The following is a 57,671-nucleotide window of genomic DNA, read 5'->3' as shown; positions in this document are numbered from 1 at the left end:
GCCTCGCCGGGGATGGGGAGAAGGCAGATAACACAGTCCATTTGCGCATCGCGTCGCCACAATCCGATATCCGTGCGCAGGCGCGGGATGCGTTTGTGGGAGCGGCGTAAGCCGCGAAGCCAGTACATCATCAGATGGCAGAGGTGCCAAGGGCTTTGGCAGGGTCAGCTTCGCGGCTGACGCCGCTCCCACAAAAAAACAAGCGGGCTCAGCCTGCCGGCGTCAGCTGCCGCAGTTCCTTGCGTGCGGCATCGATCCACGCGCGCTGCGCCTGCTGGTAATAGCGCGGTGAGGTTTCGGCGCGGTCGAGGATGTTCTGCAGTTGCCTGGCCGCCTCGTCGTCGCGTCCGGCGCGCTTGAGCAGCAGCGCATAGCGCAGCCGCGCTTCCTCGCCCGGGTAGCCGCCGATCATCGCCTCGTACTCGTGCAGGGCGGCAGGGATGTCCGCGCTGTCTTCCACCGTGCGGGCATACAGCAGGTGGCCGTCATGCGATCGGAAACCGGGGTTGGCAGCGATCAGTGCTTCCAGCGTCTTGCGCGCCTGTGCCGGCTGCTGCAGGCCGTACTGCGCCTTGGCCAGGCCGAGCATGAGATCGGGATCCTCGCGGTGAATTCCGCGCAGCGCACCTTCATACAACGCCGCTGCCTCGGCGTACTCGCCGCGTTCCAAGTGCTCCTCGGCCAGGCGTCGGCGGTTGTCGGCGGTGTCCGATACCCGCAGGCGTTGGTCTGCCTGGCGCTTGCCACGCTGCGGGTCGATCTGGTCGCGCACCTGGCGCAGGCCGCGTCGCGCCGTCGGGTTGTTGCGCAGGTCCGGCAGCACTTCGGCGATGACGTAGATCAGCACTGCCAGGTAGGAGAACACCAGCAGGATGAAGATCCAATACAGCGGCCGCCCGGTGCGCACGACGTGTACGCAGCAGGCGATCTGCAGCAGCAGCGAAAGCAGAATGATCGGACTCATCCCTGTGTCCTCGGTCTGGAAGCGGCTCAGGCCGCTTCGTAGGCACCATAGCTGCGCAGGCGCTTGTAGCGCTGCTCCAGCAGTTCTTCCACGCCCAGCTTGTCCAGCTTGTCCAGCTCGTTGAGCAGCACGGCCTTCAGGCGCTTGCCCATCTGGGTCGGGTTGCGGTGTGCGCCGCCGATCGGCTCGCGGATCACCTTGTCGATCAGGCCCAGGCTCTTCAGTCGCGGCGCGGTCATGCCCAGCTGCTCGGCGGCGTCCTTGGCCTTGCCGGCGTCCTTCCACAGGATGGAGGCGCAGCCTTCCGGGCTGATCGTCGAGTAGACGCTGTATTCCAGCATCAGGGTGCGGTCGCCCACGCCCAGCGCCAGGGCACCGCCGGAGCCGCCTTCACCGATCACCGTGCAGATCACCGGCACCTTCAGCTCGGCCATTTCCATCAGGTTGCGGGCGATGGCCTCGGACTGGCCACGTTCTTCGGCGTCGATGCCCGGCCAGGCACCGGCGGTGTCGATCAGGGTCAGCACCGGCAAGCCGAAGCGCTCGGCCATCTTCATCAGGCGCAGTGCCTTGCGGTAGCCCTCGGGCTTGGGCATGCCGAAGTTGCGCTTGACCTTTTCCTTGGTATCGCGGCCCTTCTGGTGGCCGATCAGCATCACCGGACGGCCGCCGATGCGGGCCAGGCCGCCAACAATGGCCTTGTCATCGGCAAAGGCGCGGTCGCCGGCCAGTTCCTGGAACTCGTCGCAGAAGATGCGGATGTAGTCCAAGGGGTAGGGGCGCGACGGGTGGCGGGCCACCTGCAGCACCTGCCAGGAGGACAGGTTGCGGAAGATCTGGGCAGTACGCAGGCGCAGCTTGTCTTCCAGCGCCTTGACCTCAGCATCGACATTGACCGCCGGCCCGGCGCTGGCACTGCGCAGGTCCTTGATCTTGGATTCCAGATCGGCGATGGGTTGCTCGAAATCGAGGTAGTTCGGATTCATCGGAAACCGTCAGCAATGAAAGGGGGGAAGTGTAGCCGAACGCGCCGTATCAACCCGTACGCGTCCGTCCGGACAATCAATTGGCCCAGGGCGGGCTGTACTTGACCTTGACCCGGCGCACGGCCGGGTCCTCGCGCAGGGCATCGAGCAGCTTGGGCGTGACCCGCACCGCGCCGCTGCTGCCGAGGTCGAGCATGCCGGCAATGCTGCCGCTGGGCTTGCCGTTGAGCAGCAGGTCCAGCCGCAGCGGGGTACGGCCCGGGCGGTGCGCGGCCAGCAGGGCATCGATGCGCTGCCAGATCGGGCCGCCGCGGCCGTCCACCCGCATCGACACGCGCAGGGCGTGGTCGGCGCACAGTTGCTCGTAGTCCCAGCATTGGCGGATGCGCAGGGCGTAGCCGCCGTTGAATTCGTCCTCGCGCAGGCCGCCCTTCACGACCAGGATGCGGTCCTTGGTCATCAGGTGGCCGAATTCGGCCAGGCCGTCGGAGAAGGCGCTGCATTCGACGCGGCCTTTGCCGTCTTCCAGGGTCACGAAGACCTGGCTGTCACCCTTGCGGCGTACGCCAATGACCATGCCGGCCAGGATCACCGGGGATTCCTGGCGCCAGGCGCGCTTTTCGCCATCCTTGGAGGGGAAGGCCGGTGCGATCAGTTTGTCCAGGCCGCCCAGGTCGGTGCCGACCAGTTCCTTGACGTCGTCGGCATAGGGATCGAACGGGTGGCCGCTGAGGAAGAAGCCCAGCGTTTCGCGCTCGCCGTTGAGCAGCTGCGCCAGCGGCCATTCCTTGCTCTCGGGCAGATCCAGCTGGCTGGCCGTGCTGACCGGGTCGGGGGCACCGAACAGCGAGTTCTGCCCGGAGGCCTTCTCGCGCGCCATCTGTTCGGTGGCCTTGATCACTTCCGGCAGCTGCAGCGCCAGCGTTGCGCGATTCTTGCCGATGCCGTCGAAGGCGCCGCAGTTGATCATCGCTTCCAGCGTGCGGCGGTTGAGCTTGCCCGATTCCACGCGGACGCAGAAGTCCAGCAGCGAGGCGTATTCGCCGCCGCGTTCGCGCTGTTCCACCACCGCTTCACAGGCGCCCTGGCCGACGCCCTTGATCGCCCCCAGGCCGTAACGGATGGTGTCGGCGTTGGCGGCCTCGAACATGTAAGCCGAATCGTTGACACGCGGTGGCAGCACTTTGAGGTTGAGGTTCTTCACCTCGGCCAGGAAGCCCACCACCTTGTCGGTGTTGTCCATGTCCGAAGACAGCGTCGCGGCCATGAACTCGGCCGGGTAATGGCGCTTGAGCCAGGCGGTCTGGTAGCTGACCAAGGCGTAGGCGGCGGCGTGCGACTTGTTGAAGCCGTAGCCCGCGAACTTCTCCATCAGGTCGAAGATCTCGTCGGCCTTGGGGCCATCGACGCCGCCCTTGGCCGCACCTTCGCGGAAGATCTCGCGGTGCTTGGCCATTTCCGCCGGCACCTTCTTGCCCATCGCACGACGCAGCAGGTCGGCGCCGCCCAGCGAGTAGCCGCCGACGATCTGCGCCATCTGCATCACCTGCTCCTGGTACACCATGATGCCGTAGGTGTCCTTCAGGATGGCCTCGGTGCGCGGATCGGGATAGATGATTTCTTCCTGGCCGTGCTTACGCGCGTTGAAGGAAGGAATCAGGTCCATCGGGCCGGGGCGGTACAGCGACACCAGCGCGATCAGGTCTTCGAAGCGGTCGGGCCGCGCGTCCTTCAGCAGGCGGCGCATGCCCGAGGATTCGAACTGGAACACCGCGCCGGTATTGCCGTTGGCGAAGATGTCCTTGTAGGTGGGGGCGTCGTCCAGCGGGATATGGGCGATGTCGATCGGCGGGATGCCGGCGCGCTCATGGCGCTTGTTGATCGCCTTCACCGCCCAGTCGATGATGGTCAGCGTGCGCAGGCCGAGGAAGTCGAACTTCACCAGGCCCACTTCTTCCACGTCGTTCTTGTCGAACTGGGTGACCGGGTTCTTGCCGATACCGCCTTCGTCATGTTCGGCGTACAGCGGGCAGAACTCGCTCAGCGGCTCGGGCCCGATCACCACGCCGCCGGCGTGCTTGCCGGCGTTGCGGGTGAGGTCTTCCAGCTGCAGCGCCAGGTCGATCAGGTCGCGGACGTCGTCCTCGGTTTCATAGCGCTGGATCAGCTCGGCCGAGGCCATTTCCGAGTCCACGCCTTCCTTGCCCTTGCCCAGTGCATCCTTCAGGTGGATGCCGAGGATGTTGGGGATCAGCTTGGAAACGCCGTCGACCAGGCCATAGGGGAAGCCCAGCACGCGGCCGGTATCGCGCACCACCGCCTTGGCCGCCATGGTGCCGTAGGTGATGATCTGGCTGACGCGCTCGCGGCCATACTTGCGCGCGACGTAGTCGATCACCTCATCGCGGCGGTCCATGCAGAAGTCGATGTCGAAGTCGGGCATCGACACGCGTTCGGGGTTGAGGAAGCGCTCGAACAGCAGGTTGTAGGGCAGCGGATCCAGATCGGTGATCTTCAGCGCCCAGGCCACCAGCGAGCCGGCACCGGAACCACGGCCGGGCCCGATCGGGATGCCCTGGTTCTTGCCCCACTGGATGAAGTCGGCCACGATCAGGAAGTAGCCGGGGAAGCCCATCTTGATGATGGTGTTGAGCTCGAACTCCAGCCGCGCGTCGTAGTCCTCGCGGCTCATGCCGGCGGCCAGCGGATGCACCTGCAGGCGTTCTTCCAGGCCTTCGCGCGACTGCTTCTGGATCCAGGTGTCCAGCGTCTCGTCGTCCGGCACCGGGTAGTTGGGCAGGAAGTAAGTGCCCAGCCGCATCTCGACGTTGCAGCGCTCGGCCAGCGCCAAGGTGTTGTCGATGGCATCGGGGATGTCGGCGAACAGCTCCGCCATCTGCTCCGGTGTCTTCAGGTACTGCTCGCGGCTGTACTCGCGCGGGCGCTTGGGGTCGTCCAGCACGCGGCCGGTGGAAATGCACACGCGCGCCTCGTGCGCGTCGAAGTCATCCGGCGACAGGAAGCGCACATCGTTGGTCGCCACCACCGGCAGGCCGCGCTGGCCGGCGGCCATCAGCGCGAACTGGTTGAAGCTTTCCTCGCCGTCGCGGCCGGTGCGGGTCAGTTCCAGGTGCAGGCCGTCGCCGAACACGCGCTGCCAGTCGGCGAGCTGCTGCTCGGCCAGGTCGTGGCGGCCTTCGCTGGCCAGGCGGCCGGCCAGGCTGTGGCGGCCGGCCAGCGCGAACAGGTTCTGGCAGCCGTCCTTGAGCCACTGCGGGTGCACGGCCACGCCGCCTTCATTGCGGTGGCCTTCCATCCATGCCCGCGTCAGCAGCCGCGACAGGCTCAGGTAGCCCTCGCGATCGCGGCACAGCAGGGTCATGCGCCAGGGGTCCTGGCCGTCCTCGGTGATCAGCAGGTCGGCACCGGCGATTGGCTTGATGCCCACGCCTTCGGCGGCCTTGTAGAACTTCACCAGCGCGAACATGTTGTTCAGGTCGGTGACTGCCAAGGCCGGTGCTTTCATTTCGACCGAACGACTCAGCAGGTTGGGCTGCTTGGCCTTCTTGGGATCGGCCTGGTCGGGCTTGGCGGGGACGCGGATGGTGGAGTCCACCATCGAGAATTCGGTGTGGACGTGCAGATGGACGAAGCGGGAAGAAGTAGACATGCGGGGCCAGAAGTATGCCGGTGCAGGGTAGCGACGGGGGCGGGGTGGGGCAAGGCTTGACATGCCCGGCACGCCCGCCGGCCCGGGCCGGAGGCCCGCATGTGCACACTATCAGGGCAGGCGTCGGCCTGACGGCAATGGGGTGGTCCCGGCCTTCTGTGCAGGGGCCCCAGCCCGACCTGGGCGGTGCTGGCTGGGGCCCTGCCGTTGTCGCAGTCAGTGGACGCGGAAGTAACTGAGCGGTTCCGGCGCATAGCTGCCTTCACGCACCCGTCGCTGGTGCTCATGCAGGCGGGCTTCGATCTCACGCAGTTCCAGCCAACTGCGGCGGTTGAAGGCGATGTCATGGTAGCCACGGCCCTGACGTTCGGCCTCCTGCTGCCGCAGGCGCTGGTAGTCGAGGAAGTTGGTGACTTCGCCGGCAAGTTTCGGCCAGACGGTGTCGATGACGATGGCCTGATCCAGCTGGCCGACGCCGGGAACCGTGTCGGGGATCAACTGGTGGCTGGCGTGCAGGTAGGCAATGACCATATGCAGCTCGCAGCTCACCTCGGCGGCGGGCTCCCAGTCGGTCTCCTGCAGCAGCTGTTCCAGCAGATGGGCGTGGCGCATCCGCTGCGCGATGCAGGGCGAGGCGCTTTCGTCCCCGGCTGTGTTGTTCAGGTTGCGGGCAGCGGTGGCCAACTGGTCGGTCTGCAGTGGCGGTTGGGTGCGGCCAAGGCGGGCCAGCAGGCTGTTGAAATGCTCCATTTCACGCGGGACCAACAGATAGTCGTTCACATGACTGCGGCGTTGCGGGGCACCGCTCGGGTACTGGTCCAGAACCTGCGGCAGCGGAAGGCGGGGGTCGATGGTGTACATGGTGTTGCTCCTGCGGGTGGGGGGCGTCCGGGGGGAGAACGCAGCGCCAGCATCCGCTTGGGCGTAGCATTGGTCATGATGGCAGGCGGAGCCTTCAGACAGTCATTGCGCTGGTTTCTGAGGAATTCATGAGGGCTTGCCGATGGGTGCGGTCGAAGACCCGGGTGACACAGGTCAAGCGGTCGAACGCTACCGTTTCGACGGCATCGTGGTGGATGCGCTGGCGCATACACTCAGCCGTGACGGCCAGTATCAATCGCTGGAGCCAAAAGCCTTCGCCGTGCTGTTGCTGCTGCTGCGGCACGCCGACGAACTGTTGGTGCGCGACCAGCTGCTGGATGCTGTCTGGGGCCATCGCCATGTGACACCAGGTGTACTGACCCGTGCCATCGCCCAGTTACGTTCCGCGCTGGACGACCATTCGCATGAGCCGCGCTACATACAGACCCAGCATGGTTTGGGCTACCGCTTCATCGGCAGGTTGTTGCCGCCGGAGGCCACGGCTTCCTCCGCTTCGGTTGTTGAACCGATCTCCACTTCTACGACGGTCGAGCTGCCTGATGCAGTTGCTGAACGCGCTGAACACGTGGTTGCGGATAGTGACCTGCATGCCGAGCCGGCATCACCGCCAGCACGCCGATTGTCGCGCTGGTGGCGGGAGGCGCCGAAGTTGCCACTACCGGCGTGGATGCGTTCACGCGCGTTCCTGGTCGGCTGCGCGTTGTTGCTGCTGCTGTTGGGGGCGGGCTACTGGTGGTGGGGTCGCACGCCGGTTGTGGCCGGCGCTTCGATTGCGGTGATGCCATTCAGCAGCCTCAGCGACGACGCCGCCGACCGCTATTTTGCCGATGGTCTGGCGGTGGAGATGCATGATGCCCTTACCAATGTGCCGGGCCTGAAGGTGGCCGCACGACAACTCGCAGCGCCTGCCGAAGGCGATACCGATGATGACGATGTGCGTCGGATCGGACGCCGTCTGGGCGTGGCCACACTGCTCGATGCCAGCGTGCGTCGCGAGGGTGGGCGGGTACGCATCAGTGCGCGGCTGTCAGATACCAATACAGGCTTCACCTTGTGGGCGGAAACCTATGACCGGGAGATCAACGACGTGTTCGCGCTGCAGGGCGAGATAGCGAACAAGGTCGTGCACGCCCTGCTCGGCCATCTGCCCGGAAAGACTGCCGGAATTGCGCAGCGCTTGAATCCCACCAATGACGTCAACGCCTATGACGCCTATCTGCGTGGTCTGGCGCTGCTGCAAAGACCCGTCGGCGAGGCGGGCAACGAGCGGGCGATGGCGGCGTTCGCACAGGCGCTGGCGCTGGACCCGCATTTCGCCCGGGCCCAGGCGGGCCTTTGCCGTGCACAGATTGCGCGGTTGGAAGGGGTCAGTGACGCAGGTGCGTTCGAGCGCGCGCGGCAGGCCTGTGCGCGCGCGCAGGCGATGGATCCGGGATTGCGCGAGGTGAGTCTGGCGATGGCGGAAATCGCCCGTGTCAGCGGCCAGAACGAACAGGCGCTGAAGCTTTACCAGCAGGTCATCGATGACCCTGCACTGCGTGCCGACGGTCTGGTCGGGCAGGCACGCACTTACGCCGCGCTTGGCAAGGAAGAGCAGGCGCTGCAGTCGTTCCAGCAGGCCATCGCGGCGCGGCCCAGCGATGCGCAGATCTATCGCCTGCTGGGCTACCACCATTGGTTGCGCGGCGACGTTCCCAAGGCCATCGATGCGTTTGTCACTGCCACCGTGCTGCAGCCGGAAGACAGTCGCTTGTGGGGCAGCCTGGGCGGTTTGTATCTTGCGCAGGGCGATACCGTGCAGGCCGGGCATGCATTCAACATGTCCTTGTCGATCGAGCCCAATGCCGGTGCCTTGACCAACCTGGGCACGATGAAATTCGATCGCGGCGAATACGCGCTCGCTGCGGAGTTGTTCCAGCAGGCGACGGTGCTGGAGCCGGAGGACTATCTGCACTGGGGCAATCTTGCCGATGCGCTGGCCGCTGCCCCCGCAACCGCAGCGCAGGCACAGGCGCCGTATCTGCGTGCGGCGCATCTGGCACAGCAATATGTCGACGTGCGCCGCGATGATGCTTATGCCTTGGCCTTGCTGTCCTGGTATCGCGCCAACCTGGGCGAGCGAGCTCGCGCGCTGCAGGATCTGCAGGCGGCGCGTGCGCTGGGTACGCAGGCGGCCGAAGTCGCGTTGTGGTGTGCGCAGACCTTGACCCTGCTCGGCGACAAGACGGGCGCACACAGCTGCGTAGAAAGCGCGTTGAAGCAGGGCATTCCGCAACAGCGCATCGACGCCTTGCTGTCGCTGCAGCGTTACGCGCTGGTCGGCAGTGGCGTGCGGAAGGAATAGAAACGGTTTTTCCTGTCCGGGGCGGCGGACCTCATCGAGGAGTGGTCGTCATGAACTACAACATGTGGGTTTATCTTGCTGTCTCAGCGGGAATCATTGTCGGTGCAGTGGCCTGCGCCACGGTTCCGCCAGCGCCGGGCGAAGCGGTGCAATGCACGGAGAATCTGCCGGCCCGGATCGTCAAGCTGGTCTACGTCGACGTGGCCGCAGGGCCGAGCGGCCCCGTCATCACGCCGGAGGTGTGTGCGGTGCGCAGTGGCACGCAGGTGTTGTGGCGCACGGCGGAAGATGTGCTGGATCCTTTCGCGCTGGCGTTCGCCGAGTCGCCGGGGGCCGCCGCGTCATACCGCAGCGCTGCGAATACAGGACAGAAGGACTTCGATTCCCAACGCATGGGTCGACGTCAGGAGGTGTTGATCGTCGCCAAGGCAGTAGTCAGCGAGAACAACATCAACTATGACGTACGCATCGGCTCAAGCCATCTTGATCCCGGAATAAAGATCATGCCGCGTTGATGGGGCCGCGTGTGGCTCAGGGCGCTTGCAGGCAGGCTCGGACCGGGGCGAAGCTGCGCCGGTGCTGCGGGCAGGGACCATGTGCGCGCAGCGCAGCCATATGGAAGGGTGTGCCATAGCCCTTGTGCTGGTCGAAGCCGTATTCGGGATGCTGCTGGTGCAGCTCCAGCATGAAGCGGTCGCGGCTGACCTTGGCCAGGATCGAGGCAGCCATGATGCTGCGGTCGATGGCGTCGCCACCTACCAGCGCTTCGGCCGGGCAGGGTAGGCCCTTGGGAATCTTGTTGCCATCGATGCGGGCGAACTGGGCCACATGCCCCACGCCTTCTACCGCCAGGCGCATGCCCTGCATGGTGGCCTGGAAGATGTTGAGGCTGTCGATCTCGGCCACGTTGACCATCACGATCTTGTAGGCCAGGGCGCGCTCGATGATGCGGTCGTAAAGCTGATCGCGGCGTAGTGCGGTCAATGCCTTGGAGTCATCCAGGCCGTTGATGCGCGGGCGTTCGGGATCGAAGACAACGGCCGCTACCGCGACCGGGCCGGCCAGTGGGCCGCGTCCGGCCTCGTCGACGCCGGCGACCAGGCGCGGGGCCTGCCGTGCAAGCAAGGCGGCATCGTCAAACAAGGACAGCGAGACATCCGCTGCCTTGGGAGTTCGCTTTGTGGTCACGGCTGGCCTTGCTTGCGTGGCGCCTGCAGCAGCCCGGCGACAGCGTCGGCGGCGCGTGCCGAGGCATCCTGGCGCAGTTGCTGGTGCAGCTGCTGGTAGTCGTCCTGCAGGCCGCTGACGCAGTCGGGATGTTCAAACCAGTTGCGTACTGCGGCGGCCAGATTATCGGGCGTGCATTCGTGCTGGATCAGCTCCGGCGCCAGGTCCTTGCCGGCCAGTACATTGGGCAGGGCAAAACGATTGACCTTGATCAGGCCCAGCGCCTTGACGATGCGATAGGTGAGTTCGGCCACGCGGTAGCCAACCACCATCGGGCGTTTGACCAGCATGGTTTCCAGCGTGGCGGTGCCGGAGGCCAACATCACCACGTCGGCGGCGACCATTGCCTGGCGTGCCTTGCCATCGAGCAGGTGCAGGCGCGCGCTGGGTAGCGCTGCGCTGCGGATCTGCTCGGTGATCATCGCCTTGCACTTGGCATTGGCCGCGGGCACGACGATATGCAAGCCTCGGTCTTGCTCGCACAGTTGCCAGGTGGCGGCGAAGAACGGCGGGCCGAGCCGGCTCACTTCGCCCAGGCGGCTGCCAGGCAGTACTGCGAGCAACTTTGCCTGCTCTGGAATGCCCAGCGCTTGCCGTGCGGCAGCGCGGTCAGTGTGTAGCGGGATTTCATCAGCCATCGGATGGCCGACAAAGCGCGCGTCAATGCCGTGGCGGGCGTAGATCGGCGGTTCCATCGGGAACAGGCACAGCACCAGGTCGGCGCTGGCACCGATTTTCTCGGCACGCTTTTCGCGCCAGGCCCAGACCGAGGGGCTGACGTAATGCACGGTACGCAGGCCGCGCTGCTTGAGCCATTTTTCAACGCCCAGATTGAAATCAGGTGCGTCGATGCCGATGAATACATCCGGTTGCCAGTCGAGCACGCGCTGGCGGAATTCCTTGCGCAGCTTCAGCAGGCGCGGCAGATGGCGCAGGATTTCAGCCAGCCCCATCAGTGCCAGCTCGCTGGCATCAAACCAGGTTTCGCAGCCGGCGTTGCGCATCGCATCGCCACCGATGCCGGCAAATTCGGCATCGGGGTAATGCGCGCGCAGGGCATTGATCAGGCCGGCGCCGAGCAGATCGCCCGACGCCTCGCCGGCAACCAGCGCGATGCGCGGCTTGCGGCCTAGCGCCAATCCGGAATCCTGGGTTACAGCGCTCATCGCTGCAGCGGACGCTCGCCGTGCTCGATGAAGTCCAGCATCTGCTTGACGTCATCGCTGCTCTGCGCTTGCTCGGCCAGCGCCAGCTTGGCTTCGGCCAACGGCACACCGGCCACGTAGATGGTGCGGTAGGCACGCTTGATCGCACTGATGCGCTCGGCGTCGAAGCCGCGACGCTTCAGGCCTTCGCTGTTGATGCCGCGCGGGCGGCCGTGGCCATCGATGCCGACCATGGTGAACGGCGGGATGTCGCCGGTGACCAGTGCGCCCATGCCAAGGAAGGCATGGTCACCGATGCGGCAGAACTGGTGCGCCCCCGCGAAGCCGCTGATGATCACCCAGTTGCCGACCGAGACATGCCCGGCCAGCGTGGTGTTGTTGGAGAACACGCAATGGTCGGCCACGTGGCAGTCGTGGGCGACATGTACATAGGCCAGCATCCAGTTGTCGTTGCCGATGGTGGTCACGCCGCCGCCGCCGGCGGTGCCGCGGCTGAGGGTGACGAACTCACGGAAGACATTGCGGTCGCCGATCACCAGTTCGGTGCGTTCACCGCCGAACTTCTTGTCCTGCGGTTCGCCACCGACCGCGACGTGGCCGATGAAGCGATTGTCGCGGCCGATCCGGGTCGGCCCATGGATGCTGCAATGCGGACCCACCTCGGTACCGTCACCGATCTCGACGTCGGCACCGATCAGGGTGAACGCACCCACGCGTACGCCCTGGCCCAGCTTTGCCGAAGGATCAATGACCGCGGTCGGGTGAATCAGAGGGGCGCTATCGCTCATCGGCTTGCTCCAGGCAGGTTATTCGCGGGTGCCGGCGCACAGCACTTCGGCGTGTGCGACCACTTCACCATCCACCTTGGCTTCGCCGTAGTAGACCGCCATGTTGCGGATCATGCGCTTGACCTGCACATGCAGTTCCAGCACGTCACCGGGCACCACCTGCTTCATGAAACGCACGTTGTCGACCTTGACCAGATAGAACAGCTTGGACTGCGCGTCGCGGCCAAGGCTGAGCTGGGTCAGCACGCCACCGGCCTGGGCCAGCGCCTCGATGATCAGCACACCCGGCATGATCGGCTGGCCCGGGAAGTGCCCCTGGAAATAGGGCTCGTTGATGGTGACGTTCTTGTGCGCAATGATGCGCTTGGCGTCCACATCCAGATCGACAACCTTGTCGACCAGCAGGAACGGGTAGCGGTGCGGAATCAACGTCTGGATGGTGGTGACGTCGATGGGCATCTGCAGTGGTGCGTTCATTCCTTCTCCTTGCTCACAGCCAGGATGCGACGTGCCAGCGCATCGAGCTGCTTGAAGCGCGCGGCGTTTTTGCGCCACGTGCGGTTATCGGTCAATGGGGTACCCGACGAGTATTCGCCCGGTTCGGTAATCGAGTTGCGCACCACCGAGCGGCCGGTGATGACGACGTGGTCGCAGATCTCCAGGTGGCCAACCACGCCGACCGAGCCGCCGAGCAGGCAATAGCGGCCGATCTTGGCGCTGCCGGCGATGCCGGTGGAGCCGGCGATGGCGCTGTGCGCACCGATCTGTACGTTGTGGGCGATCTGCACCAGGTTGTCCACGCGCACGTCTTCGTCCAGCGTGGTGTCTTCCAGCGCGCCGCGATCAATGCAGGTGTTGGCGCCGATTTCGCAATCGTCTCCGATGCGCACGCCGCCCAGCTGCGGCACCTTGATCCAGTGGCCGTTGTCCATGGCCAGGCCGAAGCCTTCGGCACCGAGCACGGCGCCCGGATGGATGCGCACGCGCTTGCCCAGCTTGACCCGGGCGACCAGGGTGACGCGGGCCAGCAGTTCGCTGCCGGCTTCGACCACGCAGTCGTCACCAACGATGCTGCCAGCGCCGATGATGCAGCTCTCGCCAATCACGCTGCGTGCGCCGATGCAGACGTGCGGGCCGACATGGGCGCTGGCGGCCACCGTCGCGCTGGGGTCGATGACCGCGCTGGGGTGGATGCCGGGGGCGCGCACAGGAACGGTCTCGAACAACGCGCCGATCTTGGCGAAGCTGGTGTACGGGTCCTTGGCGACCAGGGCGGTGCCTGGCGCGGCCTCGGCGTCGTCGGCGCGCAGCAGCACGATCGACGCCTTGCTGTCGGCCAGCTGTGCCCGGTAACGCGGATTGGCCAGGAAGGTCAGCTGCCCGGGGCCGGCATGGGCCAGCGTGGCAACGCCATGGATGGCGACCGACGGGTCACCGTGTACCTGCAGGCCGAAACGGTCGGCAAGTTCCTGAGCGGTATAGGTAGGAGTATTCACGCAGCAAGTTTACCGTGTGCGCCGATGGCGGTCATGCGAACGGACGTTATCACCCTTGCAGGGCAAGGGCAGCGGGGTGGGCGGGTTGGCCGGAAGTGGGGGCCAATGGGGCAGTATGGCTTTGATGGAATGTCCCGCTGCGCCGAGCGCAGCCACATGTCCCATAAAAGCAAACCCCGGGGCGGTGTTGCTTCCCGGGGCAGATTGAGGCGGTAGTTCTGGTGGAAAGCCCCCTTTGGTAAAGGGGGCGCGCCGACAGGCGCGGGGAATCGGTAGACCGAAGCGCGCCCGAAGGTTATGCCTGCGGCATAACCTTCGGTCCCCGGGGCTTCACCCCGGGGCAGCGGGTCAGTTCGTCAGAACTGACCACCAAAGGTGAACTGCAGACGCTCGATCTCGTCACCATCTTCCTTCTTCAACGGGAAGGCATAGCTGATCGAGATCGGGCCGACCGGGGCGCGCCACAACAGGGCCACGCCAGCCGAAGCGCGCAGCTCGTTGGCCTTGAAGTTGCTGGTGCCGTTGTAGACGTTGCCGAAGTCGAAGAACGCCGAGACGCGCGCCGACGGGCTGTCGAACAGCTTCGGGAAGTAGGCTTCGATGGAGCCAACCGTCTTCACCGAACCACCCAGCGGCTGGCCGTTGTAATAGCCACCGATGATTTCCGAACGCGGACCCAGGGTGTTGTCCTCGAAGCCACGTACCGAGTTGGTGCCGCCGGCGTAGAAGTTCTCGAAGAACGGCAGGCCGCTCGCCTTGACCTGACGGTGGTTGGCGGTCGGGTTGCTGCCGCAGTCCACCACCTGGGTGGTAGCGGGGGTGCCGGGGGTGCCGGGTACTGCAGGCGTGGTGCCGGTTGCCGGCGTGCCGGGGGTGCCCGGAGTGCCGGGGATATCGTTCCAGCAGATATCGCGGACCTTGTCCTTGCCGTAGGAGTCGCCGTAGCCCAGTTCCAGGCGGGTATTGATAACCAGTGACGGAATGATCGGCCAGTACTTGGAGAACTGGTAGCTGAGCTTGTAATACTCGACCGTTGAACCCGGCAACGTGGTCTCCAGGCCCAGGCGCTGGTAGGTACCGCGGGTCGGCATGAAGTAGTCGTTGCGGGTGTCGCGGGCCCAGCCCAGCTCCGAGCGCCAGGAATGGAAGGTGCGCGTGCCGACCGCATCGATGTAATCGATGATCGCCTTCGGGGTGTAACCCTGATAGGTGGTGATCTGGTTGCTGTCGATGCCGAACATCAGCGAGAACGCATCGTTCTCGGTGATCGGAATGCCGAACACCACCTGCGCCGAGCCGTTGGTGCTGTTGTACTGGGCGGTGTTGAAGTCGGAGTAATCGAGCTCGCGCCAGGACAGGTTGTAGCCCAGCGAGACGCCGTCATCGGTGAAGTAGGGGTTGGTGTAGCTGAAGCCATAGCGCTGCAGGTAGCTGCTGCGCGAGGCTTCCACCGACACGCGGTTACCGCCGCCGAGGAAGTTGTTCTGCGACAGCTGGACCGAGGTGGTCATGCCGTAGGACTGCGAATAGCCCAGGCCGAACACGAAGCTGCCCGAAGTGGTTTCCTTGACGTTGTAGACCACGTCGACCTGGTCGTTGCTGCCGGTGACCGGCTGGGTCTCGACGTCGACCGACTCGAAATAGCCCAGGCGCTGCAGGCGGATCTTGGAACGGTCGATCGCAGCCTGCGAATACCAGCTGTTCTCGAACTGGCGCATTTCACGGCGCAAGACCTCGTCGCTGGTACGCGAGTTGCCCTTGAAGACGATGCGGCGCACGGCCACGCGCGGGCCCGGCACGACCTGCATGTTCACCGCCACGGTACGGTCGGCGCGGTTGCTGGTCGGGATCGGGTTGACCTTGGCGAAGGCATAGCCAACGTTGGACAGGCTGTTGGTGATGCCGTCGGCACTGAACTCCAGCAGGGCGCGCGAGAACGTATCGCCCGACTTCTGGATGACCATCTTCTCCACGTCTTCCTGCGGCAGGATGGTGTCGCCGGTGACCTTGATCTCGGAAATCTTGTACTGCTCACCCTCGGTCACGCCGGCGGTGATGAACATGTCACGCTTGTCCGGGCTGATCGAGACCTGGGTCGAGTCGATGCTGAAATCGACGTAGCCACGGTCCAGGTACCAGGAGTTGAGCTTTTCCAGGTCGCCGGACAGCTTTTCCTTGGAGTACTGGTCATCGCGGCGGTACCAGGAAGCCCAGTTGTGCTCCTTGGACTCCCAGATATCCAGGATGTCTTCGGCCGGGAACTTCTCGGTGCCGATCAGGTTGACGTGGCGGATCTTGGCCGCCTTGCCTTCCTTGACGGCGATGGCAACGTCGACGCGGTTGCGGTCCAGCGGGCTCACCGTCGGGGTGATTTCCACGTTGTACTTGCCGCGGTCGTTGTACTGGCGGCGTAGCTCCTGGGTCACGCGGTCCAGGCTCAGGCGGTCAAAGGTGCCGCCTTCGCTCAGGCCGATGTCGCTCAGGCCCTTGAGCAGCTGCTCGCTCTTGATGTCCTTGTTGCCGGTGACGGTCAACTTGTTGATCGCCGGGCGCTCCTTGACGGTGACGACCAGGATGTCGCCCTGGCGGTCCAGCTGCACGTCTTCGAAGAAGCCGGTCTTGTACAGGGCGCGGATGGTGTCGCCGACCTTGGCGTCGTCGACCGTGTCGCCGCGTTCCACCGGCAGGTAGGTGAACACGGTGCCGGAGGAAATGCGCTGCAGGCCGTCCACGCGGATATCGCTGGCGGTAAAGGGCTCGGCTGCCTGTGCAAGCGCAGGCAGGGCCAGACCGGCAGCAAGTGCGAGGGCCAGCAGGCGGCGATTGGGAAGTCGCGTCATATCACGTCCGGTTGGAGTCGATTTCGATAATGCGTGGGTGCCGGCGTAAGACGACGACAACGGGAAAAAGTTCATCGCGGAACCAGGCTCAGGATGTCGTTGTAGAACGCCAGTCCCATCAGCCCGGCCAACAGCGCCAGACCGATGTATTGGCCGGCAGCCATGGCACGCTCGCTAAGCGGGCTGCCCTTGACCAACTCGATAAGGTAATACAGCAGGTGCCCGCCGTCCAAGACGGGGATGGGCAGCAGGTTGATGATGCACAGGCTCAGGGACAGCAGGGCCAGGAAATACAGGAACCAATCCACCCCGCGTTCAGCCGAGGCATTGGCCACGCGGGCGATGGTGATCGGGCCGGAAACGTTCTTGAGCGAGGCGGTGCCGGTGAGCATGCGGCGCATCATGCCCAGCGAATCCGCCGCCAATTTGCCGGTTTCGCGCACGGCAGCGGGGAGGGCCGCCAACACGCCATACTGCTGGCGGGCGTCGTATGCAGGCGTCTGGTTGGTGGCGAAGCCCACGCCTATCATCCAGCGAGGCTTGCCATCTGGGCCTTGTCCGGCCTGCGGGGTGAGCTCCAACGCCAGGCGCTCGCCATTGCGCTCTACCTCGACCATGCCGGGGCCGCCACGCTGGCCAAGCTGTTGGATCAGCGGTGTGACCTGGTCGGCGCTGTCCACGCGCTGGCCGTCAACGGCCAGGATCAGGTCGCCTGGCTGCAGCAGGTCGGCGGCCGCCGAATCGGCCGAAACCGTGTCAACCCGCGCCGGTTGCAGCCAGAACTGCCAGATGAAACCGGCCTGCATCGGGACCTGGCGTTCGTCAAAACCGGCCGGCAGCTGCGACAGCGGCAGCACCCGTGTGCGCTCGTTTTCGAGGTTGTCGCGGACGCGGACATGCGCATCCTGGCGATCCATGGCGGCGGTGGTGATGGCCATGCTGGCCTCGGCCCAGGTGGCGACGCTGCGGTCTTCCACGGCCAGGATGCGGTCGCCGGCGACAAAGCCGGCCTGTGCGGCCATGCCGGTGGTGCGGCCGATGGTGGCCGAGTAATCCTGGCGGCCGATCACGAACATCGCCCATAGCAGGGCGATGCACAGGATCAGGTTGGCCGCCGGGCCGGCGGCGACAATGGCGATGCGCTGCCAGACGCTCTTGTTGTTGAAGGCGACGGCGCGTTCACCGGCCGGGACCTCGACCTCGCGCTCGTCGAGCATCTTGACGTAGCCACCCAACGGGATGGCAGCGATGGCGAACTCGGTACCGTTGCGGTTGCGGCGGCTCCACAGTGGCTTGCCGAAGCCCACCGAAAAGCGCAGCACCTTTACCCCGCAACGGCGGGCGACCCAGTAGTGGCCGAATTCATGGAACGTCACCAGCACACCGAGGCTGACGATCATCCACCATACGGACCCCAGGAAGTCAGCCATGGGTGCAGCTCGGTTGTAAGGTGGGATCAGACATTCGGCAGGCGGGCGATGGCGGTTTCGGTGATGTGACGGGCTTGGGCATCAGCCGCCAACAGGGCGTCCAGTGTATCGGCCGCCACGTAGGGCAGGGTAGACAGGGTGTGCTCCACCAGTACCGGGATCGACAGGAAGCCTATGCGCCCCTGAAGAAACGCTGAAACCGCCACTTCGTTGGCGGCGTTCAGGATCGCTGGGGCGCTGCCGCCGGCCTCCATCGCCTGCCAGGCCAGGCGCAGGCAGGGGAAGGCGTCGGTGTCCGGTGCCTCGAAATCCAACCGGCCCTGGGTCAGCAGGTCCAGTCCAGCAACACCGGACTCGATCCGCTGCGGCCAGCCGAGGCCGACCGCCAGGGTGGTGCGCATGTCGGGCAGACCAAGCTGGGCCAGGGTCGAGCCGTCGATGAACTCGACCAGCGAGTGCACCAGGCTCTGCGGATGGACCAGCACGTCGATACGCGAGCCCGGCACGTTGAACAGGTGGTGGGCCTCGATGACTTCCAGGCCTTTGTTCATCAACGTCGCCGAATCGACCGAGATCTTCGGGCCCATCGACCACTTCGGGTGTGCCACCGCCTGCGCCACCGTCACTGCTTCCAGTTCGGCGCGGCTGCGGCCACGGAACGGGCCGCCGGAAGCGGTCAGGATGATACGGCGTACCCCGGCCTCCAGCCGCGCATCACGTGAGCGCAGGCACTGGAAGATGGCGTTGTGTTCGCTGTCGATCGGAATGATCTCGGCGCCGGCGTTGGCCGCCTCGCGGGTCAGCAGCTCGCCGGCCAGGACCAGTGATTCCTTGTTGGCCAGCAGCAGGCGCTTGCCGGTGCGGGCAGCGGCAAGCGTCGAGGACAGGCCGGCGGCACCCACAATGGCTGCCACGACGGTGTCGCAGCAGTCGCTGGCGGCCAGTGTGTCGATGGCCGGATGACCGGCGTGCGGCTCGGTTGCCAGGCCGGCTTCTTTCAGGCCATCACGCAGACGAGCGAACAGGGCCGGGTCGGCGATCGCGGCATGATCCGGGCGGTGCTGAAGGCACAGTGCGATCAACGCATCCACATTGCTGCCGGCTGCCAGCACGCTGGCACGCATCTGCTGTGGATGACGGGCGATCACATCCAGCGCCGAGGTGCCGATGGAGCCGGTGGCGCCAAGAATGGCGACCTGACGTAGAGAGGAGGTGGACATGCTCAGAAGCCGAAGATTTCCTTGCCCAGCGCAAATACCGGCAGAGCGGCCAAAACGCCGTCGATGCGGTCCAGCACGCCGCCGTGACCGGGGATGATGTGCCCCGAGTCCTTGGCGCCGGCATGGCGTTTGAGCAGGCTTTCAAACAGATCGCCGAGCACCGAGGCCAGTACCGCGACCGTGGTGACCAGCATCAACCAGCCGAACTGCGAGATCTGTACGCCGGCGAACCAGCCGAACACGCCCGCGGTGACCAGGCCGGCGACCAGGCCGCCCAGCAGGCCCTCGATGGTCTTGTTGGGACTGATGCGCGGGGCCAGTTTGTGCTTGCCGAAGGTGCGGCCCGCGAAGTAGGCGCCAGAGTCGGCTGCCCACACCAGGGTCAGTGCGGTCAGCAGCCAGAGGTTGCCGTTTGGTGCGCTGGCATGGATCAGGACCAATGCGGCCCAGGCGGGAATGATCGCCAGGGTGCTGGCGGCCAGCTTCAGCATGCGCGCGCTGCTTTCCTCGTGTGCGCCGAAGTCGAAGAAGCGCAGCCACAGCAGGGCCAGCAGCCAGAAACCGACACCCACCAGCGTGGCCAGTTGGAACAGGACCATGCTGCCGGCCGATGCCCACACCAGCAGCACCATCAGCAGCAGGTTCAGTACCACCAGTACGGTGCGCGGAAGCCCGTCGACGCCGGTGAGCTTGAGCCATTCCCACAGGCCGATCAGGAAGACCAGTGCGGCCGCGGCGGCCAGCCATTGGGTTGGCAGGAACAGGATCGCGCAGATCGCCACGGGGGCCATGATCAGCGCTGCAATCACACGGGTTTTGGTCATGAATGTGCGCTCTTTGCCGTATTGGCGGCAATCTGGGCGCTGGTCAGACCAAAGCGGCGCTCGCGCCCTGCGTAGTCATCCAGTGCCCGTTGAAGGACGGCCGCATCGACATCCGGCCACAGCACGTCAGTGAACCACAACTCGCTATAAGCCAGCTGCCAGAGCAGGAAGTTGCTGATGCGGGTGTCGCCACCGGTCCGGATGAACAGGTCCGGTGGGGGCATGTCAGCCAGCGCGACGTGCTGGCCCAGGGCCTGTTCGTCGATCTGCTCGGGGCGCAGGGTACCGGCGGCGACCTGCTCGGCCAGGGTGCGGGCGGCCAATGCGATGTCCTGGCGCCCGCCGTAGCTGGCGGCGATGCTCAGGGTCATCGCGGTATTGCCCAGGGTGCGCTGTTCGGCCTTGTCCATGCGCTGGACGATGCTGGCGGCAAAGCGGCTGCGGTCGCCGATGAAGCGCACGCGCACGCCGCGACGGTGGAGTTCATCCACCTCACGGTCCAGTGCGCCGAGGAACAGCTTCATCAGTGAATCGACTTCTTCCTGCGGACGGCCCCAGTTCTCGCTGGAGAACGCGAACAGGGTCAGTGCGCCGACGCCCCGTTCGAGGCAGAAGTCGATGCTGCGATTGACCGCGCGCGCGCCAGCACGGTGGCCGATCATGCGTGGCCGCCGCCGTTGCTGCGCCCAACGCCCATTGCCATCCATGATGATGGCAATGTGACCCGGTACGGACGGGGCGGCTGTGTCGCTATGAGGGACGGAGGACACGCCTCAGACCGCCATCAGTTCCTGTTCTTTGAGCTTGACCACTTCGTCGACGTCCTTGATCGCCTTGTCGGTCAGCTTCTGGATGTCGTCCTGGCTGCGACGGTCATCATCCTCGGTGATCGCCTTGTCCTTGAGCAGCTTGGCGACTTCCTGGTTGGCATCACGACGGATGTTGCGGATGGCGATCTTGGTTTCCTCGCCTTCCTTGCTCACCGACTTGGCCAGCTCCTTGCGGCGCTCCTCGGTGAGCGGCGGCAGGTTCAGGCGGATCACGGTGCCCATGGTGGTGGGGGTGATGCCGATGTCGGAGGCGTAAATGGCCTTTTCCACTTCCTTGATCATGTTCTTGTCGAACAGGGTGATCACCAGCGAACGCCCTTCGGACACGCTGATGCTGGCCACCTGATTCAGGGGGGTGTCGGAGCCGTAGGCCTTGACCTTGATGCCGTCCAGCAGGGTCGGCGAGGCGCGACCGGTGCGGATGGTGGTGAGGGTATGGCGCAGAGCATCGATGCTCTTGGTCATGCGCGCCTGCGCATCTTGCTTGATATCGTTGATCATCGGCCGAATCCTGGATGTTTCTAGAACCGGCCGATTATAGGCGATTACCCCTGCCCACCGCGCCGGCAGCGTGGGTTAGTGCGCGTCGCGGCCGTGGACCAGGGTGCCAATGGGCTCGCCGTGCAGGATTTTCAGCAGTTCGCCGGGCTGGCTCATGTCGAAAACGCGCAGCGGCAGGTCGCTGTCACGGGCCAGTGCGAAGGCTGCGGTGTCCATGACTTCCAGGCCCTGGTTGATGACCTGGTCGTAGCTCAGGCTGTCATAGCGGACCGCGTCCGTATGTTTGTTCGGGTCCTTGTCATAGACGCCGTCGACCTTGGTGGCCTTGAGCAGCAGGTCGGCGCCGATCTCGATGGCGCGCAGTGCGGCACCCGAATCGGTTGTGAAGAAGGGGTTGCCGGTGCCGGCGGCGAAGATCACCAGGCGGCCCTTTTCCAGATGGCGGATGGCGCGGCGACGGATGTAGTCCTCGCACACGTCGTTGATCTTGATCGCGCTCATCACCCGGGCCTTGCCGCCGGCTTTTTCAAGCGCGTCCTGCATGGCGAGGGCGTTGATGACGGTGGCCAGCATGCCCATATGGTCGCCGGTGACACGGTCCATGCCGCCTGCGGCCAGGCCGGCGCCGCGGAAGATGTTGCCGCCGCCGACCACCAGCGCGATCTCGACGCCGGCATTCTGGGCCTCGATGACTTCATGGGCCAGGCGGTTGATTACCTTGGGGTCAATGCCGTAGTCCTCGTCTCCCATCAGCGCCTCCCCGGAAAGTTTCAACAGGATGCGGCGGTAGGCGAGCTTGGACATGGTGACCTCAGATGGCTGGAAAACGCGGGGGATTCTAACGGATGCCGCAGTTTCAGGTGACATCTATTGTTGCAGCGCAACGACAAAATGCCGGTCAATCGCAATCTGGTTCAGCAGGCGGTGGGGTGGGGATCCGGCGCGCGGGCGATGACCCGGTTGCGGCCCAGGTTCTTGGAGCGGTAGAGCACGTCGTCGGCCGCCTTGAGCAGGTCACGCATGTCGGTGAAACGCTCATAGGCGCCATGGGTGGCCACGCCGGCCGAGAAGGTCACGTGCAACGGCATGTCGGCGACGGTGACGATCGGGGTCCGGGTGATGGCACCCAGCACGCGGCGTATCACTTCCAGTGCGGTCTGCTCGTTGGTGCCCGGGAACAGCACCACGAATTCCTCGCCGCCAAAGCGGGCCACGGTGTCGCTACCACGCAGCTGCCCCTGCAACTGGCTGGCAAAGGCCTGCAGCACCTGGTCGCCGACCAGGTGGCCGTGCTGGTCATTGATCTTCTTGAAGTCATCCAGGTCGATGAATGCCACCGACAACGGCCGGTCGGCGCGGGCGGCGCGGTCGAATTCCTGGGCCAGCACCACTTCCAGCTGGCGGCGATTCAATAGCCCGGTCAAGGCGTCCAGGTGGGCTTGCTCGGTCAGCCGGCGTGCCTGTTGCTCGAAGTCGTCGGCGCGTCGCTTCGAGGCGCTGGCATCCTGCAGCTCGCGCAGGTTGCGCAATGCCATCAGCTCGCTGGCGTGATCCAGCAGGTAGGTGATGCGGGCCGGGGAGGGTACCGGGACGTCGAACAAGGCACTGATCTCGGGCAGCATCTGGCTGACCTGCTGCAGTACCTGCTCGAACTGGCTGCTGTCCATCTGCAGCTGCGCATGCACCAGGCGCAATGCATTGTCGCGGGCCTGGTCGGTGTCCTGGCTGAGCCAGATCTCGGCGATGCTTCCGGAGAGGGCGACGCAGCGTTCGAACAGGTCGCTTGGCTCGGCCGGGGCCTCGCTGTGGCGGACCGCTTCCACCAGGTAGTGCGGCAGGCCCCATTGCTCGCATAGTTCGGCGCCGACGTCGGCATGGCTGCAGTCGAGGATGGTGCGTTCGCGGACCAGCAGTTCGTCGTTGCTGTCGGCGCTGGCAAGCAGGTCCGGGTAGCTGTCACTGCGCAGTTGCAGCAGGGCGAGAATGCCGATGTCCTGCAACAACCCGGCCAGCATCAGCTCTTCCACGCGGCGCACATTGCGCGCCAGGCCCAGGTAGCGTGCGCCCAGTGCGCTGAGGATGCTGCGACGCCATACCGCATCCAGTTGGTTTGCATGGTTCTGGTCGTCGCGCAGGGCGCGCGACAGGCTGAATCCCAGGGCCAGTTGCAAGGTGGCGTTGAGACCGAGCATGGTCAATGCCTGGCCGAGATTCTCGATGCGGCGACGGCTGGCGTACAGCGGGGAATTGGCGATGCGCATCATGCGTGCGCTCAGGCCCATATCCAGTGCGATGACGTCAGCGGCGCTGGCGATGTCGGTTTCCGGGTCCTGCGCAAGCTCGATCAAACGGACAGCGATGGCCGGTGGCGAGGGCAGGTTGCGGCAGAGGGACAGGGCTGCAGTGAGCTCGGGAGACATGTCGAAGAAGCAGGCGGCAGTGGTCCAAGCATACAGGATGCCTAAAGCAAAGACGGGTTGTTGCGGTCTGGTGCCGCTGGTGCGGTGTCGAAGCCGCCTTGCGGCAAAGAAAAAGCCGCGGAAATCCGCGGCTTTTTCAGCTACAACAGGCAGCGGGTACTTAGACCTGCATCGCCTTGGCAACTTCGGCGGCGTAGTCTTCCACCACCTTCTCGATGCCTTCGCCGACAGCCAGGCGCTGGAAGCCGACGACGTCGCCGCCAGCGGCCTTGACGGCCTGCTCGACGGTCTTGTCGTTGTCCAGTACGTAGCTCTGGCCGTACAGGGTCACTTCGCTGATGATCTTGTTGATCTTGCCGCTGATGATCTTCTCCAGGATGTCAGCCGGCTTGGCCTTGTCCTTGTCGGTCATCTTGGCCAGCTCGATTTCCTTTTCCTTTGCAACGAAGTCGGCCGGAACGTCGGCAGCCTTGTTGTGCGGCGGGTTCATCGCGGCCACGTGCATGGCCAGGCCCGAAGCCAGTTCGGCGTTGCCGCCGGCCAGTTCGACCAGCACGCCGATCTTGCCGTTGCTGTGCACGTAGGTGCCGACGGTGTTGTTGCCGTCGATCTTGACCAGGCGACGGATCTGGATGTTTTCACCCAGCTTCTGGATCGCGGTGGCGCGGGTTTCTTCAACGGTTTCGCCGCTGGCCAGCTTGACGGCCTTCAGGGCTTCAACGTCGGCAGCGCCCGAAGCCAGGGCGGCAGCGGCGACGGCGTCGACGAACGCCTTGAAGTTGACGTCGTTGGCAACGAAGTCGGTTTCCGAGTTCACTTCGACCAGCACGGCCTTGCCGCCATTGCTGGCAACGCCCACGCGGCCTTCGGCGGTGACGCGGTCGGCCTTCTTGTCGGCCTTGGCAGCGCCGGACTTGCGCAGGGCTTCCGCCGCTGCGTCGATGTCGCCGTTGGTCTCGGACAGAGCCTTCTTGCACTCCATCATGCCGGCGCCGGTGCGCTCGCGCAGTTCCTTGACCAGGGAAGCAGTGATTTCCATGGAATTACCTCATCAATAGAAAGGGGTAGGCCGGCCATGATGGCCGGCCGTTGTTACGCAGCCCTGTCAGCGATCGGCGCCATCGGCGCCCGCGCAGGGAGCGGGTGCAGTGGCTGCACCCGCCAGGGGGATCAGGCCGAAGCCTCGTCACCCTTCTTGGCACCAGCCTTCTTGGCCGGAGCGCGACGGGCCGGCTTGGCCTCTTCGGCAGCGGCTTCGGCGAACTCTTCCTCGCGCACGCTGGCGGCGTTCGGAGCGGCAGCCTTGCCTTCCAGCACGGCGTCGGCAGCGGCGCGAGCGTACAGCTGCACGGCGCGGATGGCGTCGTCGTTGCCCGGGATGGCGTAATCGACCAGTTCCGGGTTGTAGTTGGTGTCAACCACGGCGATCACCGGGATGCCGAGCTTCTTGGCTTCCTTGATGGCGATGTCTTCGTGGCCGATGTCGATGACGAAGATGGCGTCCGGCAGGCGGTTCATTTCCTTGATGCCGCCCAGCGAGGCTTCCAGCTTGTCGCGCTCGCGGCGCAGGCCCAGCACTTCGTGCTTGACCAGCTTGTCGAAGGTGCCGTCGGTTTCACCGGCTTCCAGTTCCTTCAGGCGGGCAACCGACTTCTTCACGGTGGCGAAGTTGGTCAGGGTGCCGCCCAGCCAGCGCTGGTTCATGAACGGCATGCCGCAACGCTCGGCTTCTTCCTTGATGGCTTCGCGCGCGCTGCGCTTGGTGCCCAGGAACAGGATGGTGCCGCGCTTCTGGGCAACCGACGAGATGAAGTTCATCGCATCGTTGAACAGCGGGACGGTCTTTTCCAGGTTGATGATGTGGATCTTGCCGCGGGCGCCAAAGATGTACTGGCCCATCTTCGGGTTCCAGTAACGGGTCTGGTGGCCGAAGTGGACGCCGGCTTCCAACATCTGACGCATGGTGATCTGGGGCATTGCAAAACTCCTGATGGTGGAACTGACACCGTGCAAGGCCGGTTTGTTGTGGCCTGCAGCGATGCGCGACGCCTGATTGAGGGTGCGCAAACAGTTCCGGGGTTGGGCTTCCCTGTTGCCTCCGTGGCCGAACCCTGTTTGACAGGGCACCCCGGCACGGATGGGGGCGACAGGTGAGGATTCACCGGTGACGCCCGGTGTCAGCGTGTTCTGCCGGGACCAGGTCCAAGCAAAGCCCGTCGAGTATAGCGGCAGGCTGGACTGGCCGCAAATGCAGACGATCCGGTCAGTAGGTCAGGGTGACGGTGATGGTGTCGCTGTAGGGCCCGGCTGCCGCGTCCGGCTGGGCCAGCACCTGGCCGTAGACCGTCAGCGAGATGTCCTCATTATCGCCGGTATCGGCCGCGGCGTTGGGCAGGGTATCGCCCCAGGGGATCAGCAGCGCGGGGTCCCGGTACAGCCCATAGGGCAGGTAATTGCCGTTGGAAGCCATCCGCCGCTGCCCGTTGAGCGCATTCAGCCCATTGCTGAGGGTGACCGACCAGTCGGTATCGATGGCGCAGCGCAACTGGATCGTCGAGCTGGCCTCGCGGCTGGTGTCCAGCCGGGTGACCGTGCCGAAATCGAGGTCGCTGGCCAGGTTGAGCACGCAGTTGGCGGTGGCGCGGGCCTGGACCGGGCCAAAGTTGAAACTGCTCTGGCCGGCGCTGCCAAATACGGGGGCTACCCCGTCACGGCAGTTTTCCGGGGAAGGCGCGCCTCCAAATGGGGCAGCAAAGGAATAGCGCAGCAGTCCCGGGCCGGGGAAGCCTTCATAGAGATAGGCCGCTGGCAGGTTCTGTCCTGGCGGGATACGGCCGTAGGCGGTGAGGTTGATCTGCGTCGTGCCGGTCAGGGGGATGGACAGGATGCTGTAAAGGATGGGGTGGCCGCTGGTAAGCGAGCCGATAAGTTGGTTGCGTGCGGCATTGGCATAGAGGTCGTAGTTCATCAATGCGTTGACGCCGTTGTCCAGGCGGCGCGGGGCAATGCCGGGCGGGATGCCCTCGTCGATGAAGGCGCATACCGTTACCTGCACCGGCACCCCGGGCAGGCCTTGGCAGCTGACGGTCAGCGTGGACGAGGCAGTGTTGTCGCCGGCGTTGGAGACCGTGCCGAAGTCCAGTGGCGTTGAACTCAGCACGCGGCAGGATTGCTGTGCACTGGCTGGCAGGGACGCCCAGAGCAGCAGCGCAAGCAGCAGCTTGCGCAGGATGCCTTTACCTTGCCGAAGGCCGGATCTCAGGGTTGGCATTGCGCAGGCTCCAGGGCGAGTGGGGCGGCGGGCGGCTTGCCCGGATCGGGCAGGGGAAGCCGGCATTCGCGGCCGTCCTGGCGGACCCGCAGGCGTGCTTCGGCCGGTGCGTTGTCCAGGTACAACTGGCCGTCATGGCCGATCACCGTGCGGGTGACGATGCGGCCCTGGCTTTCGATCTCGGCCTGGGTACCGGCGGGGAGCCAGCGTTTGTCCAGCCCAAGGATCTGTACGCTCAATGGCTTGCTGGGCTGCAGGCGAAATGTCGCGCGCACGCCGCTGCGCGCGGCCGGCACTACCTGTTGCTCGACGGCGTCGATCTGCATGTCTGCGGGCAGCGCAAGCGGGTCGATGCTGAGCAGGTTGCGTTGCCAAGCGTGCAATGGCGCTACCAGCAGTTCGCCGCGTGCATCGGTGCTGCCGACGCGTTGGTTCTGTAGGCGGATGGGTACGCCGGGCACGCCACTGGTTGAAACCAGGGCGAAGGCATCATCGGCGCGGCGCAGCCTGTGCAGTCCGCTGCCGAACCAGGCCAGGCTGCCGGCGCTGTTCGCATAGGCCAGGGTGCCGATGTCACTGACGTGGTCAAGGCCGAGGCTCCAGCGGCCTTGTTCGTCGAGATGGCTGATTTCCAGATGGGCGCTGGATTGCGCACCGGTGCCAGTGCTGGTCTGCGCACGCCAGCCCCAACCGTCGTTGTCCACTGCTGGGCTGTGGTTGGCTTCCAGCGTCATCCCATTGCCGTCATCAGCATGGCGTAGCGCGCTGCTGAGCTGGGTGTGGCGGTCAAGCGGCGCGGAAATGTACAGATAGACATTGTCCATGCCGCGCTCGCCCAGATCGTGATTGAACTGCAAGCTGATCCAGGCCTGCCCCGGCAGGCTCCGTGACCATCCGCCACCGGCCAGGCGGGTGTCTGGATTGCCGGGATAGTGCTGGCTGATGTAGTTGAGGCTGAATTGACCGCTGTGCACATTGCCGAAGCCGACAAAGAACCGATCCGTGCGCAGCGGCAGTGTTGCCTGGCGCAAATATGCCGGTGCATCAACAAAATGCTGGCTGCGGCGCTGGGTGCTGGCCGAAACGCTGAAGCCGGGTGCGTTCCATTGGTAGCCGAGGCTGCGCTGGCTGCCATGAAGTCCGGCCGCTTGGCTGCCGCTGAACGAGGCGTTGAGCATGCCGCCGCGGTGCCCCAGCAGGGCGACTGCGCCGAGGCCGCCCAGCTGCAGGTCCTGCGCAACCTCGGCATGGGCTTCCAGGGTCAGCCGCTCACCCAGGCCATGACGCAGGCTGGCGCTGGCCAGCGGCCGATGGTCATAGGCGAAGGAACGTATGCCGTAATCGCGGCGCAGAACGCCGATATCCAGTGACCAATCCGACAAGCCTGGCTGCAGCAGCTCGGGCGCTCCGTAGAGCGGAAATTCCAGCGCGCTGCTGTGTCCGTTGATGTCGGTCACCCGCAGCTGCGCCTGCCCAATGCCATTGAGTGCGGGCATTGCATCGAGTTGAAAACGTCCGGGCGCCACGCGCTGGCTGGCCTGGCGCACGCCGTTGATGTACAGGTCGACGGTGGAAGGCAGCACCGCCTCGCCTGCGAACGACGATAAGGGGGTGGTGACCCGGTAGGGTTGCAGGCTGAAATCGCGTGCGATATGCAGCCCAGCGAAGCGCGCGCTGCGCGACCAGCTGAGCGCTCCGCTGAGCTGGTCACCCAGGCTCAGGCTCAGCATCCGATCCGGAAGATCCAGCTGCCAGCGGCTGTCGAGGCGGGTGCTGGTGGCATGCTGACCGGTGCGGTCGCTGGCCAGGCGGGTGTTCTGACTGCTGCTCCAGGTGCCGGACCCCAGTCCGAACAGGCGCAGCTCCAGGAAGCCGTCGATATCGCGGTCGCCCTGCAGTTGTTGGGCATGCAGGTCGTAGTTCAACAGCAGGCCGGGGCTGGTATCGCTCACCGCTGCGGCACTGCGCTCAGGGCCTGCGCGCAGATAGGTGGTTGGCCGGTCCAGCATCTGCACCGGCACCTCCAGGTCCAGGCGTTGGTTGCGGGCGTCATAGTCAACGCGCACGCCGCTCAGCTGCTCCAGCGCGATCTCGGGGGACTTGGCGGCAATTCCAGCGGGGAGCCTGAGGCCAAGTTCGCGCAAGGTCTGGGCACTGGCGGACAGGGTTTGCCCACGCAGGCTGAAACGGGCCAACGAGGCAGCGGGGTCCTGGTTGATATGGACTTCCAGATGCAGCTCCTGGGCTTGGAACGTGGCATCGCCGCCTGCTTCGGACAAACTGAGTGGGTACGCCGGCGTTGACGGTGAAATACCTGCGGCAAGCAGGGCCGCATTAGTGAGTAGCAGAGGGCAGAATCTGCGCGACGGGGGCATCGTTCAGCCTGGCCTGCAGGTGGCCTGTTACAGGGAGTCGCGTGGCCAATGGCAGTTTCCACTGCATGCGCTGGCCGGCCAGCACGTAGCCGAGCAGGCCGCGTTGCAAAGGGGTGATGGTTCCCTTGTCCGCGACCCAGCCGAGCTCACTCAGGCGTACGCGCTGGTTGCCGGTGTTGCGCACGTCCAGGATCAGCGCGTTTGCCAATACCTGCCAGCTGGCCTGCAAGGCGCTTGTGTCCACTGGCGCTTTGACGATCTGTTCGCGTGGTTGCGCGCCGTCGGGCAACACAAACACCGGTATCGAATAGCGCAGCAGGAACTGCAGGCCTGCAGGCTGCGGTCCGTCGATTTGCGGCAACTCATCCACCCATACCCGGTAGGCCTGCTCGTGCTGGAGGGGCGCCGTCGCCATGGGCATCGGTCGTACGATGCGGACGAGCTGCCGCTGGCCGGGCGGGATCTGGATGATGGCCGGGCTGGCGCGCAGCGCCTGCGAGGGTTCCAGTTGGTCGCTTGCCGTGGTTTGAGACCATTGCTGGACCCGGATCTGTGCGTTTATCGGGTGGTCTGCATTGTTCTGCAGCCATAGTGCGTTCGCCTGCTGTTTTTCAGTGAATTCCAATACGATCGGCGCAACCTGCAGGTTGCCGGCGGGGCAGCCGAATGCACAGGCAAGCAGTGTGGCCAGCAGCAGCCTGTGGCGATGGTTGGCCTTGCTTCCCGGCCGGCGATCGCAGGAGGCGCGCATCGCTGCCGTGCTCAATAGGTGACCGTGGCGACGACGGTGTCGCTGTAGCTGCCGGCAGGGGCATCGGTGGAGGGCACGCGGCCATAGACGGGGATGCTCTGTACGCTGGCCGTGCCGACGCCGGCCAAGGTGTCGGTTCCGACGACCTCGCCCCAGAAATCCTGGCGGCCGGCATCGCGATACAGGCCATAGGCGATGAAGTTGTTGTTGCCATCGCTCATGCGCCGGTTGTCGGCCGCTGCGGTGGTGCTGGTGGCGTTGGCGCCGGGGTTCATGCCGATGGTGTAGGGCGTGCCGCTGCTGCAGGTCACTTCCAGGCTGCCCTGGGTGTCGGCCGGGGCGCCGGTGGCGCGGGCCAGGGTACCGAAGTCGAGGTCACTGGCAGCTGCGGCCTGGATGTCACAGGACTCGGTGATGACGATGCGGACCTGGAATTGCGCAGTCTGGGTGGCCGCCGCTGCAAGGCCGGTGACGGCAACAACGGCGAGACTGAGTGAAGCGACGAGGAGGTTGTGCGCGTGCATGTCGATACTCCCGTTTGTTGAGCCAATGCGTGAGGTGGTGAGGCATGGCATCGGCTGGCGGGCAAAGCTAAACACGCTGTTATGGGAATGACGCGGGTTTAAAGTGATTGATCGAGCTGAACAGGCGATATTGCTGGTTTCAGTCAAAACCTTCGGTGGACGAGCCCGGCTGGGCAGGTTGGGAAGAGTTTGCTGCCGCAGGCGGCCGTCTGGTGCAAACGCCCGGTACTCACCGTGATGCAGGTTGGCTCCTGCGACGGAGCAGGTACTGGCGGCCGCTTCGTCTTCAGTCAGTACGTCAATGTCACCGTGATGGTGTCTTGGTAGTTGCCGGGCGGGGGACTGGTCTGTGCGGGTACCTGGCCGTAGACCGTCAGGGTCTGCATGTCGCCGGTGCCGGTGCCGCTGACGGCGGTATTCTGGGTGTTGCCCCAGCGGCTGGAATGGCCGGGGTCGCTGTACAGCTCATAGCCGATGCGTTCGGCGCCCATGGCCATGAAGCGATTTGCCGCCTGCGCGTGCAGGCCCTCATCCAGGGTGACCTGCCTGGCGACATCCTGGGTGCACCGCAGTTGCAACATCGTTGTCTGCTCGCTTGGGAGGGATAGTCCGGCCGCCAGGCTGAAGTTCATCTGCGAAAGGGCGCTGATGCGCCAAGTGCGCTGGGGCAGGGGCGATTCCGGGTTCATTAATGTGAAATACTTAGCGAAATAACCCAAATGGGGGATAATCGACAGATGGCAATCCAACTGAAAACCCCCGAAGAAATCGAGAAGATGCGCATCGCCGGCCGTCTGGCGGCTGAGGTGCTCGACATCATCACCCCGCACGTCAAGCCCGGTGTCACCACCGAAGAGCTGGACCGCATCTGCAACGACCACATCATCAATGTGCAGGGCACCATCCCGGCCAATGTGGGCTACCGCGGGTTCCCCAAGACCGTGTGCACCTCGGTCAACAATGTCATCTGCCACGGCATTCCCAGTGAAGCCAAGGTGCTCAAGGATGGCGACATCATCAATATCGACGTGACCGTCATCAAGGATGGCTGGCACGGCGATACCAGCCGCATGTATTACGTCGGCACGCCCTCGGTGATGGCCAAGCGCCTGGTGGAAACCACCAAGGAAGCGATGTGGCGCGGCATCCGTGCAGTCAAGCCGGGCGCGACCCTGGGCGATGTGGGTCACGCGATCCAGGAATTCGCCGAAGCTGAGCGCTTCAGCGTGGTGCGCGAGTATTGCGGCCACGGCATCGGCAAGGTCTACCACGACGAACCGCAGGTGCTGCATTACGGGCGCCCGGGTCAAGGCCTGGTGCTGAAGGCGGGCATGACCTTCACCATCGAGCCGATGATCAACGAAGGCACCCGCTACACCAAGGTACTGCCGGATGGCTGGACCGTGGTGACCAAGGACCGCAAGCTGTCGGCGCAGTGGGAACACACCATTGTGGTGACCGAGGATGGCGTTGAGGTACTGACGTTGTCGCCGGCGGAATCCGCGCAGGCATGACCTCACTGCCGGCGGGCCCGATTCTGGACACGCCGGCAGATCCTGCCGGTGACGCGCAATGGGCTGCCGATGCACGGCAGTCACTTGCCCATACCGATGCCCGCTTGGGCAAACGCTTCGAGCAGACCGACAATGTCGAGCGCCTGCCCGGCCTGCGCACCCGCGCGGTTGATCAACTGATCATCGATGCCTGGCACCGCTGCATTCCCGCCGGTGCCGGGCTGGCATTGTTCGCGGTTGGCGGCTACGGTCGTGGCGAACTGTTCCCACGTTCGGACATCGACCTGCTGGTGCTGGCCGAAACCGATGTACAGCACCGCCACGAAGCCGCACTGGCACGTTTGTTCGCACTGCTTTGGGATGCCGGCTTGCCGGCCAGCCACGCGGTGCGCTCGGCGACACAATGCGTGCACGCTGCCGCCGACCAGACCGTGCTGACCGCCTTGATCGAAGCGCGTGCGCTTGTCGCCGATGCCACTGCCCAGCACGGCCTTGCACGGGCAATTGCACCGAGCCTGGTATGGCCGCCGCGTGAGTACTTCCTGGCCAAGCGCGAGGAACTGCTTGCACGCCACCAGCGTTTTGGTGATACCGCCGACAACCTCGAGCCGGACATCAAGGACGGCCCGGGCGGCCTGCGCGATCTCAATACGCTGGGCTGGATGGCGCTGCGCGCCTTCGGCGTCAGCAATATCGATGCGCTGGTCGGGCTGGGCCATCTTGGGCTGGACGAGGCTGCTGCGCTGAAGCGCGAACGCCAGGTACTGGTGCGGCTGCGCTATGGCCTGCATCTGGTTGCACAGCGCCCGGAAGAACGCCTGCGTTTCGATTACCAGAAGACCCTGGCCGCGCGCATGGGCTTCGGTGACGACGCCGAGAGCCTGGGCGTGGAAAAGATGATGCAGGGCTTTTATCGCAGTGCGACGGTCATCCGCCGCATCAGCGACCGCCTGCTGCAGCGGTTTGAGGAACAGTTTGACGGCGAAGCCACGCCGCTGCCGGTGGGCCAGGGTTTCTCACTGCGGCGCGGCTATCTGTCCGCCGACGATCCGCTGTGGCCGCACGGCGACATCCGCAGCATCTTTGCCTTGTTCGCCTGCTGGGCCCGTACCGCCGACGTGCGCGGCCTGCACTCGATGACCGCGCGCGGCCTGGCCGAGATGCTGGATGAAATCCCTGCCTACACCGCGGTGGACGAGGCGGTGCGTGAGCAGTTCATGGCCTTGCTGCGCGGCCCGCGTGCGGTCGATACGCTGGCGCGGATGGCGCGCCTGGGCGTGCTTGGCCAATGGATACCGGCATTCGCGGCCGTGTCCGGACGCATGCAGTTCGACCTGTTCCATGTCTATACGGTGGACCAGCACACCTTGATGGTGCTGCGGAACATGGCCTTGTTTGCCAGCGGCCGCGCCGACGAACGTTTTTCCATCGCCCACGAAGTCTGGCCGCGCCTGCGCAAGCCCGAGCTGCTGTTGCTGGCTGGCCTGTTCCATGACATCGCCAAGGGGCGTGGTGGCGACCACTCGGAACTGGGCGCGGTGGACGCGCGTGAGTTCTGCAGCCTGCATGGCTTGAGCAGCTCGGATACCGAACTGGTTGCGTGGTTGGTGGAACAGCATCTGCGCATGTCGGTGACTGCGCAGAAGCAGGACATCACCGATCCGGAGGTGATCCACCGTTTTGCCGGCCTGGTGGGTGACCGTGATCGCCTTGATTATCTTTATCTGCTGACCTGCGCCGATATCGCCGGCACCAGCCCCAAGATGTGGAATGCATGGAAGGACCGCCTGCTGGCCGACCTGTATTTCGCCACCCGCCGCGCGCTGCGCGAGGGTTTGGAACATCCCCTGCCGGAGGCGGAGCGGGTGCAGGAAGCACGCGACAACGTGCGCGAACAGATGCGCTTGCTCGGCCATGACGACGTGGTGATCGATCGCCAGTTTGCAGCCATGCCCGACGAAAGCTTCGTGCGTTTCCGTCCCGAGCAGCTGGTATGGCAGGCTGCGTCGCTGGTGGAAATCCACAAGGGCGGCACCTTGGTCAAGGTGCGGCGTATTACGCCCGAGAGCGATGCGCTGGAAGTCTTCGTGCATTCACCGGACCGCGATGGCATGTTCGCCGCCATCGTGATGACGCTTGATCGTGCCGGTTATGGCATTCACCGCGCACGCGTGCTGGACGGCCCTGGCGACACCATTTTCGACACCTTCGAAGTCACCCCGGCAGGCAGTTTCGCCGATGGTGATGCCGCACGGCTGGAGGCCGCGCTGCGCAAGGCGCTGGCCGGTAATATCCTGGTCCTGCGCCCGTCGCGACGGGTGATGCCGCGCCAGCTCAAGCATTTCCGCTTCGCTCCGCGCATCGAGTTCCTCGACTCCAGCCATCAGGACCGCACCGTGTTGAACCTGGTGGCGCCGGATCGTCCTGGCCTGCTCGCCGATGTCGCGCATGTGCTGCGCGACCAGCGCCTGCGCGTGCAGGACGCGCGCATCGCGACCTTCGGTGAGCGCGCCGAGGATCAGTTCCAGCTTACCGATCGCCACGATCACCCCCTTACCGAAACCTCCATGCAGGCCTTGCGTGATGCATTGCTTGCCTGCCTGGATCCCGACAACAAGCCAGGAGACCCCCACTGATGGCAAGCAAGCCCGCAACCAAGAAGACCGTGACCAAGACGACCGCCAAGAAGGCTGCGCCTGCAAAGGCCGCGCCGAGCAAGGCCGCTGCGCCGAAGAAAAAGGCCGCAGCAACGACCAAACCGGTCGCCAAGCCTGTTGCGAAGGCGGTCAAGGTGCCGGTCAGGAAGGTTGCTGCTGCCAAGCCGAAGTCGACCAAGCCGGTCACGCCTTCGGTAGGCCCGCGCAGCCTGCGCAAGCCGCCGGCACCGGGCGTTGCCGAGTTGAAGTTCAGTATTGAGAGCGCCTTCGAGCGCCGCACCATGCTGACCATGGACGAGATCGAAGGTTCGACCCGCGCGCTGGTCAACCGCGTGATCGACGGCCTCGAGTCGGGTGAGTTCCGCGTTGCCGAGCCGGATGGCAACGGCGGTTGGAAGGTCAACGAGTGGTTGAAGAAGGCCGTGCTGTTGTACTTCCGTGTCAATGACATGGCGGTGATGGACGGCGCCCCGGCACCGTTCTGGGACAAGGTCGAGTCGCGCTTCGAAGGCTATGACGAGCCCGCGTTCCGCGCCGCCGGTGTGCGCGTGGTACCCGGTGCGATTGCCCGCCGTGGCACGCATTTCGGCAAGGACGTGGTGCTGATGCCGAGCTTCACCAATATTGGCGCACACGTCGGTGAAGGCACGATGGTCGATACCTGGGCCACGGTGGGTTCCTGCGCGCAGATCGGCAAGCATTGCCACCTGTCCGGTGGTGCCGGCATCGGTGGCGTGCTGGAGCCGTTGCAGGCCAGCCCGACCATCATCGAGGACCATTGCTTCATCGGCGCGCGTTCGGAAGTGGTGGAAGGCGTGGTCGTCGGCCACCACAGCGTGATCGGCATGGGCGTGTTCCTGAGCCAGAGCACCCGCATCTACAACCGTGCCACCGGCGAGGTGACCTACGGCTATGTGCCGCCGTACAGCGTGGTGGTCAGCGGCTCGCTGCCGTCCAAGGACGGCACGCATTCGCTGTACTGCGCGGTGATCGTCAAGCAGGTGGACGCCAAGACCCGCAGCAAGACCAGCGTCAACGACCTGCTGCGCGGGTTGGCGGATTAAGTTACTCCTTCTCCCTGCGGGACTGCAGCCCCCTTTTTGGGGGAAGGTGCCCCGAAGGGGCGGATGAGGGTAAGGCCGTCGCCTGCGGTGTGATTCGCAAGAGGCTTCGCCCTAACCCTCACCCCAACCCCTCTCCCGAAGGGAGAGGGGCTACATCAGCGCGAGTTTTGAACCATGACCACGATCTACGGATTGAAAAACTGCGACACCTGCAAGAAAGCCACCAAGTGGCTGGACCGCTTCAATGTCGCCTACACCTTTGTCGATTACCGCGACAACAAGCCCAGCCCGGAAACGCTGCTGGAATGGGCCGGCAAGGCCGGCGGCTTCGCGGCGATGATCAACAAATCCTCGACCACCTGGCGGCAGCTGCCGGACAACCGCAAGTCGCCCGAGTCCGATGCCGAGTGGAAGCTGCTGCTGCGCGAATACCCGCAGCTGATCAAGCGTCCGCTGGTCATCACCGACGATGGCACGCTGAGCCAGGGTTTCAGCGACAACGGCTTCAAGGCCCGCTTCAACATCGCCTGATCCGCCCTCCAACAATTGTGGGAGCGGCGTGAGCCGCGAAGCCACCGATCAAAGAAGGCCGCAATGAACGACGTACTAGCCCTGACCTGCGACCTGGTCGCCCGCCCCTCGGTAACCCCGGAAGACGCAGGCTGCCAGCGACTGATCGCAGGCCGTCTCAACGCCGCCGGTTTCAACTGCGAGCACCTGCGCCTGGGCGAAGTCGACAACCTCTGGGCCACCCACGGCAACGGCGCACCGGTACTGGTGCTGCTCGGCCACACCGACGTGGTGCCGACCGGGCCGGTCGAGGCCTGGAGCAGTGACCCATTCAAGCCGGAGGTGCGCGGCGGCGTCCTGTATGGGCGCGGCACTGCCGACATGAAGGGCAGCGTTGCTGCCTTCGTGGTGGCCGCCGAGCAGTTTGTTGCCGCGCACCCGGACCACCCGGGCACGCTGGCGGTGCTGCTGACCAGCGACGAGGAAGGTGACGCCATCGATGGCGTCCGCCACGTTGCCAAGCTCTTCGTCGAGCGCGGGCAGGGTATCGACTGGTGCATTACCGGCGAGCCGTCGTCCACCGCCAAACTCGGTGACCTGCTGCGCGTCGGCCGCCGTGGCAGCCTCTCGGCCAAGCTGCGCATCAAGGGCGTGCAGGGCCATGTCGCCTATCCGGACAAGGCCAAGAACCCCATCCATCTGGCCGCACCGGCGTTGGCTGAGCTGACTGCCCGGCATTGGGACGACGGCTATGAAAGCTTCCCGTCCACCAGCTTGCAGATCTCGAACATCAACGCCGGCACCGGTGCCAACAATGTGATCCCGGGCGAACTGCAGGTGATGTTCAACCTGCGCTACAACCCGCATTGGAATGCGGACATGCTGGAAACCGAGATCGGCGCGCTGTTGGACCGTCACGACCTGGACTACGACCTGCAGTGGCACCGCAGCGGCGAGCCGTTCTACACCCCGGAAGGGCGCCTGCGCAGTGTCGCGCGCGAGGTGCTGGCCGGGTTTGCCGGCGCGGCACCGGAAGAAAGCACCGGCGGTGGAACCTCCGACGCCCGCTTCATCGCACCCTTGGGCGCGCAATGCATCGAGGTGGGTCCGGTGAATGCCAGCATCCACCAGGTCGATGAAAACGTACGCGTCGCCGACCTGGAAGCGCTGCCTGACCTGTACCGGAAACTGATAGAAAAACTGCTGGACTGAACTGTTACGGTGCGGGTGCACAATCTTGCCGGGGGGGCGAGATGGACAGGGTTCAAATGGGGTTCCGAATTGGGCTGATGGCCCTTGTGCTGGTGTGCGCGCTGCCGTTCGCGCACGCCACTGCCACGCTGCATGGCCTGCCATTGCTGCGGCAGTTCGGGGCGAGCCAGTTGCCGGCCGCACCGACCTATCCCGGCGTGGTCGTCGACCGCACTGGCAACCTGTACGCGGCCAGTGGCGAAGGGGTGATGATCTTCCGCAGCGGTGTATGGGAGCTGCTGGAGGCGGCGGGCGAGGCACCGGTGTACTCGATCATGCTGGCGCGCGATGGCAGCCTCCATGTCGCGGGTGCGGGCATGTTTGGGCAGCTGCTGCGGCAGGCCGATGGTACCCATCGATTCATCAACCTGCTGCCACGCCTGTCCGCTGCCGGACTGGTGCAGGGGCCGATCGAGGTGTTTTCGTTGGGGGAGACCGCGCGTGGCATACACGCGGTGAGCGCCGGTGCGCTGTTCGTACTGGAAAAGAACGGCAGCACCACCCGCCTGCAACTCCCCGCCGGCGCGCGTACGCGCCCGTTGGTGGCGGGTGACGAGGTCTATTTCCGGGTTCCGGGTGAAGGCCTGTACCGGGTGGGCAGGGCTGCGATGGCGCTGGTCGAGGGCATGGAACCACTGGCCACGCTGCGCGTGCCCGCAGCGTGGCCCTATCGTGGTGGGCTGTTGTTCGCCGCTGCCGACGGTTTCCATTTCAGTGACGGCAACGGCCTGCGCAAGCTCGATACCGAGGCCACTGCCGCGTTCGGTCTGCATGAGCCGTATACCGGCATTGCCTTGGCCGATGGTGGTTTTGCGGTGGGTAGCTTCGACGGCACCATCATGCGTTTTTCGCCTGAACTGAAGCTGCTCGACAGTTTTGCCGCCTGTGCAGGTGAGATGCATGATCTTGTGGAGGATCGTGATGGTGCGGTGTGGATAGCCGGCGAGAGCGGCATCGCGCGGTTGCGCTGGTCGCTGCCATGGACGCGCTATGGGCGCCTGCATGGGCTGCGTGGTCGCATCTTCGACAGCACCTGGTATGACGGCCGCCTGTGGGTGGCGAGCATGGGCGTGTGGCGTACGCAGTCCTCCATGACAGGGACACCTGTGTTCTCGCAACTGCAGTGGCCACGCCGCGACCTGGAAACCTTCGCACTGGAAGGCACCTCCGCCGGGCTGCTGATCGGTGACCGCTATGGGTTGGCAGTGTTGGACCCGGGGCAGACGCAACCGCGGCGATTGTTGCCGGCAAAGCTGGGAGACAGCGTCAGCAGGCTGCTGCCCTCGGCGTTTGACGCGCGCCGTATGTTCGCCGTCAGCCGCAGCCGGGTCATCGTACTCGGCCAGCGCGAGGGGCGCTGGCAGCTGCAGGCGCAATGGAATACAGGCCAGAACGCGGTTTCCGGCTTGTACGAAGTTGCCGCAGGCGAGATATGGGCTGGCGATCCGGGCGGCGGCGCGCGCCGCTGGCGCTTCGCGTTGGATGACGGTCGGTTGCTGGCGGAGCAGCGCTTCGGGTTCGCCCAGGGCTTGCCTGTGGTGGCGGGGCAGGGTACCCGTCTGTTCCGCAGCGGGGGCGTGCTGTACGCGATCTCGGGTGCGCAAGTGCATCGGCTGCAGGGGGAGCAGTTCGTTGCCGGCGCCTTGCCCGTGTTGGCAGGGCTGCAGGCACCGATGGAGCTGGAAGGAGAAGATAACGCGAAGGGAAGCTTTGCATGGACGGCAAGGCAGTTGTGGTGGCGCAAGCCCGGGACGGACGCGTTCCAGTTGCAGCAGGTCAGCGATAGCCGCGTACCTGGTTTCATGACGGTTGCGCTGCACGGCGATGGACAGCTGCGCGTGGTCACCCGCGACAGCGTCCTGCAGCTGGACCCTGCGGCCGCCGAACACCTTGCAACACCGCCGCGGGCACGGCTGGATCGCATCGAACTGCAAGGTCCGAATCACCCGCCGGTACTGCTGTCACTGGCACCGCGGGCAGTGCCACGCTTGCCGGCCGGTGCCGGCCTGGCATTGCGCTTCGGTGTACAGAGCATGGAGCCGGAGGTTGAGTTTCGCTATCGCATGCCGGGCTATCACGATGATTGGTCGCCCTGGGCAGCAGGGCGCGAGTTGACCTATCAGCGCTTGCCGGCCGGTGCCTACACCTTCCAGTTGCAGGCCCGGGTGCTGGGTGGCACGCCGACCGAGGCAATGAGTTACCCGCTGCAGGTCGCGCCATTCTGGTACCAGCGCCCATGGGTTCGGCTGGCTTTTGGTCTGGCGGGACTGGTGTTCGTGGTAGGGGTGGTTGGTCTGCGCACCCGCGCCATCAACGCACAGAATCGTCTGCTCGAGAAGAAGATCAACGAACGCACGGCCGAGCTGCAAAGCGCCAACTCCCGTCTCTCGGCCCTGGCTGTCACCGACGGGCTGACCGGTATCGCCAACCGGCATGCGATGGAGAAAACCCTCCCGCGTGCGTGGCAGCGCTGCGCGGAACGGCAGGAGCCGTTGGCGGTGATGATGATCGATGTGGACCATTTCAAGCAGTTCAACGACACCCACGGCCATCATCTCGGCGACCTGCAGTTACGCCGCGTCGCGCAGACATTGGCCGCGCAGGTGACGGGGGCCGAAGAGCTGGTCGCACGCTACGGTGGCGAGGAGTTCGTGCTTATCCTGCCGGACTGCGATGAACCGATGGCGCTGGCGCGTGGCGAGCGCCTGCGCAGCGCGGTGGAGCAGGTCACTGGTGCGGCGGGGCAGCGGGTGACGATCAGCGTCGGCGTTGCGGTCTGCACGCCGCTGATCAAGGACGATCCGATGGCGCTGGTGCGGTGCGCGGATATGGCGTTATATAGGGTCAAGCGCGAAGGGCGGAATCGGGTGGATGTTGCCAGCCTGCAAGCAGGGGCGTAGCAGGCCACGTCTGCGTCAAGCAACAATCAACCCGAACGCCGCCAGCGCCGCCGCAGCCTGCCGCTGCGAGATCACCGCTTTCTTGAAGTGCTTGCTGTCCATCACGTTGAGTCCGCTGATGTCGGTATCGCGCAGGTCGGCACCTTCGAAGCGGGTGAGGCGGGTCTGTGCGTTGCGCAGGCTGCCGCCGCTGAACACCGCGTCGCGGAAGTCGCAGCCGGACAGATCGGCATCGGAGAAATCCATGCCTTCCAGCTGTGCCTTGCGGAATGACATGCCGCGCAGGTCGGCGCTGACCAGCAGGCAGTCGCGGAATTCCAGTGCCCAGCCGCTGACTTCCTGCAGGTGGGCGCCGGTCAGCTTGCAGTCCTTGAACTGCACCGACGACAGCGTGGCGCGTCGCCAGAAGCTGTTGTTGAGGTCACAGTGATCGAAGCGCGAATCGCTGAGCTGTGCTGAACTGAAGTCGCAGTGGCTGCCACGGCATTTCTGCCATCGGCTCTCCTCCAATGATGCGGCGAGCCAATTTGCCTTGTTCAGCGAGCATTGCTTGAACTGGAAACCGTCCATGTCCAGGCGCGAGAAATCGCCTTCGTCCAACGTGCACGATTCGAACACCGCTGCCCGCGGATGCGCGCGGATGATCTGCTGCATGCGCGCGCGGTCGATGGTTTCTTCGTGGAAGACCGGGGTATTCGTCATGTCCAACTCTGCAGGTGCTTGCGCATCATTCTGCGCGACATCGCTCTGTTGATGCAGTCTTGTTGCGGCGGGCGTTGTGTGTACAGACCTGCTCAATCTATTCGAAGATGAAGAACGGCGGCGCGATGGCCCGACGCCAGTACGACTCCTCGGCCAGATAGAACTCCTGCGCCTGGGCACGCGCGAACCATGCCGCCGCTGCCGTCTCATCTTTCGGCAGGGTTTTGCTGCCGCGACCGAGCGCCAAGCCGCTGAAGTACTGGCCGTAGACATTGCCCTGTTCGCCGGCGCGCTGATACCAGTGCAGTGCCTCGCGCATATCCGTGGGCATGCCGATGCCTGCTTCGTGCAAGGCGCCAAGGTCGACCTGGGCCTCGGCGTCGCCACGCGCAGCACGCCGCTGGATGCGGGCGATGGTCGCATTGGCGGAGGGCTGGTCGGGGACAACGCGCGCAGCTTCGGTTGAGGCATGGGTTGCCTTGCGCAGTGCGTCCAGCTTGTACAACTCACGCATGTACACCGCCGAGCGCAGGCGCCAGCGCAGTGCGCCTGCCATGTCGCCCTGGCGTTCGTACCAGCGTGCAAGATCGGACATGGCATACGGCGAGCCGTGGTAGGCGGCACTCTGGTACCAGCGCAGTGCCTTGCGTGGCGATGGCTTGAAGCGAACGTCCTCGGGCTTCTGCGGTTCGTCACTGCTGTCCAGGCGGCCGCGCTCAAGGATCCTGCCCAGTTGCTCCGCGGCGGCGGTGCTGCGGTGGGTGCGCGGCGTTGTCGACGCTGCGCGTGCGTACCATTCCAACGCACGCGGGTCGTTCCAGGCCTGGTACATCCTGGCGACCCGCAGGGCCGAATCGAACTGGCCATCGGCGGCTGCGGACAGCGCATCGCGCTCGCTGTCGCTGGGCGGGCGGGTGTTGGGGGGTGTCGCGCAACCGAGCAGGATGAACAGGGGCAGGGCGTACAGCAGCACACGGGGTGTGGGACGGGGCATCCAGCAGGTCCGGGCAAGGTGGCGGGCGATTATCGCGGAGTGCGCCGGCCCGGCCGCTGAATCGGTTGCCAAAGCAACAGTTGCGCCGTCGCCAATACCGGGATAACGTCGGCGCCATGTCCTCGTTCCCGGCCACCGCCGTCAACAATAACAACCGCAATAATCTGCGCGCGAATAATCGTGCGCGGCCACTGCGGGACTGCGACCAGAGCTAGAACAGGCAACACGCTCAGGACACCAGAAAACCCGCATCGGCCGATGCGGGTTTTTTTGTGGCCGGGCGGGAACACCGAGCGGCTGCAGGTCTTCAAGCCGTTGCTTCCAATGTTTGTCCCCACACAACCCAGGAGCTTTCCCATGTGTTCCATCTTCGGCATTTTTGGCCTGCAACCCGGTGACGACCTGCAGGCGCTGCGTCGGCAGGCGCTTGAACAATCCCAGCGCCAACGGCATCGCGGCCCGGACTGGAGCGGCGTCTACGTGGACGACGGCGCCATCCTGGTGCACGAGCGGCTGGCCATCGTCGACCCGGCCGGTGGCTCGCAGCCGTTGCTATCCGATGACGGCCAGCTCGCGCTGGCGGTGAACGGTGAGATCTACAACCACCAGGAGCTGAAGAAGGAGCTCACCCAGCCCTACGCCTTCCAGACCGGCTCGGACTGCGAAGTGATCAACGCGCTGTACCGTGAGGACGAGCCGGCGTCCTACTTGAACAGGCTCAACGGCATCTTCGCCTTCGCGCTGTGGGACCGCGCAAAGCAGCGCGTGATCATCGCCCGCGATCCTATCGGCGTGGTGCCGCTGTACTGGGGCCACGACAAGCAGGGCCGGCTGTGCGTGGCCTCGGAAATGAAGGCGCTGGCAGATACCTGTGCCGACGTGGCGCAGTTCCCGCCCGGCCATTGGTATGACAGCAGCACCGATACGCTGAGCAAGTACTACGAGCGTCCGTGGCGGGATTACGACGCGGTGGAAGGTGTGGATGTGTCGTTGACCGAACTGCGCGAGGCCTTCGAGCGCGCCGTGCACCGCCAGCTGATGACCGACGTGCCGTATGGCGTGCTGCTGTCCGGTGGCCTGGATTCCTCGCTGGTCGCCGCGGTTGCGGCGCGCTATGCGCGCAACCGCATCGAAGATGGCGGTCAGAGCGAGGCCTGGTGGCCGCGCCTGCACAGCTTCGCCATTGGCCTGAAGGGTTCACCCGACCTGGCCGCGGCCAAGGTGGCGGCGGAAATGCTGGGCACCGTGCACCACGGCTTCGAGTACACCTTCGAGGAAGGCCTGGATGCGGTGCCGGAAGTGATCCGTCACGTCGAGACTTACGACGTCACCACCATCCGTGCCTCCACGCCGATGTTCCTGTTGGCGCGACGGATCAAGGCAATGGGCGTGAAGATGGTGCTGTCCGGTGAGGGCAGTGACGAGATCTTCGGTGGCTACCTGTACTTCCACAAGGCACCGAACGCGCGTGAGTTCCACGAGGAGCTGGTGCGCAAGCTCGATGCGCTGAACAACTACGATTGCCTGCGCGCGAACAAGTCGATGATGGCCTGGGGCGTGGAGCCGCGCGTACCGTTCCTGGATCGCGAGTTCCTGGATGTGGCGATGAAGATGGATGCGCGCCACAAGATGGTCGACAAGGCCAGCGGCCGCATCGAGAAGGCCGTGCTGCGCGAAGCCTTTGAAGGCTACCTGCCCAAGGAAATCCTGTGGCGGCAGAAGGAGCAGTTCAGCGATGGCGTCGGCTATGGCTGGATCGACGGTTTGAAGGCGCACGCCGAGTCACAGGTCAGCGACCGCGTGCTGGCCGCCGCCGACAAGCGCTTCCCGTACAACCCGCCGCAGACCAAGGAAGCGTACTACTACCGCCACGTGTTCGAGCAGTTCTTCCCCAGCCACGCGGCCTCGGAAACGGTGCCGGGCGGCAAGTCGATTGCCTGCTCTTCGCCGGCGGCAATTGCATGGGACGCCAGTTTCGCCAGCATGGCCGATCCATCCGGTCGCGCCGTGGCCGGTGTGCACGAGCAGGCCTTGGCAGGTTAAGAGGTCAGTCGACCCAAAGGTCATTGGAAGCGTCGGCCCGCCTTGCCTTCAACGCCCCTCTTCCCTGCCCGGAGAGGGGTTGGAGGGGAAGGGGCCACTTTACATGTCGCACAATTCAACGTGCGCGATCAGGAAACCGCAGTTCTTCCTTCTATAACGACTCAAAAGGATTTTCGATGCGTGCTTGTGCGTTCGTGATGTTTGGCCTGCTCTGCAGTTCCTACGCCCACGCCAGGGAGGTGCCATTGGAGCGGCATCAACAGGGTAGTTGGGAAACCGATATCGGCTACACCGGCATGGTGCGTGATGGCGACACGCTGCATGTTTCCGGCGTCCCCTGCCGTGGTGCGGAAATGCAGGCTGCGGTGCGCGATTGCTACGGCAAGCTGACGAAGATCCTGCAGCAATTCGATGCGGACAGCAGCCAGGTGGTGAAGGAGACGGTGTTCACCACCGACATGGATGGCTTGATCAAGGCGATTCCTGAGCGCAAGACCTTCTTTGCCGATGGCAAGTATCCGGCCGCGAGCTGGGTGCAGATCAGTCGCCTGTTCGACGCCGAGGCCAAGCTTGAAGTGGAGTGGACAGTGCGCTTGAAGTAAGCGCGCAGTGCATTGGTGACGGCGAGCCGGTCAGCTGTTTGTGGGAGCGGCGTCAGCCGCGAAGCAGGGACACCATCAGGTTGCATATGCATCGAGGGTTCCAGTAAATCCAGCTTCGCGGCTTATGCCGCTCCCACACATGGATGCCAGCCGGGTTGCGTGCGCGGCGTTGTCTTCTATCTTGGACTCAAGCTCAGGCTGTGCGCCGGCTTGCCCGGCAGGAACGGAGTCGGGCGGCCTTCCACCCAGTCGTCGTGGCCTGTCCCCCAGAACGGCGACAGCGGATGGCCGCTCTGGCCGCCCGGCATGTGCACGATGCCGTCGGCCTCATGGCCGGGCGAGACCACCATGCGCTCGGAAGCGCCGAACTTGGGTCCGACCACGCGCGGCATGTTGTCGTCGCCGGCCAAGGGTTGCGCCGGCATGCACAGCCAGCGTTTGAACAGGCTGGGCAACGCGGCCGAGACCGGATGGCAGATGGCGGCAGTATTGCGCTCGCCCCAGCTGCGTTGTGCCAGATCCGGACCCTGTCCGGCCAGATCCTTCTCAAGTTGGCGAGCGCTGTCGGTGAGCAAGGCATCCCAGCTTTCATACGGCGGTGGCAGCAGGTGCGGCGGGCGTTCGCTGAGCAACGGCCACAGCACACCTTCGAACTGGGCCAGCTTGGGCGGTATGTAACGTTCGCCCAGCTGCTCCTTGGCCGGTGCCAGCAGTGCGCCTTCCATGTTGTCCATCAGGATGCCGCGGAAGCCGCGCGCCATCCGATAACTGACTGAATCGGTGGATGCGCGGCCCTGCCACTGGCGGCTGGCGGCTTCCAGTCGTTTGAGTGCAGGGTCATCGCTGTGTTCGACAGTCTGCCGCAGCAGCTTCCACCAGCGCTCCATCAGCAATGCGCGGTCGTCGAGCTGGAGCGCCAGCAGGTCACTTTCCTTGAAGCTTTCGTGTGCGAACAGGCCGTCGCGGATCTGCTTTGCGCGTGCACCGAAGTCATAGCCGCCGTCACCGGCCTCGGCCAGCGCAGCACCATCGAGCACGCGGCCATTGGCTGTCCACAAGCGGTGATCCGGCGGGTCGACCAGTGCCGGTGCCTGATTGGTGCGGATTGGCCACGGTGCACAGTTGGCCTGCATGGCTGCATCGGCATGGCAGGCCGGGTCACGCGCAGGGCGCGCGCCGATCAGGCGCCAGGCGATGCGCCCGCTGCGGTCGGCGACCAATAGATTCTGTGCGGGGATGCCGGAGCGGTCGGCTACCGCAAAGGCGGAGTCGAGATCGGCAGCCTTGGCCATGTCAGCGAAATCCAGGCGCACCGCGCCAGCCTGCTGGCCTACCCAACGCAGGGCCAGCAGTTGCCCGTCGGGCTCGTCGTGCAGGACAGGGCCCCAGTCGCTTTCGCGTACCAGCAGCAGCTCCGGGTGGGCGCCGGCGACGGCGATGGACTCGTTGAAGGTGCGCAGCGGGGTGTTCGCGGGCAGGGTGGTGTAGTCGGCGGTGTCGATATAGCTGTTGGTGAAGGCCCAGGCCACCCGCGTATTGCTGCCGACGATGACTGCAGGCAGGCCGGGCAGGGTGAAGCCTGCAACATCGACCTTGCCCTCGGGAGCGGTTGGGTCGGCATAACGCAGGCGTGCGCGGAACCAGATGTTCGGCGCACGCAGGCCCAGGTGCATGTCGTCGGCGATGATGGCGCGGCCGTCGGCTGTCAGAGCTCCTGCTACTGCGAAGTTGTTGCTACCCGGAAAAGAACCGGTAGCCGCAGGCGACCCACCTACGTCTCTCTCCCGCGCAGCGGGAGAGAGGGGGACCGCTTGCGAAGCAAGGGGTGGAGTGAGGGCAGCCAGGTAAGGCGCAAAAGAACCGGTCGCCGCAGGCGACCCACCTAGGTCTCTCTCCCGCGCAGCGGGAGAGAGGGGGACCGCTTGCGAAGCAGGCGGTGGAGTGAGGGCCGGCGCGGTGCCTGCATTGCGCAGGTCCAGCGTTGCCGCATCCGGTAACACGGCATCGCCACGGGGCTCGCCAAACAAGGGCGCATCCCAGTTGCTGCCGTCGTGGGCGAGCAATGCATACAGGGCTGGCGGCACCACGCTGCGGATGCGTGCCATCGCCAGTTCGCGGGTATTGGTCGGGTCCTGCAGGTCGGCGTACATCGCCAGCCCGGTCAGCACCGAGTCCTCCAACTCCCAGGCGCGCGGTTGCTGGCGCAGCAGCAGATAAGGCCATGGCCGTACGGGCAGCGCGGCAAGGCCGGCATTGACGCCGTCGCGGTAGGCCTCGATGACGCCGCGCTTGTCGCCCAGGGCGGCGCCCAGGTTCTGCTGGGTGTGGGCACGCAAGCGGTGCACGCGCATGCGTTTGTCCAGCGGCAGGGCCTTGGCGCCGAACAGTTCGGACAGCTCGCCCGCTGCCGAGCGGCGCATCAGGTCCATCTCGAAGAAACGTTCCTGTGCGTGCACGTAGCCCAGGGCGCGGGCCATGTCGGTCTCGTTGGCAGCTTCGACGGTGAGCACGCCGAGCGCGTCGCGCTGGATGCTGACCGGTGCAGACAGTCCTGGCAGGGCCAGTTCCCCGTCCAACTGTGGCAGGCTGCCGCGCAGCAGTCCCCAGATGACCAGCAGTAGTATCAGCAACAGCCCCAATACAACCCAAAGCGAACGCAGCAGCCAACGCAGCACAGGCCTACCCCCGGTAGCGGTTCTGCCGCGATTGTAGACAGCTTGTGAAGCCGAAGGAGAGGGAATCGCAACTGAAAGTGATTCCGATTAGATCATTGGCTTTTCAGATGGGGCACCCTATGCACCATCGAATCATCAGGAGCACCCCCATGCAGGGCAAGTCCGAAGTCATTGAGTGCCTGAAGGAGCTGCTGCGCGGCGAACTGGCTGCGCGCGACCAGTACTTCATCCATTCCCGTCGTTACGAGGACCAGGGCCTGCTGGCGCTGTACGAGCGTATCGGCCATGAGATGGAAGAAGAGACCGAACACGCCGACGCCCTGCTGCGTCGCATCCTGTTCCTGGGCGGCGACCCGGATATGCGTCCGCACGCCTTCGAGCCGGGCGTGACGGTGATGGAGATGCTGGAGAAGGACCTGCAGGTGGAATACCAGGTGCGCGCCAACCTGGCTGCCGGCGTGAAGCTGTGCGAAGCGCAGGGGGACTACGTCAGCCGTGACATCCTGATCGCGCAGCTGCGTGACACCGAGGAAGACCACGCCTGGTGGCTGGAGAAGCAGCTGGGCCTGATCAAGCGCATTGGCCTTGAGCTGTACCAGCTGAGCAAGATGGACGCCAAGGGCACCCCGGCGCATTGATTCTGTAGTGCCGACCCATGGTCGGCATTTGAATCTATCGGCAACGCCCCCTGCCGACCATGGGTGGGCACTACAGGTGTCGTGGGTCTTCGGGTTTGCCTGTAACGCCCCTGCCGACCATGGGTCGGCACTACGGGCATTACAGGCGTTGCAGCCTGTATACGGCAGTGGAAAGCGCGCTCACGCCGTCAGCGCGGAAGTCCGGCTGCTGGTCGAGGATGTCGCGGCGTTCCAGCAGGCCGGCTTGCCACGGGCTGGCAAACAAGCGCTGCACTTCGGCTTCCTCCACCGAGAACGGCGGGCCCTGCTTTTCGTCCTGCGGGTATTCCAGGGTGATCAGCACGCCTTGGCAGCCTACCGGCAGCTGCCCGTACAAGGTGTCGCGGTAGTGTTGGCGCAGATGCGGCGGCAAGGCGATCAGTGCTGCGCGGTCGTAGACGCCGGCGATATCGCCCAGCAAGTCCGCATCCAGCGCGAAGGCATCACCACAGATGATTTCAATCGGCCCGGCGCTGTAGTGCTCGCCGTACTGGCTGCTGTGGCGCTGCGGGGTGAGGTCGGCTTCGGCGAAGAACTGCTCTATCGCCATTGGCGACAATTCGACGCCCAGCACGCGGTGGCCTTGCGCCGCCAGCCAGTGCATGTCCAGGGTCTTGCCGCACAGTGGCACCAGTACGCGGCTGCCTGCCGGGAGTTGCAGCTCGGGCCAGTGCTTCTGCAGCAGCGGCATCACCTCGTTGCGATGAAAGCCGATTTGACCGTTCTGCCAACGTTGCAGCCAGAAGTCGGGTTGCATGGGGTTCTCCAATTGCGTTTGCTGGTGACTTGTAGGAGCGGCGTGAGCCGCGAAGCTGATAGCAATGGATCAAGAGTGATCTATGGTCACTGAGGTTTGTTGGTTCAGTGGCTTCGCGGCTTACGCCGCTCCGACAAAAGCATAAAAAAGATGGCCGGGCATTGCCCGGCCATCTCTTGTTACTGAACTTCCAGCCCTTCAACCTTCTGCCACCCACGCGGCAGCAGATGCCCGCGCGTCGCCCGTGTTCCCAGATACGTCTCCAGGTCCTTGAACGACAGGTTCATGGTGCGCTGGCCGCTGCGCACCTGCAGGGTGTTGCTCGGGCCTACCGCGACCACCGCCACCACGCGCTCGGTGGAGAGCTTGGCCTTGGGGATCTCGATGATCTTGTTGCCCTTGCCCTTGTCCAGTTCCGGCAGCTCGCTGGCCGGGATGGCGAGCATGTTGCCGGCGCTGGTGACCGCGACGATGCGGTCGGTTTCCGGGTTGGCGACCAAGGACGGGGTCAGCACTGCCGAACCGGCGGACAGGTTGAGCATCGCCTTGCCGGCCTTGTTGCGCCCGGTCAGGTTCTCGAAGCGGGTGACGAAACCATAGCCGTGGGTGGACGCCAACACGAAGCGGGTGTTGTTGTCGCCGCTGGCTACGGTGACGAAGCTGCTGCCCGGTGCCGGCGAGAAGCGGCCGGTCAACGGCTCGCCATTGCCACGTGCCGAGGGCAGGGTATGCACCGGCGTGGAGTAGGCGCGGCCTTCGGTATCGAGGAAGGCCACCTGCTGGGTGCTGCGGGTACGCGCCACCGCCAGCAGGCTGTCGCCGTCGCGGTAGTTCAGGGTCGAACCGTCGACGTCGTGGCCCTTGGCCGCGCGTACCCAGCCCTTCTCCGACAGCACCACGGTCATCGGCTCGCTCGGAACCAGCTCGGTCTCGTCGATGGCCTGGGCGGCACCGCGCTGTACCAGCGGCGAACGGCGTTCATCGCCGAACTTCTTGGCGTCGGCCAGCAGTTCGTCCTTGACCAGCTTCTTCAGCTTGGCGCTGCTCTGGAGGATCGAGAGAATCTTGTCGCGTTCCTTGGCCAGCTCATCCTGCTCGCCGCGGATCTTCATTTCTTCCAGACGCGCAAGCTGCTTCAGCTTGGTTTCCAGGATGTACTCGGCCTGGTCTTCGCTCAGTGCGAAGCGCGCGATCAGCGCGGCCTTGGCATCGTCCTCGGTGCGGATGATGCGGATCACTTCGTCCAGGTTGAGGAAGGCAACCAGCAAGCCTTCCAACAGGTGCAGGCGACGCTCGACCTTCTGCAGGCGATGGTTGAGGCGGCGGGTGACCGTGTCCTGGCGGAAGCGCAGCCACTCGCTGAGCAGCATCTTCAGGTTCTTGACCTGCGGACGACCGTCCAGGCCGATGACGTTGAGGTTGACGCGGTAGCTGCGCTCAAGGTCGGTGATGGCGAACAGGTGGCCCATCAGCTGCTCGGCGTCGACGCGGTTGGAGCGCGGCATCAACACCACGCGCACCGGGTTGGCGTGATCGGATTCGTCGCGGATGTCTTCCAGCCACGGCAGCTTCTTGGCGCGCATCTGCGCAGCGATCTGCTCGATCACCTTGGACGGCGAGACCTGGTGCGGCAGCGCATCGATGACGATGTTGCTGCCTTCCTTCTTGAAGGTAGCGCGCGCACGGACGCTGCCATTGCCGGTCTCGTAGATGTTCCGCAGGTCCGACGGCGAGGTGATGATCTCGGCGGTGGTCGGGTAGTCCGGGCCCTTCACGTGCTCGCAGAGCTCGGCGACGGTGGTATCCGGCTCGTCGATCAGGCGCACCAGCGCGCTGACGATCTCATTGAGATTGTGCGGCGGTACGTCGGTGGCCATGCCCACGGCGATGCCGGTGGTGCCGTTGAGCAGCAGGTGCGGCAGGCGTGCCGGCAACCAGCTCGGCTCTTCCAGGGTGCCGTCGAAATTCGGCGACCAGTCGGTGGTGCCCTGGCCCAGTTCGCCCAGCAATACCTCGGCGATCGGGGTCAGCTTGGATTCGGTGTAACGCATGGCCGCAAACGATTTGGGATCATCGCTGGAGCCGAAGTTGCCCTGACCGTCGATCAGCGGGTAGCGGAACGAGAACGGCTGGGCCATCAGCACCAGGGCCTCGTAGCAGGCGCTGTCGCCGTGCGGGTGGTACTTACCGATGACGTCACCGACGGTGCGGGCGGACTTCTTGGGCTTGGATGCGGCACCCAGGCCCAGTTCGCTCATCGAATAGATGATGCGGCGCTGCACCGGCTTGAGCCCGTCGCCGATGAACGGCAGGGCGCGGTCCAGCACCACGTACATGGAGTAGTCGAGATAGGCGCGTTCAGCGTATTCGCGCAGTGGCTGCTGTTCGAAGCCATGGTAAGCGGGGCGTGCAGACTCAGTCATTGCGGGTGGGTGCTACCTGTTGTGCGGAGCCAAGGCGGGGGCCGCCGGCTGCCTGATCCGACGATTATCCGGATGGCGGCGGAGATGCCAAGCCACGGATGGGATCGAGCCCGCCTTCCAGCCCCTGATCGGCCCGGCTCTGGTAGCGGCCGGGCGGCAGGCCGAAGTGGCGGCGGAACACGATCACGAAGGCGCTGGGGCTGCTGAACCCCAGTGAATGGGCGATGTCGGCCACGGCATGGCCGTCATTGAGGCGGCGCAGCGCCTCGGCCAGCCGCGCCTGCTGCCGCCATTGGGCGAAGCTCAAGGTGGTCTCGTCGCGGAAATGGCGGCTCAGGCTGCGCGACGACAAGCCCGCCCACTGTGCCCATTGCGCAAGGCTGCGGTCATCGGCCGGTTCGGCCAACAGCTGCGAGGCGATTCGCAGCAGGCGCCGATCGGCCGGCATCGGCAGGTGCATGCGCTGGCGCGGTGCCTGCCGGATTTCGTCCAGCAGTACATCCATCATGTGTTGCTGGGGCGCTGACAGTGGCTGCTCCGGCGACCAGTCGCTGATCCGCTCGGCCAAGGCATTGAGCAGGCGGGAAATGCCGATCACGCAGGGCTCGTCGGGTAAATCAACGCAAACCGGGCTGGCCAGGGCCATGCCCCAGCCACGCAGCGGGCCGTCGATCACCACCGTATGCGGCTCGGCGGCGGGCATCCAGCCACCCGAACCCGCCGGCAGGGACCAGGTGCCGTGACGGGTGCGGGTGGTCAGCAGGCCACGTTCTACGCAGATCAGCTGTGCCCGCGCGTGCTGGTGCCAGTCCACCTCGCGGGCCAGGCCCTGCGGGCTGTCGAAGCGGAAGCCGAATACCGGCGGGCCGTCGTCGCGCTCGAACCAGTCCAGTTCCTGGTCACGCAGCAGCGGGGCGGGCAGCTGCATGCCAAAGCCCTGCGGTGCCCGGCGCCGGACCGAAGAGAGGGTTGCGCCTGTACTTGGCCTGATTTCGTCATTCATTGGCTGAATTGTATTACCCGGCCATGAGCGCAGCCATTACTGTGTCCCGGTCGGCCGCAGACACCATTGATGCAACACAGCATCTGATACCAAATAGAATATTTCCATTGAGAAATATTCCATCTGGAAGGAAGATGCCCGCCCATGATCTGTGCCGACACCACCCAGCCCCCCAGCTTTGGCCTGTTGCTGCGGCAAGTCCGCGACGGCCTCGCCCGGCAGCTTGATGCCTCCATGGCCGAGGAAGACCTCGGCCTTGGATTCAGCCACTACATCGGTCTGAAGACCTTGATGCACATGGCGCCCTGTACCGCCAACCAGCTTGCACGCGGCCTGGACCAGGTCCCCAGCGCGGTGACCCGTCTGCTGGACAAGTTCGAAGCGCTGGGTTGCGTGCGCCGCGAGGCGCATGCGCAGGACCGTCGTGCATTGCAGATCGTGCTCACCGATGAAGGCCGTGCCCTGTGGCTGCGTTTGAAACAGCGTGGCGACAAGGTGATGGAAGACGCCATGCGTGACCTGCAGGCGGAGGAGCGGGAGATGTTGATGTCCCTGCTGCTCCGTATACGTGACTCCTTGATGACCCCATGAAAACCATGTCCTCCCCCACATCCCTGGTTTCACCCGCCCGCGGCCTCCTGGCCGCGGCGCTGGTTCTTACGCTGGCCGCGTGTGCCAGCAGCCGTGGCCTGCAACCGCAGGGGCGACTGTTGGAGGCCGACAGCCTGCACAGCAGCCGCAGCCTGGCCGGTACGCCGCTCAGTGCAGCCGGCTTTCCGGCAGCTGATTGGTGGCGTGCGTTCGCCGACCCGCAGTTGGATGCGCTGATCGACGAAGCGCTGCGCGGCTCGCCCTCGTTGGAGGTGGCTGACGCACGCCTGCGCCAGGCGCAGGCACACGCCGCCAGCAGCAATGCCGAGCGCAAGCCCAGCCTGTCGTTGTCACCGGGCTATACCGGCATGCGCCTGCCCGAATCCATGGCCGGTGATGAAATCGGCGGCCATTACATGGGTAGCGTGCAGGCCGTGGCCAACTTCAGTTACGGCGTCGACCTGTGGGGCGGCAAGCGTGCCGCCTGGGAAGCCGCCGTCGACAGCGGCCACGCCGCTGCCGTGGATGCGCAGGCTGCGCGCCTGGACTTGGCTGCCGCCATCGTCCAGGGCTACGTGCAACTGGCCCATGCCGGGCAACTGCAGCGTGTTGCCAATGACGAACTGGCGCGCGCCGAGAAGACCTTGCAGCTGACCCGCCAGCGTCGCGCCGCCGGTATCGACAGTGAACTGCAGGTGCAGCAGGCACAGGCACGGCTGCCAGCTGCGCAACAGCAGCAACTGGCCGCACAGCAGCAGATCGATGTGTCGCGCAATGCGCTGGCCGCGCTGCTCGGCAAAGGACCGGACCGCGGCCTGGACATCAAGGTTCCGAATGAATTGAATCCGCTGGCCCTGCAGCTGCCAGGTGTAGTTCCCAGCGAACTGCTGGGCCGGCGTCCGGATATCGTTGCCGCGCGCTGGCGCGTGGAAGCGGCGGACAAGCAGGTCAAGGTGGCCAAGACCCGCTTCTACCCGAACCTCAACCTGACGGCTTTGGGCGGGGTGGTGTCCAAGGACCTGGGCAGTCTGTTTGAAAGCGGCTCCACCTTCGGTCTGCTGGCACCGGCGCTGAGCCTGCCGATCTTCGATGGCGGTCGCCTGCGCGCCGGTCTGGCCAGCAGCGATGCCGACTATGACCTTGCCGTGGCCAACTACAACCACACCCTGGTGGAGGCCCTGCGCGACGTTGCCGACCAGGTCAACGCCAGCCGTTCGCTGGCCGAGCAGGTGCAGGCGCAGCAGCAGTTGCGTGGCATCGCGCAGACCGACTACGAGCTGGCGCAGCAGCGCTACCGTGCCGGTATCGGCAACTACCTTGATGTGCTCAGCACCCAGGACCGCCTGCTGCAGGCCGACCAGGGGCTGAGCAACCTGCAATCACAGCAGCTGCTGTCTTCGGTACGCCTGAGCACCGCCCTCGGCGGCGGCTTCCAGCCCACCGTCGACACGGCGCCGGCCGTTGCCGCCGGCAACGACACCACGCATTCCTGAGAGTCCCCCGAATGAGCCAGACAACCTCCCCCGATGCGGCAGCCGCCGCTCCCAGCCGTCGCGGCAAGCTGCTGCGCGGCCTGTTGTTCGTCGTCCTGATCCTGCTGGCAGCGTTTGCCGCGTGGTACTACTTCCTTGGCCGCTGGGCCGAGGAAACCGACGACGCCTATGTCGGCGGCAACCAGGTGCAGATCACCCCGCAGATCACCGGCACCGTGGTATCCATCGCCGCCGATGACGGCATGAAGGTCGAGCAGGGCCAGTTGCTGGTGCAGCTGGACCCGGCCGATACCGAAGTGGCGATGCAGCAGGCGCAGGCCAACCTCGCCAGCACCGTGCGCCAGGTGCGCGGCCTGTACCGCAGCGCCGAAGGTGCACAGGCGGAATTGAATGCGCGGATGGTGTCGGTGAAGCGCGCGCGCGAAGACTTCGACCGTCGCCGTGACCTCGCTGCCAGCGGTGCGATCTCCAATGAAGAACTGGCCCACGCCCGTGACGAGTTGGCCGCTGCCGAAGCCGCCGTTGCAGGTTCGCGCGAGACCGTCGAGCGCAGCCGCGCGCTGATCGACGACACCGTCATCGCCACCCAGCCGGACGTGCAGGCGGCTGCGGCGCAGCTGCGCCAGGCCTATCTCAACAACGCACGTGCCGGCATCGTTGCGCCGGTCACCGGTTATGTCGCGCGTCGCTCCGTGCAGGTCGGTCAGCGCGTGCAGCCGGGTGCGGCCTTGATGGCGGTGGTGCCGGCCGAGCAGATGTGGGTGGATGCCAACTTCAAGGAAACCCAGCTGCGGCATATGCGTCTGGGCCAGGAAGTGGAGCTGCGCTCGGACCTGTACGGCAGTGACGTGACCTACAAGGGCCGCATCACCAACCTTGGCCTGGGCACCGGTTCGGCGTTCTCGTTGCTGCCGGCGCAGAACGCCAGCGGCAACTGGATCAAGATCGTGCAGCGCGTACCGGTGCGCATCGCCGTCGATGCCAAGCAGCTTGCCGAGCATCCGCTGCGCCTGGGCCTGTCGATGAAGGCCGAGGTCAACCTGCACGACCAGAAGGGCACGGTGCTGCCGGCCAATGCGGCCAAGGGCACGGTGTACGGAACGCAGGTCTATGCCAAGCAGCTGCACGATGCCGACGCGCTGATCCACAGCATCATCCAGGACAACCTGCCGCTGTCCGCGCGCGCCAGCTGAGGTCACCATGTCCGCTCAAGCTCCCACGGCGCCGGCCACGACGGTCGGCGCAGGGCCAGCCAATGTTGCGTTGTGCACGGCCGGCCTGGCGCTGGCCTCGTTCATGCAGGTGCTGGATACCACCATCGCCAACGTCTCGTTGCCGACGATCGCCGGCAACCTCGGCGCCAGTTCGCAGCAGGCGACCTGGGTCATCACCTCGTTCGCGGTCAGCACCGCGATTGCCTTGCCGCTGACGGGGTGGCTGAGCCGCCGCTTTGGCGAGGTGAAGCTGTTCGTCTGGGCAACGATTGCCTTTTCCATCGCCTCGCTGCTGTGTGGCATCGCTCAGAGCATGGGCATGCTGGTGGTGTCGCGCGCGCTGCAGGGTTTCGTGGCCGGGCCGATGTACCCGATCACCCAGTCGCTGCTGGTCTCGATCTATCCACGCGAGAAGCGCGGGCAGGCGCTGGCCTTGCTGGCAATGATCACCGTGGTCGCGCCTATTGCTGGTCCCATCCTCGGTGGCTGGATCACCGACAACTACAGCTGGGAATGGATCTTCCTGATCAACGTGCCGCTGGGCGTGATCGCTGCAGCAATCGTCGGTGGCCAGCTGCGCCATCGCGTGGAAACCACCGAGCGTCCGAAGATGGATTACGTTGGCCTGGTCACCCTGGTGATCGGCGTCGGCTGCCTGCAGTTGATGCTGGACCTGGGCAACGAGGAAGACTGGTTCAACTCGACCAAGATCGTGGTGCTGACCTGTATTGCCGCGGTGATGTTGGCGGTGTTCGTGATCTGGGAGCTGACTGACAAGGATCCCATCGTTGACCTGAAGTTGCTGCGGCATCGCAATTTCCGCGCCGGCACCTTGGCGATGATCGTCGGCTATGCGGCGTTCTTCTCGGTGGCCTTGATGATCCCGCAATGGCTGCAGCGCGACATGGGCTATACCGCGATCTGGGCGGGCCTGGCGACGGCGCCCCTGGGTATCCTGCCGATCATGGTGGCGCCGGTGCTGGGCAAGTTCGGGCATAAGGTGGACATGCGCTACCTGGCGACGATTGCATTCTTCGTGCTGTCGATGACCAGCTTCCTGCGTTCGGGCTTCAACCTGCAGGTCGATTTCGCGCACGTGGCCGGTGTGCAGTTGCTCATGGGTGTTGGGTTGGCGCTGTTCTTCATGCCGGTGCTGCAGATCCTGCTGTCCGACCTTGATGGTCGCGAGATCGCGGCCGGCTCCGGCCTGGCCACTTTCCTGCGTACGCTGGGCGGCAGCTTCGCGGCATCGTTGACCACCTGGTTGTGGGCGCGGCGTACGCAACAACATCATGCGGACCTGACCGAGCATGTGTCCTTGTACGACCCGGGTATGCATCAGCAGGTGAACGCGATGGGGCAGGGCGACCTGCAGCACGGTGCGGCGGTGCTCAACGAGATGATCAACCACCAGGCCTCGCAGATGGGCTTCAACGACATCTTCCTGCTGCTGGGCTGGGTGTTCCTGCTGATCATCGGCCTGGTGTGGCTGGCCAAGCCGCCGTTTGGTGCGGGAGCGGGGGCTGCGTCGGCCGGTGGGCACTAACCCAGCTTGTTGTAGGAGCGGCGTAAGCCGCGAAGTCGTCAACAATGAAACTACAACGAAGCCCGTAATCCCATGGATTGCGGGCTTCGTTTTGTGTAGTGCCGAGCCATGCTCGGCAATGGCCTTACCGGTAAAGCCCCTGCTGAGCATGGCTCGGCACTACAGGTTGGGATTATCGGTAAAGCCCCTGCCGAGCATGGCTCGGCACTACAAAAGCATCGGGCACAAAAAAACCCGCTTTCGCGGGTTGTTTCGTTTGAGTCGTGGTGCCCAGGAGAGGACTCGAACCTCCACGGAGTTGCCCCCGCTAGCACCTGAAGCTAGTGCGTCTACCAATTCCGCCACCTGGGCGACTCAGGAGATGAATTGTGCCGAGTGTGAAGAAAACTGTCAACGCTTTGTGCGAAGAAATTTCACATTGCAGCGGAGCACTGTAGTGCCGAGCCATGCTCGGCATGAGGCGCCATCGGTAAGGCCTCTGCCGAGCATGGCTCGGCATTATCGTCGGGATTATCGGTAAGGCTTTTGCCGAGCATGGCTCGGCAC

46 protein-coding genes and 1 tRNA gene are annotated in these 57,671 nt (G+C 64.9%); 15 read left to right on the top strand and 32 right to left on the bottom strand.

The genetic code is table 11. From position 1 onward, the window contains the following. Positions 1 to 208: 208 nt before the first annotated feature. From ACVOLQ_RS13030 to ACVOLQ_RS13015, 4 genes are all read right to left on the bottom strand, one after another. On the bottom strand, positions 209 to 964 hold the full coding sequence (locus ACVOLQ_RS13030) for a tetratricopeptide repeat protein (protein ID WP_313169316.1): 756 nt from the start codon (positions 962 to 964) through the stop codon (positions 209 to 211). 26 nt (positions 965 to 990) lie between these two features. Then, positions 991 to 1,950, bottom strand: a complete 960-nt coding sequence (locus ACVOLQ_RS13025; RefSeq protein ID WP_313494540.1) for an acetyl-CoA carboxylase carboxyltransferase subunit alpha — start codon at positions 1,948 to 1,950, stop codon at positions 991 to 993. Between the two features lie 76 nt (positions 1,951 to 2,026). Beyond that, positions 2,027 to 5,620, bottom strand: coding sequence for a DNA polymerase III subunit alpha (gene dnaE / locus ACVOLQ_RS13020; RefSeq protein WP_481528292.1), 3,594 nt, complete (start codon positions 5,618 to 5,620; stop codon positions 2,027 to 2,029). A gap of 216 nt (positions 5,621 to 5,836) precedes the next feature. After that, positions 5,837 to 6,481 carry a hypothetical protein gene (locus ACVOLQ_RS13015; RefSeq protein ID WP_481528291.1) on the bottom strand — a complete coding sequence of 215 codons (645 nt, stop codon included), beginning with the start codon at positions 6,479 to 6,481 and terminating at the stop codon, positions 5,837 to 5,839. A gap of 142 nt (positions 6,482 to 6,623) precedes the next feature. Between ACVOLQ_RS13015 and ACVOLQ_RS13010 the strand changes: the two genes are divergently transcribed. Both ACVOLQ_RS13010 and ACVOLQ_RS13005 read left to right on the top strand, forming a co-directional pair. Continuing rightward, complete coding sequence (locus ACVOLQ_RS13010) at positions 6,624 to 8,846, top strand: winged helix-turn-helix domain-containing tetratricopeptide repeat protein (RefSeq protein ID WP_481528290.1); 2,223 nt, start codon at positions 6,624 to 6,626, stop codon at positions 8,844 to 8,846. A gap of 50 nt (positions 8,847 to 8,896) precedes the next feature. Then, positions 8,897 to 9,361 (top strand): hypothetical protein, encoded by a 465-nt coding sequence (locus ACVOLQ_RS13005; protein ID WP_481528289.1) that lies wholly within the window; start codon positions 8,897 to 8,899, stop codon positions 9,359 to 9,361. Between the two features lie 16 nt (positions 9,362 to 9,377). On the opposite strand, the gene ACVOLQ_RS13000 is transcribed toward ACVOLQ_RS13005, so the two are convergent. The 20 genes from ACVOLQ_RS13000 to ACVOLQ_RS12905 all read right to left on the bottom strand — a co-directional run bounded on the left by ACVOLQ_RS13000 (position 9,378) and on the right by ACVOLQ_RS12905 (position 31,141). After that, positions 9,378 to 9,995, bottom strand: a complete 618-nt coding sequence (locus tag ACVOLQ_RS13000; protein WP_313170186.1) for a ribonuclease HII — start codon at positions 9,993 to 9,995, stop codon at positions 9,378 to 9,380. Positions 9,996 to 10,030: 35 nt separating this feature from the next. Beyond that, positions 10,031 to 11,239 carry a lipid-A-disaccharide synthase gene (lpxB, locus tag ACVOLQ_RS12995; protein ID WP_481528288.1) on the bottom strand — a complete coding sequence of 403 codons (1,209 nt, stop codon included), beginning with the start codon at positions 11,237 to 11,239 and terminating at the stop codon, positions 10,031 to 10,033. After that, on the bottom strand, positions 11,236 to 12,027 hold the full coding sequence (gene lpxA / locus ACVOLQ_RS12990; RefSeq protein ID WP_313169330.1) for an acyl-ACP--UDP-N-acetylglucosamine O-acyltransferase: 792 nt from the start codon (positions 12,025 to 12,027) through the stop codon (positions 11,236 to 11,238). Before lpxA ends, lpxB begins: the two co-directional genes overlap by 4 nt. Positions 12,028 to 12,045: 18 nt before the next feature. Continuing rightward, positions 12,046 to 12,504: a 3-hydroxyacyl-ACP dehydratase FabZ gene (gene fabZ, locus ACVOLQ_RS12985; RefSeq protein WP_313169331.1), complete on the bottom strand. Its 459-nt coding sequence runs from the start codon at positions 12,502 to 12,504 to the stop codon at positions 12,046 to 12,048. Continuing rightward, complete coding sequence (lpxD, locus tag ACVOLQ_RS12980) at positions 12,501 to 13,523, bottom strand: UDP-3-O-(3-hydroxymyristoyl)glucosamine N-acyltransferase (RefSeq protein ID WP_313169333.1); 1,023 nt, start codon at positions 13,521 to 13,523, stop codon at positions 12,501 to 12,503. The genes fabZ and lpxD overlap by 4 nt, the downstream gene beginning before the upstream one ends. A 356-nt stretch (positions 13,524 to 13,879) precedes the next feature. Continuing rightward, positions 13,880 to 16,363, bottom strand: coding sequence for an outer membrane protein assembly factor BamA (gene bamA, locus ACVOLQ_RS12975; RefSeq protein ID WP_313169334.1), 2,484 nt, complete (start codon positions 16,361 to 16,363; stop codon positions 13,880 to 13,882). Between the two features lie 71 nt (positions 16,364 to 16,434). Beyond that, a complete protein-coding gene (gene rseP, locus ACVOLQ_RS12970; RefSeq protein WP_481528287.1) occupies positions 16,435 to 17,793 on the bottom strand; it encodes an RIP metalloprotease RseP in 1,359 nt (452 codons plus the stop codon). 26 nt (positions 17,794 to 17,819) lie between these two features. After that, the gene (locus ACVOLQ_RS12965) at positions 17,820 to 19,013 is read right to left on the bottom strand and encodes a 1-deoxy-D-xylulose-5-phosphate reductoisomerase (protein WP_481528286.1); all 1,194 of its coding nucleotides are present in this window, start codon (positions 19,011 to 19,013) and stop codon (positions 17,820 to 17,822) included. A gap of 2 nt (positions 19,014 to 19,015) precedes the next feature. Further along, complete coding sequence (locus tag ACVOLQ_RS12960; protein ID WP_313494725.1) at positions 19,016 to 19,837, bottom strand: phosphatidate cytidylyltransferase; 822 nt, start codon at positions 19,835 to 19,837, stop codon at positions 19,016 to 19,018. Continuing rightward, positions 19,834 to 20,607, bottom strand: coding sequence for a polyprenyl diphosphate synthase (uppS, locus tag ACVOLQ_RS12955; RefSeq protein WP_481528285.1), 774 nt, complete (start codon positions 20,605 to 20,607; stop codon positions 19,834 to 19,836). Before uppS ends, ACVOLQ_RS12960 begins: the two co-directional genes overlap by 4 nt. A gap of 3 nt (positions 20,608 to 20,610) precedes the next feature. After that, complete coding sequence (gene frr / locus ACVOLQ_RS12950; RefSeq protein WP_481528284.1) at positions 20,611 to 21,168, bottom strand: ribosome recycling factor; 558 nt, start codon at positions 21,166 to 21,168, stop codon at positions 20,611 to 20,613. Positions 21,169 to 21,243: 75 nt separating this feature from the next. Next, entirely contained in the window at positions 21,244 to 21,972 is a 729-nt protein-coding gene (pyrH, locus tag ACVOLQ_RS12945) for a UMP kinase (protein ID WP_481528283.1), read from the bottom strand. 110 nt (positions 21,973 to 22,082) lie between these two features. After that, positions 22,083 to 23,588, bottom strand: coding sequence for an HDOD domain-containing protein (locus ACVOLQ_RS12940; RefSeq protein WP_313169346.1), 1,506 nt, complete (start codon positions 23,586 to 23,588; stop codon positions 22,083 to 22,085). 160 nt (positions 23,589 to 23,748) lie between these two features. Further along, complete coding sequence (tsf, locus tag ACVOLQ_RS12935) at positions 23,749 to 24,627, bottom strand: translation elongation factor Ts (protein ID WP_313169348.1); 879 nt, start codon at positions 24,625 to 24,627, stop codon at positions 23,749 to 23,751. Positions 24,628 to 24,758: 131 nt separating this feature from the next. Next, positions 24,759 to 25,565, bottom strand: coding sequence for a 30S ribosomal protein S2 (gene rpsB / locus ACVOLQ_RS12930; RefSeq protein WP_313169349.1), 807 nt, complete (start codon positions 25,563 to 25,565; stop codon positions 24,759 to 24,761). A 286-nt stretch (positions 25,566 to 25,851) separates the two neighbouring features. Next, positions 25,852 to 26,859 carry a Csu type fimbrial protein gene (locus tag ACVOLQ_RS12925; RefSeq protein WP_481528282.1) on the bottom strand — a complete coding sequence of 336 codons (1,008 nt, stop codon included), beginning with the start codon at positions 26,857 to 26,859 and terminating at the stop codon, positions 25,852 to 25,854. Continuing rightward, entirely contained in the window at positions 26,847 to 29,138 is a 2,292-nt protein-coding gene (locus ACVOLQ_RS12920) for a fimbria/pilus outer membrane usher protein (protein ID WP_481528281.1), read from the bottom strand. The genes ACVOLQ_RS12925 and ACVOLQ_RS12920 overlap by 13 nt, the downstream gene beginning before the upstream one ends. Before the next feature lie 55 nt (positions 29,139 to 29,193). Further along, entirely contained in the window at positions 29,194 to 29,985 is a 792-nt protein-coding gene (locus ACVOLQ_RS12915; protein ID WP_481528280.1) for a fimbrial biogenesis chaperone, read from the bottom strand. An 11-nt stretch (positions 29,986 to 29,996) separates the two neighbouring features. Next, a complete protein-coding gene (locus ACVOLQ_RS12910; protein WP_481528279.1) occupies positions 29,997 to 30,509 on the bottom strand; it encodes a Csu type fimbrial protein in 513 nt (170 codons plus the stop codon). 290 nt (positions 30,510 to 30,799) lie between these two features. Continuing rightward, the gene (locus ACVOLQ_RS12905; protein WP_481528301.1) at positions 30,800 to 31,141 is read right to left on the bottom strand and encodes a Csu type fimbrial protein; all 342 of its coding nucleotides are present in this window, start codon (positions 31,139 to 31,141) and stop codon (positions 30,800 to 30,802) included. A 105-nt stretch (positions 31,142 to 31,246) separates the two neighbouring features. Here ACVOLQ_RS12905 and map point away from each other — a divergent pair, with 105 nt between their 5' ends. From map to ACVOLQ_RS12875, 6 genes are all read left to right on the top strand, one after another. Next, on the top strand, positions 31,247 to 32,023 hold the full coding sequence (map, locus tag ACVOLQ_RS12900; RefSeq protein WP_313169361.1) for a type I methionyl aminopeptidase: 777 nt from the start codon (positions 31,247 to 31,249) through the stop codon (positions 32,021 to 32,023). A 20-nt stretch (positions 32,024 to 32,043) separates the two neighbouring features. After that, positions 32,044 to 34,659, top strand: a complete 2,616-nt coding sequence (locus ACVOLQ_RS12895) for a [protein-PII] uridylyltransferase (RefSeq protein WP_481528300.1) — start codon at positions 32,044 to 32,046, stop codon at positions 34,657 to 34,659. Beyond that, complete coding sequence (gene dapD / locus ACVOLQ_RS12890; RefSeq protein WP_313494733.1) at positions 34,659 to 35,744, top strand: 2,3,4,5-tetrahydropyridine-2,6-dicarboxylate N-succinyltransferase; 1,086 nt, start codon at positions 34,659 to 34,661, stop codon at positions 35,742 to 35,744. The genes ACVOLQ_RS12895 and dapD overlap by 1 nt, the downstream gene beginning before the upstream one ends. Before the next feature lie 174 nt (positions 35,745 to 35,918). Further along, positions 35,919 to 36,275, top strand: a complete 357-nt coding sequence (locus tag ACVOLQ_RS12885) for a Spx/MgsR family RNA polymerase-binding regulatory protein (RefSeq protein ID WP_313272720.1) — start codon at positions 35,919 to 35,921, stop codon at positions 36,273 to 36,275. A 63-nt stretch (positions 36,276 to 36,338) separates the two neighbouring features. Next, complete coding sequence (gene dapE, locus ACVOLQ_RS12880; RefSeq protein WP_481528278.1) at positions 36,339 to 37,466, top strand: succinyl-diaminopimelate desuccinylase; 1,128 nt, start codon at positions 36,339 to 36,341, stop codon at positions 37,464 to 37,466. 77 nt (positions 37,467 to 37,543) lie between these two features. Then, positions 37,544 to 40,405 (top strand): GGDEF domain-containing protein, encoded by a 2,862-nt coding sequence (locus ACVOLQ_RS12875; protein WP_481528277.1) that lies wholly within the window; start codon positions 37,544 to 37,546, stop codon positions 40,403 to 40,405. Positions 40,406 to 40,420: 15 nt separating this feature from the next. Here ACVOLQ_RS12875 and ACVOLQ_RS12870 read toward each other — a convergent pair whose 3' ends face one another. From ACVOLQ_RS12870 to ACVOLQ_RS12860, 3 genes are all read right to left on the bottom strand, one after another. Next, a complete protein-coding gene (locus ACVOLQ_RS12870; RefSeq protein WP_481528276.1) occupies positions 40,421 to 41,107 on the bottom strand; it encodes a pentapeptide repeat-containing protein in 687 nt (228 codons plus the stop codon). A 97-nt stretch (positions 41,108 to 41,204) separates the two neighbouring features. Next, complete coding sequence (locus ACVOLQ_RS12865) at positions 41,205 to 42,101, bottom strand: tetratricopeptide repeat protein (RefSeq protein ID WP_481528275.1); 897 nt, start codon at positions 42,099 to 42,101, stop codon at positions 41,205 to 41,207. A gap of 29 nt (positions 42,102 to 42,130) precedes the next feature. Continuing rightward, entirely contained in the window at positions 42,131 to 42,412 is a 282-nt protein-coding gene (locus ACVOLQ_RS12860) for a hypothetical protein (RefSeq protein WP_481528274.1), read from the bottom strand. 46 nt (positions 42,413 to 42,458) lie between these two features. On the opposite strand from ACVOLQ_RS12860, the gene asnB reads away from it, so the two are divergent. Both asnB and ACVOLQ_RS12850 read left to right on the top strand, forming a co-directional pair. Continuing rightward, on the top strand, positions 42,459 to 44,144 hold the full coding sequence (asnB, locus tag ACVOLQ_RS12855; RefSeq protein WP_481528273.1) for an asparagine synthase B: 1,686 nt from the start codon (positions 42,459 to 42,461) through the stop codon (positions 44,142 to 44,144). 176 nt (positions 44,145 to 44,320) lie between these two features. Then, positions 44,321 to 44,746, top strand: a complete 426-nt coding sequence (locus tag ACVOLQ_RS12850) for a RidA family protein (protein WP_481528272.1) — start codon at positions 44,321 to 44,323, stop codon at positions 44,744 to 44,746. A gap of 176 nt (positions 44,747 to 44,922) precedes the next feature. Here ACVOLQ_RS12850 and ACVOLQ_RS12845 read toward each other — a convergent pair whose 3' ends face one another. After that, the gene (locus tag ACVOLQ_RS12845) at positions 44,923 to 47,421 is read right to left on the bottom strand and encodes a penicillin acylase family protein (protein WP_481528271.1); all 2,499 of its coding nucleotides are present in this window, start codon (positions 47,419 to 47,421) and stop codon (positions 44,923 to 44,925) included. Positions 47,422 to 47,570: 149 nt separating this feature from the next. Between ACVOLQ_RS12845 and ACVOLQ_RS12840 the strand changes: the two genes are divergently transcribed. Beyond that, positions 47,571 to 48,059 (top strand): ferritin-like domain-containing protein, encoded by a 489-nt coding sequence (locus tag ACVOLQ_RS12840; protein WP_481528270.1) that lies wholly within the window; start codon positions 47,571 to 47,573, stop codon positions 48,057 to 48,059. Between the two features lie 139 nt (positions 48,060 to 48,198). On the opposite strand, the gene ACVOLQ_RS12835 is transcribed toward ACVOLQ_RS12840, so the two are convergent. The 3 genes from ACVOLQ_RS12835 to ACVOLQ_RS12825 form a co-directional block, all read right to left on the bottom strand. Next, positions 48,199 to 48,855 carry a thiopurine S-methyltransferase gene (locus ACVOLQ_RS12835; RefSeq protein ID WP_481528269.1) on the bottom strand — a complete coding sequence of 219 codons (657 nt, stop codon included), beginning with the start codon at positions 48,853 to 48,855 and terminating at the stop codon, positions 48,199 to 48,201. Positions 48,856 to 49,034: 179 nt separating this feature from the next. Beyond that, positions 49,035 to 51,278 (bottom strand): DNA topoisomerase IV subunit A, encoded by a 2,244-nt coding sequence (parC, locus tag ACVOLQ_RS12830; RefSeq protein ID WP_481528268.1) that lies wholly within the window; start codon positions 51,276 to 51,278, stop codon positions 49,035 to 49,037. Between the two features lie 64 nt (positions 51,279 to 51,342). Beyond that, on the bottom strand, positions 51,343 to 52,206 hold the full coding sequence (locus tag ACVOLQ_RS12825) for a helix-turn-helix domain-containing protein (RefSeq protein WP_481528267.1): 864 nt from the start codon (positions 52,204 to 52,206) through the stop codon (positions 51,343 to 51,345). A 219-nt stretch (positions 52,207 to 52,425) separates the two neighbouring features. On the opposite strand from ACVOLQ_RS12825, the gene ACVOLQ_RS12820 reads away from it, so the two are divergent. Genes ACVOLQ_RS12820 through ACVOLQ_RS12805 form a run of 4 tightly spaced genes read left to right on the top strand, consistent with a single transcriptional unit; the run spans position 52,426 to position 57,125 of the window. Further along, positions 52,426 to 52,872 (top strand): MarR family winged helix-turn-helix transcriptional regulator, encoded by a 447-nt coding sequence (locus tag ACVOLQ_RS12820; protein WP_481528266.1) that lies wholly within the window; start codon positions 52,426 to 52,428, stop codon positions 52,870 to 52,872. A gap of 5 nt (positions 52,873 to 52,877) precedes the next feature. Further along, positions 52,878 to 54,365, top strand: a complete 1,488-nt coding sequence (locus ACVOLQ_RS12815) for an efflux transporter outer membrane subunit (RefSeq protein ID WP_481528299.1) — start codon at positions 52,878 to 52,880, stop codon at positions 54,363 to 54,365. 11 nt (positions 54,366 to 54,376) lie between these two features. Next, positions 54,377 to 55,558: a multidrug transporter gene (locus tag ACVOLQ_RS12810; protein WP_481528265.1), complete on the top strand. Its 1,182-nt coding sequence runs from the start codon at positions 54,377 to 54,379 to the stop codon at positions 55,556 to 55,558. Positions 55,559 to 55,565: 7 nt separating this feature from the next. Then, positions 55,566 to 57,125 (top strand): DHA2 family efflux MFS transporter permease subunit, encoded by a 1,560-nt coding sequence (locus ACVOLQ_RS12805; RefSeq protein WP_481528264.1) that lies wholly within the window; start codon positions 55,566 to 55,568, stop codon positions 57,123 to 57,125. A 264-nt stretch (positions 57,126 to 57,389) separates the two neighbouring features. Here the strand turns inward: ACVOLQ_RS12805 and ACVOLQ_RS12800 are convergent. Next, positions 57,390 to 57,476, bottom strand: a tRNA-Leu gene (locus ACVOLQ_RS12800). Positions 57,477 to 57,671: the final 195 nt, after the last annotated feature.

This window comes from Stenotrophomonas sp. STEN031, from assembly GCF_056759975.1.
Note: the sequence above shows the minus strand (reverse complement) of the source record. Positions and strands in the feature narration are given on the sequence as shown.

Coding starts and splice junctions, on each gene's coding strand:
- ACVOLQ_RS13030 (WP_313169316.1), bottom strand. CDS start 964: ATGAGTCCGATCATTCTGCTTTCGCTGCTGCTGCAGATCGCCTGCTGC.
- ACVOLQ_RS13025 (WP_313494540.1), bottom strand. CDS start 1,950: ATGAATCCGAACTACCTCGATTTCGAGCAACCCATCGCCGATCTGGAA.
- dnaE (WP_481528292.1), bottom strand. CDS start 5,620: ATGTCTACTTCTTCCCGCTTCGTCCATCTGCACGTCCACACCGAATTC.
- ACVOLQ_RS13015 (WP_481528291.1), bottom strand. CDS start 6,481: ATGTACACCATCGACCCCCGCCTTCCGCTGCCGCAGGTTCTGGACCAG.
- ACVOLQ_RS13010 (WP_481528290.1), top strand. CDS start 6,624: ATGGGTGCGGTCGAAGACCCGGGTGACACAGGTCAAGCGGTCGAACGC.
- ACVOLQ_RS13005 (WP_481528289.1), top strand. CDS start 8,897: ATGAACTACAACATGTGGGTTTATCTTGCTGTCTCAGCGGGAATCATT.
- lpxB (WP_481528288.1), bottom strand. CDS start 11,239: ATGAGCGCTGTAACCCAGGATTCCGGATTGGCGCTAGGCCGCAAGCCG.
- lpxA (WP_313169330.1), bottom strand. CDS start 12,027: ATGAGCGATAGCGCCCCTCTGATTCACCCGACCGCGGTCATTGATCCT.
- fabZ (WP_313169331.1), bottom strand. CDS start 12,504: ATGAACGCACCACTGCAGATGCCCATCGACGTCACCACCATCCAGACG.
- bamA (WP_313169334.1), bottom strand. CDS start 16,363: ATGACGCGACTTCCCAATCGCCGCCTGCTGGCCCTCGCACTTGCTGCC.
- rseP (WP_481528287.1), bottom strand. CDS start 17,793: ATGGCTGACTTCCTGGGGTCCGTATGGTGGATGATCGTCAGCCTCGGT.
- ACVOLQ_RS12965 (WP_481528286.1), bottom strand. CDS start 19,013: ATGTCCACCTCCTCTCTACGTCAGGTCGCCATTCTTGGCGCCACCGGC.
- ACVOLQ_RS12960 (WP_313494725.1), bottom strand. CDS start 19,837: ATGACCAAAACCCGTGTGATTGCAGCGCTGATCATGGCCCCCGTGGCG.
- frr (WP_481528284.1), bottom strand. CDS start 21,168: ATGATCAACGATATCAAGCAAGATGCGCAGGCGCGCATGACCAAGAGC.
- pyrH (WP_481528283.1), bottom strand. CDS start 21,972: ATGTCCAAGCTCGCCTACCGCCGCATCCTGTTGAAACTTTCCGGGGAG.
- ACVOLQ_RS12940 (WP_313169346.1), bottom strand. CDS start 23,588: ATGTCTCCCGAGCTCACTGCAGCCCTGTCCCTCTGCCGCAACCTGCCC.
- tsf (WP_313169348.1), bottom strand. CDS start 24,627: ATGGAAATCACTGCTTCCCTGGTCAAGGAACTGCGCGAGCGCACCGGC.
- rpsB (WP_313169349.1), bottom strand. CDS start 25,565: ATGCCCCAGATCACCATGCGTCAGATGTTGGAAGCCGGCGTCCACTTC.
- ACVOLQ_RS12925 (WP_481528282.1), bottom strand. CDS start 26,859: ATGCCAACCCTGAGATCCGGCCTTCGGCAAGGTAAAGGCATCCTGCGC.
- ACVOLQ_RS12915 (WP_481528280.1), bottom strand. CDS start 29,985: ATGCGCGCCTCCTGCGATCGCCGGCCGGGAAGCAAGGCCAACCATCGC.
- ACVOLQ_RS12910 (WP_481528279.1), bottom strand. CDS start 30,509: ATGCACGCGCACAACCTCCTCGTCGCTTCACTCAGTCTCGCCGTTGTT.
- ACVOLQ_RS12905 (WP_481528301.1), bottom strand. CDS start 31,141: ATGAACTTCAGCCTGGCGGCCGGACTATCCCTCCCAAGCGAGCAGACA.
- map (WP_313169361.1), top strand. CDS start 31,247: ATGGCAATCCAACTGAAAACCCCCGAAGAAATCGAGAAGATGCGCATC.
- dapD (WP_313494733.1), top strand. CDS start 34,659: ATGGCAAGCAAGCCCGCAACCAAGAAGACCGTGACCAAGACGACCGCC.
- ACVOLQ_RS12885 (WP_313272720.1), top strand. CDS start 35,919: ATGACCACGATCTACGGATTGAAAAACTGCGACACCTGCAAGAAAGCC.
- dapE (WP_481528278.1), top strand. CDS start 36,339: ATGAACGACGTACTAGCCCTGACCTGCGACCTGGTCGCCCGCCCCTCG.
- ACVOLQ_RS12875 (WP_481528277.1), top strand. CDS start 37,544: ATGGCCCTTGTGCTGGTGTGCGCGCTGCCGTTCGCGCACGCCACTGCC.
- ACVOLQ_RS12870 (WP_481528276.1), bottom strand. CDS start 41,107: ATGACGAATACCCCGGTCTTCCACGAAGAAACCATCGACCGCGCGCGC.
- ACVOLQ_RS12865 (WP_481528275.1), bottom strand. CDS start 42,101: ATGCCCCGTCCCACACCCCGTGTGCTGCTGTACGCCCTGCCCCTGTTC.
- asnB (WP_481528273.1), top strand. CDS start 42,459: ATGTGTTCCATCTTCGGCATTTTTGGCCTGCAACCCGGTGACGACCTG.
- ACVOLQ_RS12850 (WP_481528272.1), top strand. CDS start 44,321: ATGCGTGCTTGTGCGTTCGTGATGTTTGGCCTGCTCTGCAGTTCCTAC.
- ACVOLQ_RS12840 (WP_481528270.1), top strand. CDS start 47,571: ATGCAGGGCAAGTCCGAAGTCATTGAGTGCCTGAAGGAGCTGCTGCGC.
- ACVOLQ_RS12835 (WP_481528269.1), bottom strand. CDS start 48,855: ATGCAACCCGACTTCTGGCTGCAACGTTGGCAGAACGGTCAAATCGGC.
- parC (WP_481528268.1), bottom strand. CDS start 51,278: ATGACTGAGTCTGCACGCCCCGCTTACCATGGCTTCGAACAGCAGCCA.
- ACVOLQ_RS12825 (WP_481528267.1), bottom strand. CDS start 52,206: ATGCAGCTGCCCGCCCCGCTGCTGCGTGACCAGGAACTGGACTGGTTC.
- ACVOLQ_RS12820 (WP_481528266.1), top strand. CDS start 52,426: ATGATCTGTGCCGACACCACCCAGCCCCCCAGCTTTGGCCTGTTGCTG.
- ACVOLQ_RS12815 (WP_481528299.1), top strand. CDS start 52,878: ATGTCCTCCCCCACATCCCTGGTTTCACCCGCCCGCGGCCTCCTGGCC.
- ACVOLQ_RS12810 (WP_481528265.1), top strand. CDS start 54,377: ATGAGCCAGACAACCTCCCCCGATGCGGCAGCCGCCGCTCCCAGCCGT.
- ACVOLQ_RS12805 (WP_481528264.1), top strand. CDS start 55,566: ATGTCCGCTCAAGCTCCCACGGCGCCGGCCACGACGGTCGGCGCAGGG.